Source organism: Streptomyces sp. NPDC058620, assembly GCF_042717135.1.
Lineage (GTDB): Bacteria > Actinomycetota > Actinomycetes > Streptomycetales > Streptomycetaceae > Streptomyces.
The window spans coordinates 1-57,671 of record NZ_JBHXQO010000032.1 but is presented as its reverse complement, the minus strand read 5'-3'; the positions used below and the strand labels follow the sequence as shown (position 1 = coordinate 57,671).

The window sequence follows — 57,671 nt, the reverse complement described above, 5'->3', positions numbered from 1 at the left end:
CCCGACGAGATCTGCGGTGAGTACGGGGCGGACACCCTGCGTCTGTACGAGATGGCGATGGGTCCCCTGGACGTCTCGCGACCGTGGGACACGCGTGCCGTGGTCGGCCAGTACCGCCTGCTGCAGCGCCTGTGGCGCAACCTCGTGGACGAGGAGACCGGCGAGGTCACCGTCGTGGACACGGAGCCCGGCGAGGACACGCTGCGTGCGCTGCACAAGGCCATCGACGGGGTCGGCCAGGACATGGCGGGCATGCGGTTCAACACCGCCATCGCCAAGGTCACCGAGCTGAACAACCACCTGACGAAGGCCGGCGGCCCGCTGTCGCGTTCCGTCGCCGAGTCGCTGGTGCTGCTGGTGGCGCCGCTGGCCCCGCACGTGGCGGAGGAGCTGTGGCGCCGACTGGGCCACACGGAGTCCGTCGTGCACCAGGACTTCCCCGTCGCGGACCCGGCGTACGTCGTGGACGAGACCGTGACCTGCGTCGTGCAGATCAAGGGCAAGGTCAGGGCGCGCCTGGAGATCTCCCCGTCGATCACGGACGAGGAACTGGAAGCGCTGGCGCTGGCCGACGAAGGCGTCGTCGCGGCGCTGGGCGGGGCCGGCATCCGCAAGGTGATCGTGCGCGCGCCGAAGCTGGTCAACATCGTCCCTGCGTGACGGTCGGGGCTATCCCCTACGGGCAGGTTGGGGGTTCCATTGGAACCCCTGGCCTGCCTGTTCCGTTTACGGTAGAAGGGGCGACCGGCACACCGGCAGCCGAATCGGACATCGAGGGACGCTCATGGAAGTCGTGATCACGATCCTGGCGCTGCTCTTCGTCGCGTTCGTGGCGTTGGGCGTGTACGCGGGCATCAAGGTCGTCGGCGCCACGCGGCGCGGCGTGGACCGCACCATCACGCAGGCGCGCCGCACCGTGGAGGAGACGACGCTCCGGGCGAAGAGCTACGGGCAGCCGGGTGTGCCGGGCGAGCTGGCACACCTGAGGCTCGCGCTGCGTACGTCGATGCGGGCCACGCAGGACGCGCTGCACGCAGGGGTCGCGGAGGACGCCTCGCTCTCGGAGTCGCTGGGGCTCTTCGAGCGGCTGAGTGTGCACGGCCGCGAGCTCGACGAGGAGCTGAAGCGGCTGGAGCGCGAACCCGACCGGGCGACGGTGGCTTCGCTGCTGCCGGGGCTGAAGGAACGCACCGAGCGGATCACGCACTCGGCGGAGTCATTGCGCTGGGCTGCGCGCGACCGGGCCCGGCAGTTCGCCGACGACGACTTGGACGCGCTGAACGCACAGATCGACGTGGAGGCGGGGGCGCTGCGGCACTGGACGGTGGAGGAGCCGTCGGCGCAGACGCCGACGCCGATGCCCACCCGGGCCGAGGGGTCCGCGCAGGACCGTGACGGCGAGCGGGGCCGGTCGGCTGAGGCCGGTCCGGCCGGTGCGGACGCGCCGCCGCAGGCGATCACGGCTGCGGACCCGAGGCGCGCGGCGGGCTACCCGTGGCAGAAGTCGGCAAGGCCGGAAACGACCAACTGAACGGACCGGGCCGGGCCGGATCTGGGCAGGCGGGGTCGGCCGCACTGGTGTGCTGTGGGCGGCTTCCCGACCGGCTTCCGACCGGCTCTTCGTCGGCTTCCCGGCCGGCTTCCGATCGGCTCTCCGTCGGCTTTGCGGCCGGCTCCCGATCCGCCTCCGGGCGGTGTGAACGCTCGGAACCGGGCCTGGCAGTATCCGATCCGAACCGACCGCAATCGATCAGTCGATCGGGGTCGGGCTGCTGCACCCCCGCCCCGGAAGGTAACCTCCGGCTCATGTCCCGCCATGTCGCGATCGTCACCGATTCAACGGCCTACCTGCCGCCCGAGATGATGGAACGGCACGGCATCACCACGGTGCCGCTGACCGTCGTCCTGGGTGATCAGGCTCTGGAGGAGGGCACGGAGATCTCGGCCCGCTCGCTGGCCGCCGCGCTGCAGAAGCGCCACTCCGTCACGACGTCCCGGCCCAATCCCGAGGTTTTCGCCGCCGCGTACCGCGCGGCGGCCGAGGCCGGGGCGACGGCCATCGTCTCCCTGCATCTGTCCGCCGAGATCTCGGGGACGTACGACTCCGCGCTGCTCGCCTCCAAGGAAGCGCCCGTACCCGTACGCGTGGTCGACACCGGAATGGTCGCCATGGCCCTGGGGTTCTGCGCGCTGTCCGCGGCGGAGACCGCTGAGGCGGGCGGCAGCCTGGACGAGGCGGTCGCCGCCGCGGAGAAGCGGGCGGCGGCCACATCCGCTTATTTCTATGTCGACACGCTCGACTATCTGCGCCGGGGCGGCCGAATCGGCGCCGCTCAGGCTTTGCTGGGGTCCGCGCTCGCGGTGAAACCGCTGCTTCAGCTGGACGGCGGCCGGATCGAGCTCCTGGAGAAGGTACGGACGGCCTCCAAGGCGATCGCCCGGCTGGAGGAGCTCGTGGTGGAGCGGGCGGGGGCGGGAGCCGTCGACATCGCCGTGCACCACCTGACCGCCCCGGACCGGGCGGAACGGCTGGCCGAGCGGCTGCGCGAGCGGGTGCCGGGCCTGCTGGATCTGCATGTGAGCGAGGTGGGCGCGGTGATCGGGGCCCACACCGGTCCGGGACTGCTCGGAGCGGTGATCTCACCGCGCTGAACTCAGTTCCCTCAGGGCAGGATTCACCGCGCCGAGGTCACTCCGGCGGGTGAGGGAGTTATCCACAACTGCACTATTTTCCACCGGAATTGAGGGTGCTCGGCAGGTTCGGGCAGATATGCCTAACGTCATGAGGCATGGCCCTCCGATCACTTCCCGCAGCCCTTTCCGTCTCTCAGCCTTCGGACTCGTCTCCGGAGTCTCCCGCGTACGCGTCTCCGAGTGCGCACTCGGGTCCGCGCCCGTCCTCCGACGGGTCTCCGTCCCCTGACGCGCCTTCGGTCGCGCGCCCCGGCGTGCGCGCGGGGCGTCGGCCTACGGGCGGGGCCGGTCCGGGGCCCGGCCGCGGCGCGGCCGGTGCGGGTGTCGGGCCCGGTGCTCGCCATGGTGCTCGTCATGGGCGACGGCGGCCGGCGCGTGGGCGTGCGGCGGCTGTCGCGGCGGCCTCGCGGCGGAGAGCGGACGAGCTGATGTCGGGGGCGTACGGCGGGGCCGCCGGACCGCCGCCGCCCGTCGTCCCCGCCTCTGTTCCGGATGCGGTCCTCGAACCGGCCCGTCCCGTACTGCCTGCGGGGGAAGCGGAGACGGAACGGCCGCGGTGGCGGGACCGGGCGGTTCCCGCACTGCGGGAGCGGCTGCCGCTGTGGCTGCAACTTCGGTGCGGCCTGGAGCCGAGGACCCTCGCGGCGCTCGGAGTGGTGATGGTCGCGGCCGCGATTCTGGCGGCGGTGCACTTCTGGTCGGGCCGGCCGCAGGCCGTCAGCGCTCCCGAACCGGTCAAGGACGGTGCCACCGCGCAGATGGCGCCCGGGGCCTCGCTCCCCGAGGACCCGGGGCCGCGGCCACAGCCGTCGGCAGGCCCGCCGCCCACCGGCCCCGCTGGCGGACAGATCGTCGTCGACGTGAGCGGCAAGGTGCGCCGGCCGGGCATTCAGCATCTGCCGGCCGGGTCGAGGGTGGCGGATGCGCTGAGTGCCGCCGGTGGGGTGCGCGACGGTACGGACGTCACGGGTCTCAACCGGGCGAGGGTCCTGACGGACGGCGAGCAGGTGGTGGTGGGTGGGCCCGCCGGGCCCTGGTCCACGGGTGGATCGGGAGGCGGTGGACCGGGAACAGGGGTGACGGGGGCAGCAGGCCCCGTGGTGCCGCTGAGCCTCAGTACGGCGACCGTCGAGCAGCTCGAAACCCTGCCCGGCGTGGGGCCGGTACTCGCCCAGCACATCGTCGACTACCGCACCGAGCACGGCGGTTACCGGTCCGTCGAGGAACTGCGCGAAGTCAACGGGATCGGTGACCGCCGGTTCGAGGACCTTCAGCCGCTGGTCCGGCCATGACCACCCCCGACGTCCACACCGCATCGGGCGGGAGGCTGGGTGCGTCCGATCCGCGGCAGGAAGGGCCTGCCGATCTGCGCCTGGTCCCTCCCGCGCTTGCGGTGTGGGCCGCCGCGGCGCTCGCGCTCGGGGCACCGGGGCCCTGGGTGGCCGCAGGAGTGGTGGCCTGTGTCTGCGTGGCCGTGGTCTTCCTGGTCCGGGCCCGGCCGGTGATCGGCTCGGCCCGGCGGCCGTCCGGGGCCGGGACCACCCGGCATCCCGAGTCGCATGCCCGACGGCTGCGGGCCACCGGGGTCGCCGCCGTCCTGCTGTCCGTGGCGGCAGGGGCAGCGGCCGGCGGGCTGCACGGCGCCCAGGTCAGGCAGGGGCCGCTCCCCGGCCTGGCGGACAGCTACAGCCGGGTCACGGTGGAGGCCACCGTGACCTCGGACCCGCGGCAGACGCGCCCGGGCGTGCGGGGTGACCGTGGCATCCCGGTCTCCCTGCTCCTGGAGGCCCAGGCCGAGCGACTGACCAGTGTCGACGGGGCCGTGATCCGACTGCGTACACCGGTACTCGTCATGGTCTCGCCCGGTGAGGCGGCGGCGATGTGGCAGAGCCTGCTGCCTTCCACCCGTATCCGCCTCAACGGCGGGCTCGCGCCTCCGCAACGCGACGGGGAACGCATCGCCGCCGTCCTGCGCACCGACGGGGACGACCCGCCCCGGATCACCGGCCGGCCCACCTTCCTCCAACGCACGGCGGGGACACTGCGCGCCGGTCTGCGAGAGGCGTCCGACGGGCTGGACGCGGACGCACGGGCGTTGCTGCCGGGGCTGGTCGTCGGTGACACCTCGCGGGTCAGCCCTGAGCTGCAGGATGCCTTCAAGACCACCGACCTCACCCACCTGTTGTCCGTTTCAGGGGCGAATCTGTCGATCCTCCTCTTCCTGCTCATCGGGCCGCCCGGCACGGCTCTGCGCACCGAACGCCGAGGTATGGCACCCCGACTGGGGATCTCCTTGCGGATGACCGCGCTCATCGGCGGCGGGCTCACGCTCGCCTTCATCGTGGTCTGCCGACCCGAACCGAGTGTTCTCCGTGCAGCGGCCTGCGGACTGATCACCCTGCTCGCCATCGGAACGGGCCGTCGCAGATCCCTGATCCCCGCACTCGCCGCCGCGGTTCTGCTGCTGGTGCTGTACGACCCGTGGCTGGCCCGCAGTTACGGATTCCTGCTCTCCGTCCTGGCCACGGGGGCGCTCCTGACCCTCGCGCCCCGATGGAGCGCCGCGCTGCGCAGCCGCCGGGTGCCGCCTCGGATCGCCGAGGTGCTCGCCGCGGCCGCTGCCGCCCAGGCGGTATGCGCACCGGTCGTGGTCGTCCTCGCCTCGCGGGTGAGCCTGGTGGCGATTCCGTGCAACCTGCTCGCGGAGCTCGCCGTGGCGCCCGCGACGGTGCTCGGTTTCGCGGCCCTCGCCGTTGCCCCGGTCGCCCTGCCCGTGGCCGAACTGCTGGCCCGGGCAGCGGGATGGCCGGTCGGGTGGATCGCGTCCGTGGCCCGTACCGGGGCGGCGCTTCCCGGGGCGGAGGCCGACTGGCCCGGCGGCTGGAGGGGCGCGGCTCTGCTCGCCGGCCTCACCGTTCTGCTCGTGCTCCTCGCCCGCCGGCTGGCCCGGCGGCCCTGGATCTGTTCGGCCGCCGCCCTGCTCCTGGTCCTCGCGGTGCTCCGGCCGGTGCCGCTCACCCGGATCATGACCGGGTGGCCGCCGCCCCACTGGGCCTTCGCCCTGTGCGATGTGGGGCAGGGGGACGCCATGGTCCTCGCGGCCGGTGACGGTACGGGCGTGGTCGTCGACACGGGTCCCGAGCCCCGGCTGGTCGACCGGTGCCTGCGCGATCTCGGCGTCACCCGGGTGCCGTTGCTGCTCCTCACCCATTTTCATGCCGATCATGTCAGGGGCCTTCCAGGGGTGCTGCGCGGCCGGGCGGTGGGGGCGATCCAGACGACGAGCCTCGACGAGCCGCCCGAACAGGCGGAGTTCGTCCGGAGAACGGCGTCGGCGGCGAAAGTGCCGGTGTTACGGACGGCCCCGGGGGAGCGGCGCAGGATCGGCCCGCTCGACTGGCGGATCGTGTGGCCACAGGGGGAAGGGAGAGGGGAGGGCCGGGGGGCCGGACCGGGCTTCGTGACGGAGGAGCCGAACGACTCCAGCGTCACTCTCCTTGTCCGGTCGGGGAAGCTGACTCTGCTGCTCCTCGGTGATCTCGAACCTCCCGCCCAGCGAGGGCTGTTGCGCAGCTACCCGGCGCTGCCGAGGGTGGACGTCCTGAAAGTGGCCCACCACGGATCCGCATACCAGGACGCCGCGTTGCTGCATGGCGCACGGCCGAGGTTCGCCCTCATCTCGTGCGGTACGGACAACCCCTACGGACACCCGTCGGCCCGTACGGTCGAGGCGCTGACTCGCGGCGGAGCGAGAGTGCTGCGTACCGACGAGGACGGTGCCATCGCGATCACGGGGGCGGGCGCGGCACTCACCGCGGTGGGCAGCTCATGAGCGGGCGACCGGCCGTGGTGGTGGGACCGGGGGCGCAGGTGCTGGCGCGGGGACCGGAAGCCGGGACAGACTCTCGTCATGAATCCGGATGCCCCGCAGATGCCCGCTGTTCCCGCGTACACCGACCTGCCTGTGGATGCCCGGGTCGATGCCTACCTGGAGCGCATCGGAGCCGCCCGCCCGGCACGTGCCGACGCGGCTGCCCTGCGCGAGCTCCAGCTGCGCCATCTGACAGCGGTCCCCTTCGAGAACCTCTCGGTCCACTACGGCGAGGACATCGTCCTGGAGGAGGACGCCCTCCTCGACAAGGTGGTGGGGGTCCGCCGCGGTGGCTTCTGTTACGAGCTGAACGGCGCCTTCGCCTTCCTGCTGCGCGCCCTCGGCTTCCGCGTCACGCTGCTTCAGGCCAGGGTCTTCGGCGACGGTGGACAGCTGGGCATTCCGTACGACCACATGGCGCTGCGCGTCGAGACCGAAGACGACACGGGTCCCTGGCTGGCCGATGTCGGATTCGGCGACCACGCTCAGCGGCCGCTCGCGCTCGACGACCGGACCGAGCAGCAGGACCCGGGCGGCGTCTTCCGGTTCCGGGAGGCTCCGCAGGGCGATGTGGATCTGCTGCGCGACGGCTCACGGGAGTTCCGTCTCGACCTGCGCCCGAGGGCACTGGCCGAATTCCGGGTGGGCGCGTGGTACCACCGCACCTCGCCCGACTCCCACTTCCTCCGGTCCGTCGTCTGCTCCCGGCTCACGGACGACGGCCGGGTCACGCTCAGTGGCCGGAAGCTGGTCACGACCGTGCGGGGAGTACGGCACGAGACACCCCTGGCCACCGATGCCGAGGTGCTGGCCGCCTACCGCGACCACTTCGGGCTGCTGCTCGAACGGCTTCCCGAGGTGCGGAGCGCTCTCCACGTCCGGAACGAGTGACGCACACCAGCGGAGCGGTCAATTCGGACCTTCGGTACACCTCTGCACAACCCCTTCCGAGCGGGCCTCGGCGGTGACCCCAGCCGGTAGTCACCGGCCGGGACGGTGGCGAGGCTCCAGGTGGCCGCCCCACCGCAGCTACCCGTCCCGGGTGACGGGGAGATCGAGCGTCCAGACGCGTGCAGACGATGCTGGCTCGGGGATCGCGGTCGTGGGCCCCAGCATCGCCATCGCCATGTCCATCGCCATGGACATGGACATGGACATGGACATGGACATCCAGATCGTCCCCAAGGGCTGACCCGGAAACGCCGCGCGGAAACGCCGCGGAACACCGCGCCGGAAACGCCTCCCGGAGACGTCGGCCCGGAAGCGGCGCCTACGGCTGCTCCAGCCACCCATCGAACTCCGCCGCGAAGGCGTCGAGGGCCGCTGAATCGAGCCGTCCGGCAGGGTCCTCCACGACCACGAGCCACTGGGCGTCCTCGGCATCGTCCTCGCCTGCCAGGGCGTCGCGTACGAGCTGGGGCTCCTCGGTCACGCCGAAGCGGTCCGAGAGCTCTCCGGCCACGTCCTCCGCCGTATCGCGGTCGGGCAGCACCAGTACATGTCTCACATCGCTCACCTGCCCATTCTCGGGTACGTACGGGGGCGCCCCCGACCGCAGGGCCGGCTGTCAGTGGGGCGTGGGATGCTGGAGCGCGATGGCCACCAGAAGGAATTCCACCGACGACCTGCTCGCCCCCATCACCCTCGCCGTGGGCCAGGAGGACCTCCTCCTCGACCGTGCCGTGCAGCAGGTGGTGGCGGCGGCCCGCGCCTCCGACGCCGACACGGACGTGCGCGATCTCAGCTCCGACCAGCTGCAGCCGGGCACCCTTGCCGAGCTCACCAGCCCGTCGCTCTTCGCCGAACGCAAGGTGGTGATCGTGCGCAACGCGCACGATCTGTCCGCCGACACGATCAAGGACGTCAAGGCGTACGCGGGTGCGCCGGCCGAGGAGATCACCCTCGTCCTGCTGCATGCGGGCGGGGCCAAGGGCAAGGGGCTGCTGGACGCGGTACGGAAGGCCGGTGCCCGTGAGGTCGCCTGCCCCAAGACCACGAAGCCGGCCGAGCGGCTCTCCTTCGTACGGTCGGAGTTCCGGGCGCTGGGGCGTTCGGCGACCCCCGAGGCGTGCCAGGCCCTGGTGGATTCCATCGGCAGCGATCTGCGGGAGCTGGCGAGCGCGGTCTCCCAGCTGGTGGCCGACGTCGAGGGCACCATCGACGAGGCAGTCGTCGGGCGTTACTACACGGGGCGCGCGGAAGCCTCCTCCTTCGCCGTCGCCGACCGCGCGGTCGAGGGCCGGGCGGCCGAGGCCCTGGAGGCCCTGCGCTGGTCGCTGTCGACGGGCGTCGCTCCCGTGCTGATCACCAGTGCCCTCGCGCAGGGGGTCCGCGCGATCGGGAAGCTCTCGTCGGCGCGGGGCGGGCGGCCCGCGGATCTGGCGCGCGAGCTCGGCATGCCGCCGTGGAAGATCGACCGGGTGCGCCAGCAGATGCGTGGCTGGACTCCGGACGGCGTCTCGGACGCGCTGCGCGCGGTCGCCGCTGCGGACGCGGGTGTGAAGGGCGGCGGGGACGACCCTGAGTACGCGCTGGAGAAGGCCGTGGTCGCTGTTGCACGGGCTGCGCGGGCGGGTCGGTAGCGGACGGGGGCAGGGGTGACGGGGGCCGTCCGGTGCCGCTTCGTCCTCAAGCGCCGGACGGCCTTGAAACGACGTCAAGCGCCGCGCGGCCTTGACGGGCGGCCTTGAAAGGACGTCCTCGAACGCCGTACAGGCTTGAAGCGGGTGCCCCGGGAATACCGGCCCCCCGACATCCCCCCGGACATACATACCCCGGACATACCGAAAGCCCCGGTTCACGCCCTGGGGAGGGCGGTGCCGGGGCTTTCGGTTCACGCTTTTGGTGCGCCGCACCCGCGTGGCGAACGCAGGTTCGGTGTGCGGCGCGGGGTGCCGGTCAGGAGCGGGAGAGAGGGCCCGCTGAGTCCGTTCCGGCGATCACATCAGTAGCTCAGCCCTGAAGGGCGGCAACCTTGAGCGCGAGCGCCGACTTCTTGTTGGCGGCAGCGTTCTTGTGGATGACGTTCTTCGAGACAGCCTTGTCCAGCTGACGCGACGCCTCACGGACGGCCACAGTGGCCTTCTCGACGTCGCCGGAAGCGGCAGCCTCACGGGCCTTGCGGATCGAGGTCTTGAGCGACGACTTGACGGCCTTGTTGCGCAGGCGCGCCTTCTCGTTCGTCTTGTTCCGCTTGATCTGGGACTTGATGTTCGCCACGAGATAGAGCCTTTTCAGGTTCGTTGGATCTTCTATGTGCGCCACGCCGCTTCTGAGGGCCACGAGGCACAGCTGCCCACGGTACCAGCCACCGTCCCACCGGCCCAAACCGGTCCCTGCCCCGCAGGCGTGGGACGATAGAGCTTACGTATCGATCCGACCGACCCGACATCGACCCGAGACACGGCGTTCGGCGTCTCAAGAATCAGGACCCTGCGTGCCCGCGACTCCTACCAACGTGCCCGAGCCGAGCCGTACCGACCCGGCGCTGATCCGCAACTTCTGCATCATCGCTCACATCGACCACGGCAAGTCGACGCTTGCCGACCGGATGCTTCAGCTGACCGGTGTGGTCGACGTGCGGCAGATGCGTGCTCAGTACCTCGACCGGATGGACATCGAGCGCGAGCGCGGCATCACCATCAAGTCCCAGGCGGTCCGTCTGCCGTGGGCCCCCACCTTGGGCGAGGACCAGGGCACCACCCACGTCCTCAACATGATCGACACCCCGGGACACGTGGACTTCACGTACGAGGTCTCCCGGTCGCTCGCCGCCTGCGAGGGCACGGTTCTGCTGGTGGACGCGGCGCAGGGCATCGAGGCCCAGACGCTCGCCAACCTCTACCTCGCGATGGAGAACGACCTCACCATCGTCCCGGTGCTCAACAAGATCGACCTGCCGGCCGCGCAGCCCGAGAAGTTCTCCGAGGAACTGGCCAACCTCATCGGCTGCCAGCCGGAGGACGTCCTCCGGGTCTCCGCGAAGACCGGTGTCGGCGTGGACGCCCTGCTCAACCGGGTGGTCCGCGATGTCCCGGCCCCCGTCGGCAAGGCGGACGAAGCCGCCCGCGCGATGATCTTCGACTCGGTCTACGACCCGTATCGCGGTGTCGTGACCTACGTCCGTGTCATCGATGGCCAGCTCAACAAGCGCGAGCGCATCAGGATGATGTCCACGGGCGCCACCCACGAGCTGCTGGAGATCGGTGTCTCCTCCCCGGAGATGACCCCGGCCGACGGTATCGGCGTGGGCGAGGTGGGCTACATCATCACCGGCGTGAAGGACGTCCGGCAGTCCAAGGTCGGTGACACCATCACCTCCCTGCACAACGGGGCGACCGAGGCGCTGGGCGGTTACAAGGACCCCAAGCCGATGGTGTTCTCGGGTCTCTACCCGCTGGACGGCTCGGACTACCCCGACCTGCGCGAGGCCCTCGACAAGCTCCAGCTCAACGACGCCGCCCTGGTGTACGAGCCGGAGACCTCCGCGGCCCTCGGCTTCGGGTTCCGTGTCGGCTTCCTCGGACTGCTCCACCTCGACGTGGTCCGTGAGCGGCTGGAGCGCGAATTCGGTCTGGAGCTCATCGCCACCGCCCCGAACGTGGTCTACCGCGTCGAGATGGAGGACGGCACCGAGCACATCGTCACCAACCCGAGCGAGTTCCCCGAGGGCAAGATCGACGCGGTGCACGAGCCCGTCGTGCGCGCCACGGTCCTCGCGCCCAGCGAGTTCATCGGCGCGATCATGGAGCTCTGCCAGCAGCGCCGCGGGACCCTGCTCGGCATGGACTACCTCTCCGAGGACCGGGTCGAGATCCGCTACACCCTGCCGCTCGCCGAGATCGTCTTCGACTTCTTCGACCAGCTGAAGTCCAAGACCCGCGGCTACGCCTCGCTCGACTACGAGCCCACGGGTGAGCAGTCCGCCCAGCTCGTCAAGGTCGACATCCTGCTGCACGGCGACAAGGTTGACGCGTTCTCCGCGGTCACGCACAAGGACAAGGCGTACGCGTACGGCGTCCGGCTCGTCGCCAAGCTGCAGAAGCTCATTCCGCGGCAGAACTTCGAGGTGCCGATCCAGGCCGCCATCGGCTCCCGGGTGATCGCCCGTGAGACCGTCCGCGCCATCCGCAAGGACGTCCTCGCGAAGTGCTACGGCGGTGACATCTCCCGTAAGCGGAAGCTGCTGGAGAAGCAGAAGGAAGGCAAGAAGCGCATGAAGATGGTCGGCAACGTGGAAGTTCCGCAGGACGCCTTCATCTCCGTGCTGTCGACGGACGAGTCGGCCGGCGAGAGCAAGACCAAGAAGTAGCCCCGCCCCTCCCGGGAAGCAGTCCCGCCCTACTGGGGAGTAGGGCGGGCGGTGGGCCGGGAGTGGTCCGACAGGCCCCTGTGCCGCAGCACCCTGCGGCACAGGGGCCTGTTCGTTATCAAAGCAGCGGCCTGTTGCCCCTTACGCGGCGGACGTGTGCGCTCTACCCTGATCACGGCTCGTTGGTTACTCGCCAGTTAAACAAGCGTGATCGAGCGGGAACGCGCAGCAGACACACAGCAGGTACAGAGCAGGACAGAAGCAGGCATCTGAAGCAGCATCAAGTAGCCGGTCGTAGCAATGCCGCAGGCCCGGAGGACGTCGTGAGCGACACAAAGACCCTGATCGATAACCGACCGCCCTCCGTGGCGAATCTCTTCATCGACCGCGTGGCCGCCACGCCGGACGGAGAGGCGTACCGCTACCCGGTGCCCGCCGCCTCCGGCCAGGGCCCCGACGACTGGAAGTCGCTCAGCTGGGCGCAGGCCGCCGAACGGGTCTACGCCATCGCGGCCGGCCTGATCGCGCTGGGCGCGCAGCCCGAGGAGCGGGTCGCGCTCGCCTCCTCCACCCGTGTCGAGTGGATCCTCGCCGACCTCGGCGTGATGTGCGCGGGTGCCGCCACCACCACGATCTACCCCTCCACGAACGCCGAAGAGTCCGCCTTCATCCTGACGGACTCCGAGAGCCGCTTCCTGATCGCCGAGGACGCCGCGCAGCTGGCGAAGGCACGGGAGCGCCGTTCCGAGCTGACGGACCTGGCCCACGTCGTCGTCATCGACCCGGCGGGCGTCGAGCCCGCCGACGACGACCCCGAGGGCTGGATCCTCTCGCTGGCGGACCTGGAGGCCAAGGGCGCCGAGTACCTGGAGAAGCACCCGGACGCGGTCACGGACCGGGTGTCGGCGATCACCGCCGACCAGCTGGCGACCCTGATCTACACCTCGGGCACCACCGGCCGCCCCAAGGGCGTACGGCTGCCGCACGACAACTGGTCGTACATGGCCAAGGCCACCGTCACCGCCGTGGAACTCTCCACGGACGACGTCCAGTACCTGTGGCTGCCGCTCGCGCACGTCTTCGGCAAGGTCCTCACCTCCGGCCAGATCGAGGTCGGTCACGTCACCGCGGTCGACGGCCGCGTCGACAAGATCATCGAGAACCTCCCGGTGGTCCAGCCGACCTACATGGCCGCCGTCCCCCGGATCTTCGAGAAGGTCTACAACGGGGTCGCCTCCAAGGCGCGGGCCGGTGGCGGCGCCAAGTACAAGATCTTCCAGTGGGCCGCCGGGGTCGCCCGGGAGCACGCCAAGGTGTCGCAGGACAACTTCCGCCGCACCGGCACGGCATCCGTACCGTTCGCGCTCGGTGCCAAGCACAAGGTCGCCGACACCCTCGTCTTCGCCAAGATCCGCGAGGCGTTCGGCGGCCGGCTCCGTGCCTGCGTCTCCGGCTCCGCGGCGCTCGCCCCCGACATCGGCTTCTTCTTCGCCGGCGCCGGCATCCACATCCTGGAGGGGTACGGCCTCACCGAGACGAGCGCCGCCTCCTTCGTGAACCCGGGCGAGGCGTACCGCACCGGCACGGTCGGCAAGCCGCTCCCCGGCACCGAGGTCCGTATCGCGGACGACGGCGAGATCCTGCTGCGTGGCCCCGGCCTGATGGAGGGCTACCACCGGCTGCCGGAGAAGACCGCCGAGGTGCTGGAGTCCGACGGCTGGTTCCACACCGGCGACATCGGTGAGCTCTCCGTTGACGGCTACCTGCGGATCACCGACCGCAAGAAGGACCTGATCAAGACGTCCGGCGGCAAGTACATCGCCCCGGCGGAGGTCGAGGGCCAGTTCAAGGCGGTGTGCCCGTTCGTCTCCAACATCCTGGTGCACGGCGCCGACCGTAACTTCTGCACCGCCCTGATCGCCCTCGACGAGCCGACCCTCCTCGGCTGGGCGGCCGAGAACGGCCTGGGCGGCAAGTCGTACGCGGAGGTGGTGGCCTCGCCGCAGACGGTGGAGCTCATCGAGGGCTATGTGAAGCGCCTCAACGAGGGCCTCCAGCGCTGGCAGACCATCAAGAAGTTCCGGCTGCTGCCGCGTGACCTCGACATCGAGCACGGCGAGCTGACCCCGAGCCTCAAGCTCAAGCGGCCGGTCGTCGAGCGCGAGTACAAGCAGCTCATCGAGGACATGTACGCGGGGTCCCGCGAGGCGTGACGCGCGGGCAGGGCCGCGCGTGAGCGACACGCGTGCGGGGACGCGGACCGCGTGCGAGCGGTACGCGTCCGAGGACGGGGCCGGTGGGGGCTGATCACCCATCGGCCCCCTCCGCGTTTCCACGAGCTCATCTTCTGTTCGTCTGCGCTCGGTTCTGCGCCCACTTCGGTAACTCGGTGCTTATGTGCGCGGTCGGTCTGTCACTCTGTCGTGTGTCGTCGGCCGCATCTCGTGAGACCCGGTAGGAGCCGCACCGTGGGGCCAATACCCTTGCAGCGGGACAGTGTTCACCGTCCCGCCACCGACGTCGTGGGTCACCACGACGATCCGCGTCCGGTGGTCCGTACGAGCCTGCCCGGAATCGCTCTCACGCCGTCAGCGGCCCGTGGGTTCGTCCGTGCCGCCCTCGCCGACTGGACCGGGCTCGGCGTGCCCGCCGCCGCGGGGTTCAGCGACCGGCTCGCCGACGACGCGGTGACCGTGGCCAACGAGCTGGTCACCAACGCGGTCGTGCACGCCGGGACGACCGTCGAACTGCTCCTGCGCCTCGAAGAGGCGTCCGAGAGCGAACCGGCGGCCCTCGTGATGGAAGTCACCGACCACCACCCCGCCCGCGCCGTGCGCGGAGAGGGGTCCGCGGCCGGGACCGAGCGGGCGCCCTCTCCCGACCCCGCGGAGTACGGCAGGGGGTTACACCTCGTCGCCACCCTCGCCGAGTCCTGGGGCATCACCTACCGCACCGGCCGCAAGACCGTCTGGGCCCGCCTCTGCGTCGACGACTGGAGTGCGGCACCCGGCCCCTCGGAGGAGGCCACGCTCCAACACGGGCTGCGGGCCGCGGAGATCCTCGCCCCCGCCACCCGCCGCATCGAACGCGACGACGCCGACTGGGACAGCCGGGCCGCGCTCTCCTTCCTCGCCGAGGCGTCCGATCTGCTGGCCGGCCAGCTGGACGAGGACCTGGTCGCGGCGATAGCCGGACAACTGCTCGTCCCGAGGCTCGCCGACTGGTGCGCGATCTGGCTGGAGAGCGAGGGCGCCGGACCCGGCGCCGACCCCCGGCTGGCCCGCGTCTGGCACAGCGACGAGACCGGGACCGAGGACCTGCGCACGGTGCTGGAGAAGGAACCGCTCAGGCTGCCCGGCAGCGTCGGTACCGGCCCGATACCCGTGCCGTGGCCCGGGGAGGGCGCCGGGGACGCTCCAGGGGACCGCGGGCCCGAAGACGACGCGGAGTGGGAGCGGCCGCGGGACGACGCCGTGGACCCGCCGGCCGGAGGCCGCGACGGGGCCGCGCTCGCGTACCGCATCACCGCCGGCGGCCGCACGCTCGGAACCGTCCTCGTCGGCCGGGAGGGCGTCCCCCGGGTGCCCGACGACGTGGCCTCGCTGATCGAGGACTTCGTACGCCGCGTCGGCCTCGCCGTCGGAGCCGCCCGCGCCTACACGCGGCAGGCCACCATCAGCCGCATCCTCCAGCGCGGGCTGCTGCCCAGCAAGGTCGCCGAGATCCCCGGCGTCACCAGCGCGCTGGTATACGAACCGGGCGACGACGGCGTCGTGGGCGGTGACTTCTACGACATCTTCCCGTGCCCCGGCGACCGCTGGTGCTTCGTCCTCGGCGACGTCCAGGGCAGCGGGCCCGAGGCCGCCGTCGTCACCGGTCTCGCCCGCCCCTGGCTGCGGCTGCTGTCCCGCGAGGGCTTCGGCGTCGGCAAGGTCCTGGACCGGCTCAACCGGCTGCTCCTCGACGACGCCATGGAAGCGGCCGAGGCCGCCGCTCTGATGGTCGCGGCGGCGGGCGGCCAGCAGATCCTCGACGGCTCGCAGTCCCGGTTCCTCTCCCTCCTGTACGGGGAGGTCGTGCCGCTCCCCGGCGGCGGGGTGCGCTGCACCGTCGCCAGCGCCGGCCACCCGCTGCCCCTGCTGCTGAGCCCGGACGGTTCCGTACGGTTCGCCGCGGAACCGCAGGTGCTGCTCGGGGTCGTCGAGGACGTCGCGTACGAGAGCCAGAGCTTCGATCTGGCGCCGGGCGAGAGTCTGCTCTGCGTCACCGACGGGGTGACCGAGCGGCGTTCCGGGCCGGCCATGTTCGACGACGGGGACGGACTGGCACGGGCCCTGGCGGGCTGCGCTGGGCTGCCAGCCGAGGGGATCGCGGACCGGATCAAACGCGCCGTCCACGACTTCGCCGAGCGGCCGCCCGACGACGATCTCGCCCTCCTGGTGCTCCAGGTCGACTGAGACGCGGGTGTGCGGGGCGGGTCCGGCGGCGAGTGACAATGGACGGTATGCCTTCCGTACTGCCCGATGGTGAGCCCGTGCCCGACGACGGGGCGCTGCCCAGCCATGCCCTGGACGGCGCCGCCGACCGACCGCTCGGCTTCTACCTGCACGTTCCGTACTGCGCCACCCGCTGCGGGTACTGCGATTTCAACACCTACACCGCCACCGAGCTGCGGGGCTCCGGCGGTGCGCTGGCCTCCCGGGACAACTACGCGGCCCACCTGATCGAGGAGGTCCGCCAGGCCCGCAAGGTGCTCGGCGACGACCCACGGCCGGTCCGCACCGTCTTCGTCGGGGGCGGCACGCCCACGCTGCTGCCCGCCGCCGACCTTGTACGGATGCTGGGGGCGATCCGTGAGGAGTTCGGGCTCGCGGACGACGCCGAGGTGACGACGGAGGCCAATCCCGAGTCCGTCGATCCGGCGTATCTGGCGGCGCTGCGGGAAGGCGGCTTCAACCGGGTCTCCTTCGGCATGCAGAGCGCGAAGCAGCACGTGCTGAAGATCCTCGACCGGACGCACACACCCGGCCGGCCCGAGGCGTGCGTCGCCGAGGCGCGGGACGCGGGCTTCGAGCACGTCAACCTCGACCTGATCTACGGCACGCCCGGGGAGTCGGACGACGACTGGCGCGCCACGCTGGACGCGGCGATCGGTGCCGGGCCCGACCACGTGTCGGCGTACGCGCTGATCGTCGAGGAGGGCACCCAGCTCGCCCGGCGCATCCGGCGCGGGGAGATCCCGATGACCGATGACGACGCGCACGCGGACCGCTATCTGATCGCGGACGAGGCGATGGCCGCGGCGGGCTTCTCCTGGTACGAGGTGTCGAACTGGTCCCGGACGCCGGAGGGCCGGTGCCTGCACAACGAGCTCTACTGGCGCGGGGCCGACTGGTGGGGCGCGGGGCCCGGTGCGCACAGCCATGTGGGCGGGGTGCGCTGGTGGAACGTGAAGCACCCGGGAGCGTACGCGCAGGCCCTGGCGGAAGGGCGGTCGCCGGGCGCGGGGCGCGAGATCCTGTCCGCGGAGGACCGGCGGGTGGAGCGGATCCTGCTGGAGCTGCGGCTCGTGGACGGCTGCCCGTTGTCGCTGCTGGCCCCGGCGGGGCTGGCGGCGGCGCGGCGTGCCGTGGGGGACGGGCTCCTGGAGGCGGGGGCGTTCGGCGCGGGGCGGGCGGTGCTGACCTTGCGGGGGCGGCTGCTGGCCGACGCGGTGGTCCGGGACCTGGTGGACTGAACGCCTGCGGCGGGCCGTACCGGGGCTCCGCCCCCGGGCCCCGGTACCCGATCGCCGGACTGGCTGGAGGACGGCCCTACTCAGGCGCCGTGACGAAGTCGATCAGTTCTTCCACCCGGCCCAGCAGCTCCGGTTCCAGGTCCCGGTAGGAGCGCACGGTCGACAGGATGCGCTGCCAGGCAGCGCCCGTGTTCTCCGGCCAGGACAGGGCGCGGCACACGCCCGTCTTCCAGTCCTGGCCGTGCGGGACCCCCGGCCACGAGGGGATGCCCACCGAGGACGGTTTCACCGCTTCCCAGACGTCGATGTAGGGGTGGCCCACCACCAGGACGTCGCCGTCCGAGACCTGGGCGGCGATGCGGGACTCCTTCGAGCCGGGGACCAGGTGGTCGACCAGTACGCCCAGCCTCGCGTCCGGCCCCGGGGAGAAGTCGCGGACGATCGCGGGGAGGTCGTCGATGCCCTCCAGGTACTCGACCACCACGCCCTCGATACGGAGGTCGTCGCCCCAGACCCGCTCGACCAGTTCCGCGTCGTGGCGGCCCTCCACATAGATCCGGCCCGCCCGCGCGACCCGCGCACGCGCCCCGGGGACCGCCAGCGAGCCGGAGGCCGTGCGTGCGGGACGGGCGGGGGCCGAGGAGCCGGGGCGGACCAGCGTGACGACCCGGCCCTCCAGCAGGAAGCCGCGCGGCTCCATCGGGAACACCCGGTGCTTGCCGAAGCGGTCCTCCAGGGTCACCGTCGGGCCCTGCGCCGTCTTCTCGCAACGGATCACCGCCCCGCAGAAGCCGGTGGCGGCCTCCTCGACGACCAGGTCGGGCTCGGCGGGGACCTCGGGGGCCGGTACGGACTTCTTCCACGGCGGGGTCAGGTCCGGCTGGTAGCTGCGCATCGGACGACGATACGGCGGCGGGCGGTCACGACACGCCGAACTGAGCCGCCAGTTGATCACGTTGCATCCGTACGAACGTGGCGTCCACCACCGCTCCGTGCCCCGGTACGTACACCGCGTCCTCACCGCCCAGAGCCAGCAGCCGGTCGAGAGCGGCCGGCCAGCGGGAGGGGATGGCGTCGTGGCCGGCCTGCGGTTCCCCGGACTGCTCGACCAGATCACCGCAGAACACCACGGCGGGCGAGCCCGGCACCAGAACCGCCAGGTCGTGACCGCTGTGACCAGGCCCCGCATTGGCCAGGAGCACCTGGAGCCCGCCGCCCAGATCGAGCGTCCACTCCCCGCACACCTCGTGGTGCGGGGCGACCAGCACGTCCACCGCTTCCGCCGCATCGTGCTCGGACACCCCGTGGTGCACCGCCGAGCTGTGCAGCTCGTCCGCCCCGTTCCTCAGCAGATCCACGATGCCGACCGCCCCGAACACCTCGGCCCCGGCGAACACCGCGGTGCCCAGAACATGATCGAAGTGCGGATGACTCAGTGCGATATGCGTCACCCTCCCGCCGAGCAGACGCTCCGCCTGGGAGCGCAGCTCGGCCCCCTCACGGAGCGAGGAACCGGTGTCGAAGAGCAGCGCACGGTCCGCTCCCGCCACCAGCGCGGCCGTCGCGTCCCACACCGGAAGGCGCCGGCGGCCCACACCGTTGCTCAACCGCTCCCAGCCGAGCTCTTCCCAAGAGACGTCCATACAACGACGCTATCGGCAACGACCTGCGCAGTCTCGCGGTAGCGTGACCGGTCGCCCTTGCCCGGGGGCCACCCCGCCCCCGTACACTGACGGAGGGGAATGCTGGCACTCGAACGCACAGAGTGCCAGGACGAGACCGGGAACCACAGCTGGAGGTGTGCGCGATGCTCAGCGAACGCAGACTCGAAGTGCTGCGCGCCATCGTCCAGGACTATGTCGGCACCGAGGAGCCGGTCGGCTCCAAGGCGCTGACCGAGCGGCACAACCTCGGGGTGTCCCCGGCCACGGTCCGCAACGACATGGCGGTGCTGGAGGACGAGGGCTTCATCGCCCAGCCCCACACCAGCGCGGGGCGCATTCCGACGGACAAGGGCTACCGGCTCTTCGTCGACCGGCTCGCGGGCGTCAAGCCCCTGTCGTCGCCGGAGCGCAGGGCCATTCAGAACTTCCTCGACGGCGCGGTCGACCTCGACGACGTCGTGGGCCGTACCGTGCGGCTGCTCGCGCAGCTGACCCGGCAGGTCGCCGTCGTGCAGTACCCCTCGCTGACCCGTTCGACGGTGCGGCACGTGGAACTGCTCCTGCTGGCTCCGGCCCGGCTGATGCTGGTGCTGATCACGGATACCGGCCGGGTCGAACAGCGTATGATCGACTGCCCTGCGCCGTTCGGTGAGACATCTCTGGCGGACCTCCGGGCGCGGCTCAACAGCCGTGTCGTGGGTCGCCGTTTCGCGGATGTCCCGCAACTGGTGCAGGACTTGCCGGAGTCCTTCGAGGGCGAGGACAGAGGAACCGTTTCCACGGTCCTCTCGATCCTTCTCGAAACTCTGGTGGAGGAGACGGAGGAGCGGCTGATGATCGGCGGCACCTCCAACCTCACCCGCTTCGGGCACGACTTCCCTGTGATGATCCGGCCGGTGCTGGAGGCATTGGAGGAGCAGGTCGTGCTGCTGAAGCTGCTCGGCGAGGCCAAGGACTCGGGCATGACCGTACGTATCGGTCACGAGAACGCCCACGAGGGCCTCAACTCCACGTCCGTGGTCGCGGTCGGCTACGGTTCGGGCGACGAGGCAGTCGCCAAACTCGGCGTGGTCGGACCGACCCGCATGGACTACCCCGGAACGATGGGAGCGGTACGCGCAGTGGCACGTTACGTCGGACAGATCCTGGCGGAGTCGTAAGTGGCCACGGACTACTACGCCGTACTCGGCGTGCGCCGCGACGCATCTCAGGACGAGATCAAGAAGGCATTCCGCAGGCTCGCCCGCGAGCTGCATCCGGATGTCAACCCGGACCCGAAGACCCAGGAGCGGTTCAAGGAGATCAACGCCGCCTACGAGGTGTTGTCGGACCCGCAGAAGAAGCAGGTCTACGACCTCGGCGGCGACCCGCTGTCCGCCTCCGGCGGCGGTGGCGCGGGCGGATTCGGACAGGGTGGCTTCGGCAACTTCTCCGACATCATGGACGCGTTCTTCGGTACGGCGTCCCAGCGCGGGCCCCGTTCACGGACCCGGCGCGGCCAGGACGCCATGATCCGGCTGGAGATCGACCTCTCCGAGGCGGCCTTCGGTACGACCAAGGACATCCAGGTCGACACGGCGGTCGTCTGTACGACCTGTAGCGGTGAGGGCGCCGCGCCCGGCACCTCCGCCCAGACCTGTGACATGTGCCGCGGCCGCGGTGAGGTCTCGCAGGTCACCCGGTCCTTCCTCGGCCAGGTCATGACCTCGCGGCCCTGCCCGCAGTGCCAGGGCTTCGGTACGGTCGTGCCGACCCCCTGCCCGGAGTGCGCCGGAGACGGCCGCATCCGCTCACGTCGCACGCTCACGGTGAAGATCCCGGCAGGTGTCGACAACGGCACCCGGATCCAGCTCGCGGGCGAGGGCGAGGTCGGCCCCGGCGGCGGCCCGGCCGGCGATCTGTACGTCGAGATCCACGAGCTGTCGCACGCCGTGTTCCAGCGGCGAGGCGACGACCTGCACTGCACGGTCACCATCCCGATGACGGCGGCGGCCCTCGGCACCCAGGTGCCGCTGGAGACGCTGGACGGCATGGAGGAGATCGACATCAGGCCGGGCACGCAGTCCGGCCAGTCGGTTCCGCTGCACGGGCGCGGCATCACGCATCTGCGGGGCGGCGGGCGCGGTGATCTCATCGTGCACGTCGAGGTCATGACCCCGTCGAAGCTGGACGCGGAGCAGGAGCGCGTCCTTCGCGAGCTCGCGAAGCTGCGTGGCGAGGAGCGGCCCACCGGGCAGTTTCAGCCAGGTCAGCAGGGGCTCTTCTCCCGGCTGAAGGACGCGTTCAACGGTCGCTGACCGCCCGCGCCAAACGCCTGTGGCCTTACCCCGCACCGCCCGCCGGTCTCTTACCGGCGGGCGGTGCGGCGTGTGCAGAGGGCTGCGGTGGTATACCGTCCGCGCCGCCCCCTGGCTGATTCGGCGCGGTGCACCGGACGTGGCACGATGCGGTCATGTCCTCCGCGTTGACCGATCTCTGCCGGTATCCGATCGTGCAGGCCCCCATGGCGGGCGGAGTGTCCGGCCCGCAGCTCGTCGGCGCTGTCGCCGAGGCCGGTGGGCTCGGTTTCCTCGCCGCCGGGTACAAGACGGCGGACGGCATGTACAACGAGATCAAACTGGTGCGCGGACTGACCGGGCAGCCCTTCGGCGTCAACCTCTTCATGCCGCAGACCGGCCACGCCGACCCGAGCGCCGTCGAGGTGTACCGGCACCAGCTCGCCGGTGAGGCCCTCTGGTACGAGACTCCGCTCGGCGAGGTGGACTGCGGTGGCGACGACGGCTACGAGGCCAAGACCGCGATCCTCCTGGAGGACCCGGTTCCGGTCGTCTCCTTCACCTTCGGCTGCCCCTCCCGGGAAACCCTCGACGCGTTCGCCCAGGCGGGCACGTACACCGTGGTGACGGTCACCTCCGCCGAGGAGGCACAGGCCGCGCAGTGGGCGGGCGCCGACGCCGTCTGCGTCCAGGGCGTGGAGGCGGGCGGCCACCAATCCACGCACCGCGACGACCCGCAGGCCGACAACACCGGCATCGGGCTGCTGGCCCTCCTCGCCCAGGTGCGCGAGAGCGTGCAGATTCCGCTCATCGCGTCGGGCGGCCTGATGCGCGGCTCCCAGATCGCCGCCGTACTCGCCGCGGGGGCCGACGCGGCGCAGCTCGGCACCGCCTTCCTGGCCACCCCCGAGTCGGGGGCCCACCTGCTGCACAAGCAGGCACTCACCAACCCGCTGTTCGTGCGGACCGCGCTGACCCGGGCGTTCTCCGGGCGCCCCGCGCGCGGTCTCGTCAACCGCTTCGTGACCGAGCACGGCCCCTACGCCCCGGCCGCCTATCCGCAGGTGCACCAGATGACGAGCGCTCTGCGCAAGGCCGCCGCCAAGGCGGGCGACGCCCAGGGCATGGCGCTGTGGGCGGGCCAGGGGCACCGGATGGCACGCGAGCTGCCCGCCGGTGAACTGATCGACCTGCTCGCCGCCGAACTGGAAGCCGCGCGCGCGGCCCTGAGTGTGAGGAGTGCCGAGTGACGGCACCGGTCTTCGTCGTCGAACAGCTCCCCGGCGGGGCCGAGTTCGTCCTGGACGGCCCCGAGGGACGGCACGCCGTCTCCGTGAAGCGGCTGCACGCGGGCGAGGAGGTCGTCCTGACCGACGGGCGGGGCCGCTGGGCGGAGGGGATCGTCCGGGCAGCCGAGGGGAAGGACCGGCTCCTCGTGACGGACCTGGAGCCGGTGCACGAGGAGCCGGTGCCCAGCCCCCGTATCACCGTCGTCCAGGCCCTCCCCAAGGGTGACCGCGGCGAGGTGGCCGTCGAGACGATGACGGAGACGGGCATCGACGCGATCGTGCCGTGGCAGGCTTCGCGCTGCATCACGCAGTGGAAGGGCGACCGCGGGCTCAAGTCGCTGGCCAAGTGGCGCAGTACGGCCCGGGAGGCGGGGAAGCAGTCCCGCCGGGTGCGCTTCCCCGACGTGACCGAGGCGATGACGACCAAGCAGGTGGCCGCGCTTCTGGCCTCCGCCGACTTCGCGGGTGTCCTGCACGAGGACCGCGCGCACGACAGCGAGGCGCTCGCCACCGCCGTGCTGCCCTCCGAGGGGGAGATCGTGCTCGTCGTCGGCCCGGAGGGCGGCGTCTCCCCGGACGAGCTCGCGGCGTTCGCGCAGGCCGGCGCCCGCCCCTACCGGCTCGGGCACAGCGTGCTGCGCACCTCCACGGCCGGAACGGCCGCGACGGCCCTCCTGCTGGGGCGCACGGGCCGCTGGGGCTAGGGCCTTCCGTTTCCAGACGAGCGGCCCCAGGGCCCGTACGGCAGCGGTGGCGGGCTTCACCGGTTCCGCCGGCCCGTCCCGGATAGCATGCCCACGTACTGATCACCAGCGACCGAGGAGGCCGTGCCATGGCGGGAGAGCCGCAGCCCGACTGCCTGTTCTGCAAGATCGTCACGGGAGACATCCCGGCGACCATCGTCCGCGAGAGCGACACCACCGTCGCCTTCCGCGACATAAACCCGCAGGCCCCGACGCACGTTCTGGTCATCCCGAAGGCCCACTACCGGGACGCCGCCTCGCTCGCCGCCGCCGAGCCGGAGATCGCCGCCGACGTGCTGCGCGAGGCCGGTCTCGTCGCCGCCGACGAGAAGGTCGCCGACACCGGGTACCGCATCGTCCTCAACACGGGGGCCGGCGCGGGACAGACCGTCTTCCACGCGCACGCCCACGTCCTGGGCGGACGCGGACTCCAGTGGCCCCCCGGATAGCGGGCAGAGCTCACCGATGTCCGTACGCGAACTGATCGTCCTCGGCACCGCCAGCCAGGTTCCCACCCGGCACCGTAACCACAACGGCTACCTGCTGCGGTGGGACGGCGAGGGCATCCTCTTCGACCCCGGCGAGGGCACCCAGCGCCAGATGCTGCGGGCCGGGGTCGCCGCGCACGACATCAACCGGATCTGCGTCACGCACTTCCACGGGGACCACTCGCTGGGACTGGCCGGGGTGATCCAGCGCATCAACCTCGACCAGGTCCCGCACCCCGTCACCGCGCACTACCCGGCGAGCGGACAGCACTTCTTCGACCGGCTGCGGTACGCGACCGCCTACCGCGAGACCGTGCGGCTGACCGAGGCGCCCGTCGCCGCCGACGGGCCCCTCGCCACCACGGACGCGTACACCCTGGACAGCCACCGGCTCTCCCACCCCGTCGAGTCCTACGGCTACCGGCTGACCGAGCCCGACGGGCGGCGCATGCTCCCCGCGAAACTCGCCGAGCACGGCATCAGGGGGCCGGACGTCGGCCGCGTCCAGCGCGAGGGCTCCCTCGGCGGAGTCCCGCTCGACGCCGTCTCCGAGCGCAGACGGGGGCAGCGGTTCGCGTTCGTCATGGACACCAGACTGTGCGACGGCGTGTACGTGCTCGCCGAGGGCTGCGACCTGCTCGTCATCGAGTCGACCTTCCTCGACGAGGACGAGCGGCTCGCCACCGACCACGGCCACCTGACCGCCGGGCAGGCCGCCCGGGTGGCGGCGGAAGCGGGCGTACGGCACCTCGTGCTGACCCACTTCTCGCAGCGGTACGACGACCCGGGCCTCTTCGAGGCCCAGGCCAGAGCCGCCGGGTTCACGGGCGAACTGACCGTCGCCCGGGACCTGATGCGGGTCCCCGTGCCCACCAGGCACCTCTGAATCACATCAGCACCACCATTCGTGAGTGAGACAACGTGCACCTCCCCAAGGCAGAACTCCACCTCCACATCGAAGGCACCCTCGAACCCGAGCTGGCCTTCGCCCTCGCCGGGCGCAACGGGGTGACGCTGCCCTTCGCCGACACCGAAGAGCTGCGCACCGCCTACCTCTTCGACGATCTCCAGACCTTCCTCGACCTCTACTACGCGCTGATGGCCGTGCTGCGCACCGAGGAGGACTTCGAGGACCTCGCGAACGCCTACCTCACCCGCGCCGCGGCCCAGGGCGTCCGGCACGCGGAGATCTTCTTCGACCCGCAGGCGCACACCGCCCGCGGCGTCCCGATCGGCACCGTCGTCGAGGGACTCGGCAGGGCGCTGGACCGCAGCGAGGAGACGCACGGCATCTCCACCCAGCTGATCATGTGCTTCCTGCGCGACCAGTCGGCCGAGTCGGCGCTGGAGACCCTGGAGGCCGCGAAGCCGTATCTGCACCGGATCAGCGCCGTCGGCCTCGACTCCGCCGAGGTCGGCCACCCGCCGGCGAAGTTCCGCGAGGTGTACGAGGCGGCCGGCGCCCTCGGACTGCGCAAGGTCGCCCACGCCGGCGAGGAGGGCCCGCCCGCGTACATCCGGGAGGCCCTGGACATCCTCGGTGTCGAGCGCATCGATCACGGGCTGCGCTGCATGGAGGACCCGGACCTGGTGAAGCGGCTGGTCGCGGACCGCATTCCGCTCACGCTCTGCCCACTGTCCAACGTACGGCTGCGCGCCATCGACATCCTGGAGGAGCACCCCCTGCGGGCCATGATGGACGCCGGGCTGCTCTGCACGGTGAACTCCGACGACCCGGCCTACTTCGGCGGATACGTCGGAGACACCTTCCACGCCGTCCACGAGGCGCTCGGCCTGGACGACGAACACCTGCGCACACTGGCCCGCAACTCCTTCGAGGCGGCCTTCCTCGACCACGACGAGGAGCGCAGGGCGCGTTACCTCTCCGAGGTCGAGGCGTACGCGTTCGACTGACCGGGCCCGCCCGCCGGACCGGCCGTCCGGAACGCGTTCCTGCCGAGGCGCCTGCGGCGCAGCGCGGGAACCTTGAGTTCCGTGACGGCCTGCTCCGGTGAGCCCAGCTTGGGTACGGCGCCCGGGAGGGAACCGGTGGTGGCGGCGAGCAGGGCGGCCGGCGCGCCACCCCGGCGGCGGACCGAGCCGGGCACCAGCGGACGGCCACCGGTGTGCAGGGCGACCGCGGTCACGGGCGCCGCCACCAGGAGCGTGACGGCCCCCAGGATCAGCCCCATCACGGAGTAGCCGGCCGCCTCGGACAGCACGCTGCCCAGCACCGGGCCGCAGGCCACCCCGACGGACGAGGCGGAGCCCGCCAGGACCGCCCAGCGGCCCCGTACGTCGAGCGACGCGGCCAGGCCGATCAGATACGAGAGGACCACCGGGTAGAAGGCGTTCCACACGATCTCCCCGGTCGCGAACGAACCGAGGCTCCCGGCCGAGGAACTGAGCACGATGCTCCCGGCGATGATCATCGTGCCGAAGCCGATCGGCACGGCCCGGCCGAGCCGTGCCCCGAGCAGTCCGGCTCCCATCACGCCGAGCAGCCCCGCCCCCAGCGCGGCGGCGAACACCGCGCCGATGGTGACCTCGGAGAGTCCGACCTGCACGACACCGATCCGGCTGCTCACGCCCCACAGCGCGTTCTGCGCCATCGACCAGACGAGCATGCCGCCCGCCAGCACCAGACCGGAGCGGCGGTGCGGAAGCCGCCCGGAAGCCGGGACGGCGGACTCCGCGGGTACGGGGCCACCGAGGCGCGAGGTGGCGGGCCAGACGAGCAGTGCGACGAGCGCGATCGAAGCGAACGGCAGCCGGTGGCCGCCGCCGAGGTGCGGGATCGTCAGATAGAGGGCGCCCGCGGTCGCGGACACGCTGAGCAGCCCCAGGGACGAGGTCCGGTGCGGATCGCCCTGCGCGGCGATGCCCGAGGCGGCCACCGCGGTCGCCGTACCGGAGCCGAGGCCGCCGATGACCGCGCCCAGGACCACCAGGGGGACGGACCCGGCCGACGCGGCGCAGCCGTACCCCACGAAGGCCAGCAGCAGTCCGATGCGCGCCGGTCTCTGTGCCCCGTACCGCTCGACGCGGCCCGCCAGCGTGAAGCCGGCGGAGGCGGAGCTCAGCAGGAGGGCGCTGCCGACCAGGCCGGCCTGGGCCGGACCGAGGCCCAGAGAGGTGCTGAGCCGGCCGACGATGGTGGGGAGCAGATAGGCGGCGAGGTAACCGGCGGTGAACACGGCAACCAAGGGCCACGCGGCGCGCGGGCGCGGGGACATGGGCGTTCCTGAAGACATGCCAGAAGAGGCAGAAGAAGGCAGGGGAGGGTACGGCGAGGAGAAAAGGGGGGAGTCGGGGCACTCGTCAGTAACTGTCCCCAACGGTGCTCGCGGGCCAATTTGTATCAAGCGCGCAGACCCGGCCGAAAGTCACCGAGCTGTGATCTGGATCACATATGCGTTTGCTGGCGTGGCAGAGGGGTAACAGCGCATGTTTGCGCAGGTCAGGGCGAGTGAGCGCGGCGCGCGCTACCCGGATGCGGAGGCGGATCGGGCAGACTGGCCGGGTCTCGCACTGTTCAGATCTCGTACGGGGAGCGCACGGTGAGCACAGGCAGCACAGGCATCGATCCGCTCGTGGGACTGCGGGTCCCGCAGGACCCGGCATGCGACGTCTTCCTGACAGGCACGGTCTTCCTCGACATCATCTTCACCGGCCTGGACAGCGCACCCGTGCGCGGTACGGAGTCCTGGGCGCGCGGCATGGGATCGAGCCCCGGCGGCGTCGCCAACATGGCCACCGCACTCGCCCGGCTCGGCCTGCGCACCTCGATGGCCGCGGCCTTCGGCGACGACCACTACGGGGAGTACTGCCGGGACGCCCTCGAACAGGGCGAGGGTGTCGATCTGTCGATGTCGTACACCGTGCCCGGCTGGCACTCGCCCGTCACCGTCTCCATGGCGTACGAGGGCGAACGGACCATGGTCTCGCACGGTCACGAGGCCCCCGCTCCCGCGACGGACGCCGTCCCCGGCCGGACGTTCCCGCACTGCCCGCCGCGTGCCCGCGCCGCCGTCGCCTCCCTCGTCCCCGGCCGCAGCGAACCCTGGGTGGCCACCGCGGCACGCAACGGCGCCCTGATCTTCGCCGACGTCGGCTGGGACGAGACCGGCCGCTGGGACCTGGACGCCCTGCCCGACCTCGCACACTGCGCGGCCTTCCTCCCCAACGCCGAGGAGGCGATGCGCTACACCCGGACCGACTGCCCGCGCGCGGCGGCCCACGCCCTGGCCGAGCGGGTGCCTCTCGCCGTGGTCACCCTCGGCGCGGAGGGCGCCTACGCGGTCGACGGGACGACCGGCACCACCGCCGAGGTGCCCGCCATCGAGGTGGAGGCCCTCGACCCGACCGGGGCGGGCGACGTCTTCGTCGCCGGTTTCGTCACCAGCACGCTGGCCGGCTGGCCGCTCGCCGACCGCCTGGCCTTCGCCGGGCTCACCGCCGCGCTGTCCGTGCAGGAGTTCGGCGGCTCGCTGTCCGCCCCCGGCTGGTCGGAGATCGCCGCCTGGTGGCAGCAGGTGCGCACCCATGCCGACCAGGACCCGGCCGCCCTGGAGCGGTACGCCTTCCTGGAGGAGCTGCTGCCGACCGCGAGCCGCTCCTGGCCGCTGCGCCGTGCCGTACCGACGATCGGCTTCCGCCAGTAGCGCGGACTGCGAAAATCCCTCGGTGTTGTCAGTGCCAAGTCGTAGGCTTGGTGATCCAGAGGTTGTCGAGCAGCGAGAACCCTGCAACGGGAGGTATGTGCAGGCCCGAGGGCCGGCCCATGACTCAGACACCCACACAGCCGCAGGCGCGTGCCCAGATCAGGATTCCGGCCGCTCACCCCATGGTGATGCTCCTGGGATCGGGTGACTCGCTGCTGCGCGTGATCGAAACGGCGTTCCCGGCAGCCGACATCCACGTCCGGGGCAACGAAATCAGCGCTGTCGGGGATGCGGCGGAAGTCGCCCTGATCCAGCGACTGTTCGACGAGATGATGCTGGTGCTCCGCACCGGTCTGCCGATGACGGAGGACGCAGTGGAACGCTCGATCGCCATGCTCAGGGCGAGCGAGAACGGCGACGGGGATGGTTCCGAGACCCCCGCTGACGTACTCACCCAGAACATCCTTTCCAGCCGTGGCCGCACCATCCGCCCCAAGACCCTCAACCAGAAGCGGTACGTCGACGCGATCGACAAGCACACGATCGTCTTCGGTATCGGCCCCGCGGGCACCGGCAAGACCTATCTCGCCATGGCGAAGGCGGTCCAGGCGCTCCAGTCCAAGCAGGTCAGCCGGATCATCCTGACGCGGCCCGCCGTCGAGGCGGGAGAGCGGCTCGGCTTCCTGCCCGGCACGCTCTTCGACAAGATCGACCCGTATCTGCGCCCGCTCTACGACGCACTCCACGACATGCTCGACCCCGACTCGATCCCGCGGCTGATGGCGGCGGGCACGATCGAGGTGGCGCCCCTGGCGTACATGAGGGGCAGAACGCTCAACGACGCCTTCATCATTCTCGACGAGGCGCAGAACACCAGCGCCGAGCAGATGAAGATGTTCCTGACCCGGCTCGGCTTCGACTCGAAGATCGTCGTCACCGGTGACGTCACCCAGGTCGACCTGCCGACCGGCACGAAGAGCGGCCTGCGGCAGGTCCAGGACATCCTGGAGGGCATCCAGGACGTCCACTTTTCCCGGCTCACCTCCCAGGATGTCGTCCGGCACAAGCTGGTCGGCCGTATCGTCGACGCGTACGAGAAGTACGACAACCGAGAAAGCCCCAACGGGAAGTAGTCACAGCGCACCATGTCGATCGATGTCAACAACGAGTCCGGAACCGAGGTCGACGAGCAGGCGATCCTCGACATCGCCCGCTACGCACTGGCACGGATGCGTATCCACGCGCTCTCCGAGCTCTCGGTGATCGTGGTGGACAGCGCCGCCATGGAGCAGCTCCACATCCAGTGGATGGACCTTCCCGGCCCTACGGATGTCATGTCCTTCCCGATGGACGAGCTGCGTCCGCCGGTCAAGGACGACGAGGAGCCCCCGCAGGGGCTCCTCGGTGACATCGTGCTCTGCCCGGAGGTCGCGAAGCGGCAGGGCGAGGAGGCCGAGACCGGGCACTCCATGGACGAGGAGCTCCAGCTCCTCACCGTCCACGGTGTGCTGCACCTCCTCGGCTACGACCACGAGGAGCCGGACGAGAAGGCCGAGATGTTCGGCCTCCAGGCGGCGATCGTCGACGGCTGGCGCGGTGAGCGCGGGCTGACCGGTCCCTCCCCGGCCCCCACCGTCTCGTGAGCGTGCCCCTCATCTCCGGCGCCGTCCTGCTGGTGGTCGTCGGCTGGCTCGCGGCCTGCGCCGAGGCGGGCATCGCCCGCACGTCGAGCTTCCGGGCCGCCGAGGCGGTCCGGGCCGGACGGCGCGGCAGCGCCAAGCTGGAACAGGTCGCGGCCGACCCGACCCGCTACCTCAACGTCGCCCTGCTGGTGCGGGTGGCCTGCGAGATGTCGGCCGGGGTGCTCGTCACGTACGCCTGCCTGAAGGAATTCCCGGAGACCTGGGAGGCGCTGGCCGTGGCGATGGGCGTCATGGTCCTCGTCTCGTACGTCGCCATCGGGGTCTCCCCCCGCACCATCGGACGCCAGCACCCGCTGAACACGGCGACGGCGGCGGCGTACGTCCTGCTGCCGCTGGCCAGGATCATGGGCCCGATCCCGCAGCTGCTGATCCTCCTCGGCAACGCGCTGACGCCCGGCAAGGGCTTCCGCAAGGGCCCGTTCGCCAGTGAGGCCGAGCTGCGCGCGATGGTCGACCTCGCCGAGCAGGAGTCGCTCATCGAGGACGACGAGCGCCGCATGGTGCACTCGGTGTTCGAGCTCGGCGACACGCTCGTACGCGAGGTGATGGTGCCGCGCACGGACCTCGTCTGCATCGAGCGCTACAAGACGATCCGCCAGGCGCTGACGCTGGCGCTGCGCTCGGGTTTCTCGCGCATCCCGGTCACCGGGGAGAACGAGGACGACATCGTCGGCGTCGTGTACCTCAAGGACCTGGTCCGCAAGACGCACATCAACCGCGAGTCGGAGGCCGATCCGGTCTCCACGGCGATGCGGCCCGCCGCGTTCGTACCGGACACGAAGAACGCCGGTGACCTGCTGCGCGAGATGCAGCAGGACCGCAGCCACGTCGCGGTCGTCATCGACGAGTACGGCGGCACGGCGGGCATCGTCACCATCGAGGACATCCTCGAGGAGATCGTCGGCGAGATCACCGACGAGTACGACCGTGAGCTGCCGCCGGTCCAGGAGCTGGAGAACGGCAGTTTCCGGGTCACGGCCAGGCTCGACATCGGCGACCTCGGGGAGTTGTTCGGCCTCGACGAGTACGACGACGAGGACGTGGAGACGGTCGGAGGTCTGCTCGCCAAGGCGCTCGGCCGGGTCCCGATCGCGGGTGCCTCGTCGGTGGTGGACCTTCCCGACGGGCGCAGGCTCCGGCTGACCGCCGAGTCCCCGGCGGGCCGCCGGAACAAGATCGTCACGGTGCTGGCGGAGCCGGCGGGGGCCGAGGCCGCGTGACCCCGCAGGAGCTGAGGGCGTTCTGTCTGGAGTTCAACGCGAGCGTGGAGGAGTTCCCGTTCGGGCCGGAGGCGTCGGTCTTCAAGGTGCTCGGGAAGATGTTCGCGCTCAGCGTGCTGGACGCGCGTCCGCTGACGGTGAATCTGAAGTGCGACCCGGACGAGGCGATCCGGCTCCGTGAGGAGCACGCCGCGATCGTTCCCGGCTGGCACATGAACAAGCGCCACTGGAACACCGTGACGGTCGCGGGCCTCCCCGACGCGATGGTCCGCGAGCTGATCGAGGACTCCTACGACCTGGTGGTTGCGGGTCTGCCGAAGGCGGAACGGCTCCGCCTCGACCGCCCCTGACCGGCCGTCCCGCGGTCATGGCCCTGGCCTATGCTCGGGCCATGACCGAGAGCACCGACCCCCAGAGCACCGGGCCCGCCGCCGAGGACCGCAAGCTCATCACGCTGGCCCGCTCCACACGGGCGCGCAACGGAGTGCCCGAGGGCGCCGCCGTCCGTGACGAGACAGGGCGTACGTACGTCGCCGGCACCGTCGACCTCGGCTCGCTGAAGCTCAGCGCCCTGCAGACCGCGGTCGCGATGGCCGTGGCGAGCGGAGCGAAGTCCCTTGAGGCCGCGGCCGTGGTCACCGAGGCCGAAAGCGCTGCGGACGCGGACCGTGCGGCGGTGCGCGACCTGGGCGGCCCGCAGACCCCGGTCCTGCTGGCGGGCCCCGACGGCGCACTGCGGCTCACCACCCCGGCCGGCTGATTCCCGCTCCGTCGCCCGTGCGAGCTCCGCCGAGGAGCCCGCACGGGCGGCCGGACAGGAGTGAAACCTCCCCAAGTCCCTGAAGAATCAGGCGACTTCCCCTTGCAATCGCTGCCCCGCTGCGCATCAATGAACAGCAGTTCATCCGACGGACCGTCAGATACACCGACGGCCGGGTACGGGGCGCGAGCCGCAGCCCCGTGCCGCCTTCGGCCGTCCAGCCCTCCGTGCGGCGCGCCCCCCGCCCGCGGACGGTCCGCGCACACCCTCCACGCAGCCCTGCAGCGCCGTGCCCGCATGCCGTACGACCGGACCGCGGGCCCGGTGGGACCCCACTGCGCGGACCCGTGCGCCCTCGTGCGGCAGACGACAACTCCCTGACAAGGGAAGGGGATCCGAATGAGACGCAGCAGACTCGGTATCGGTGCGGCACTGGCCGCGGGCGCCCTCGCCGTGAGCGGACTGGCCCTCGCGCCGGCCGCGACGGCGGTGACGCCCACGGACGCCAGGGCGGACTACGACTGCGGGAGCTTCGGCGGTGGCGACGCCAGCCTCCGTGCCGTGCAGTCGGGCAGCAGCATCACCATCACCGTCAGCACCTCGGTCGTCACCCCTCTGCCCATCGGGGCGGGCGCCGCGACCACCACGCTCAAGCTGACCCGTAACGGCGGCCCGGCAACGGCCACCTTCGCGGGCAGCAGCAACCCGTCCATCCCGGCGTTCAGTGCGTTCCGCAGCGGGCCGCTGACCAGCGCCACCGCTTTCGCTCCCGGTAACACCCTCGACTCGTACTTCGCGGGTACCGCGCTCACGCTCAAGATCTTCGGTACGACGGTCGCCTGCGAAGCGGTCACCTCGCAGGCTCCGGGGCCGTTCGTCGTCAACTGACCGGAAGCCGGGTCGCACAACGGCCGCTGCCGCCGCACCAATCGGCGGCAGCGGCCCACCGGCGTTCCTGTCATCCGGTGAGTGCTGATCCTGCCGCAGTCGTGCGGAAGTTGACAGTATCTGATGGACCATCAGATGGGACATTTCGTGTCCCTTGACTTCTTCTTCCGGCCGGTCGTCAATGGCCGCCCGTAGGCGCAGAAGTACCGCAGAACGCTGCGCCCACACCCTCAGGAGGGGGCACGAACCATGGCAACTCTGGGACCGCCGAGCCGAAGATCCGCCGGGCGAAGGCACCGTTGGGCAGCAGTGGTGGGAGTGGCCGCGCTCGCGGTCACCGGGGGTGGAGTGCTGGCGCCCGCCGCCGGAGCGACGGCCGGGGCGTCGGTGGCGGTGGACTTCGCCACCCGCTGCGTGCCGCCGCCCATCGCGGGCATCCCGCCGATCGAGGGCACGACCACCGCGCAGATCACCGTCGACAACACGGCCCCAGCGGTGGGCGACACGGTCACGGTGACCTACAAGGTCGTCAGGCCCGCGGCCAGCAACCCCGTGGACCTGCCCCTGCCCGCCGACATCATGACCCCCACCGGGAAGCTCACCCTGGCCGGGGCGCAGACCGGCTCCGTCACCGTGACCGGGCCCAGGAAGAACGCACCCGTGCCCGGCCTGGGCGCGTTCCCGCCCTTCGAGATGACCGGCACCTTCGTGGTCACGGCGCCGGGCGAGATCAGGCTGTCGCCCGGCGACTACAACATCCACACCAGCTACCTCATGGAGCTGGACACCCCCTGCACCGTGAAGAGCCCGCCCGCCCCCGTCTCCGAGACGATCACCGCGACGGGCGGCGGCGGCCCGGTCAACGAACGCGCCATCACGCTGGGCACGGCCGCCGGAAAGCCCGGCGACCGGGTGACCGTCACCGGGACCGGGTTCACCCCGGACACCGAGGTGACCGTCGCCGGATGGAACGGCTCCGCGCCGACCGCCGACAAGATCACGTCCAAGGCGGCCGCCGGTGGCGGCTTCACCTTCCGGCCCAGGATCACCGATCCGGCGACCGTCGGCATCGTCGCGTTCGAGGGCGCGAGCTGGGACCCGGCGAAGGGCGCGGGACCTGCCGCGTACACCCTCGTCGGCGATGTGCCCCCGCTCAGCCAGCGGATCGACTCCCTGGTGAAGGGCGGCAGCCTGTCCATGACCCAGGCCGGCGACACCGTCCAGCTGACGGCCGTCGACTTCGGCGCGGGCGGCGCCTCGACCGGAGCCCTGAACACGGTGACGGTCAAGGACTTCCGCGGAGGGCCCGCGGGCTGGTCCCTGACCGGCAGAGTCACCGACTTCACAGGTCCCGGCGGGGCGGCGATCGACGCCGGGGAGCTGAGCTGGACCCCGGCCTGCGCGACCAGGGAAGGCAGCCCCAGCACCTGTGCGGCCGGCTCCGAGGGCACGGTCGGCAGCGCGGGCGCGACCCTGGCGTCCACGCCGAACGCCGGGTTCACCGGTGGTGAGTTCACCGTCGACGCTGGCCTCTCCCTGGACGTACCCGAGTTCACGCCCCCCGGCGCCTACTCCGGTGTCCTGACCCTCACCCTCACCTGACACCCACGGCAGGCCGGACGCGCACCCGTCCGGCCCGCCCCGAACCCGGGGGTTCCGCACCGTGCGCAGACTGTCCGCACTGCTCCTGGCCGCGATCGCGCTCCTGTACGCAGCCCCGGACACCGCCCGGGCCGCCGACAACGGGGAATGGTCCGTCGAGCCCGCGTCCTCCGGGACCGGCCGCCCGTACTTCTACCTCTCCACCGGCCCCGGCACCACGCTCACCGACCGGGTCACCGTGACCAACAGGACCGCCCGTCCCATGACCTTCCTGCTCTACGCCGCCGACGCGTACAACACGGCACGGGACGGCGGCTTCGCCGTACGGACCCGCGACGAGCCCCGGCGCGGAGTCGGCGCCTGGGCGAAGCCGGCCCGGGACCGGGTCAGGGTCCCCGCACGCGCCTCGGTGACCGTCCCGTACACCCTCACCGTCCCCGAGACCGCCGAGCCCGGCGACCACCCGGGCGCGATCGTGGCCCTCGACGAGCGCATCGGCGCCGGCGGACAGGGCGCGGTCGCCGTCGGCGTACAGCGGGCGGTCGGCGCCCGGGTCTATCTGCGGGTGAACGGGCCGGCCATGCCCGCCCTCACCGTCGACGACCTGTCGGTCGAGCACACCCGGCCGCTGGTCCCCGGCACCGGGACGAGCCGGGCCGTCATCTCGTACACCCTCCACAACCGCGGCAACGTCACGCTGAACCCCAAGGTCGCCCTGAAGGCCGAGGGCCTCTTCGGCCGGACGCTCCTCGCCCGCGACCTGAAGAAGATCCCCTCCGAACTGCTGCCCCGCCAGAAGGTCCGGCTCACCGAACCCTGGGCCGGCGCACCCCAGCTGGAATGGGGCCGGATCGAGCTCACCGCGGACGCCCGGGACACCCGGGAGACCGCGACGGTCTCGTACGTCGCGCTGCCCTGGCCGTTCGCGGCGGTCCTGCTGGTGATCTTCGGAACGGGTACGGGCCTGTGGATACGGGCACGTCGGCGCCGTCCGCACGCCTCCTGAGGCGTCCGCGACAAGGTCCGCGGCGGCACGTTGTACGCCGCAGCCGCCGCGATCGGGGAGAATGGGCGCCATGAGCGCTCGTACCCTTGAGAACAACGCCCCCCACCGGGCCGGCTTCGCCTGCTTCGTGGGCCGCCCCAACGCGGGCAAGTCCACCCTCACGAACGCTCTGGTCGGTCAGAAGGTGGCGATCACCTCGAACCGCCCCCAGACCACCCGGCACACGGTGCGCGGCATCGTGCACCGCGAGGACGCGCAGCTGATCCTGGTCGACACCCCCGGCCTCCACAAGCCGCGCACGCTGCTCGGAGAGCGGCTGAACGACGTCGTGCGGACCACCTGGGCCGAGGTCGACGTCATCGGCTTCTGCCTGCCCGCCGACCAGAAGCTGGGCCCCGGCGACAAGTTCATCATCAAGGAACTCGCGGGCATCAAGAAGACGCCGAAGATCGCGATCATCACCAAGACCGACCTGGTCGACTCCAAGACGCTCGCCGAGCAGCTGCTGGCCGTCTCCCGCCTCGGCGAGGAGCTCGGCTTCGAGTGGGCCGAGATCATCCCGGTCTCCGCGGTCAAGGGCGACCAGGTGGAGCTGCTGGCCGACCTGATCGCGCCGCTGCTCCCGGAGAGCCCTCCGCTCTACCCGGAGGGCGACCTCACCGACGAGCCCGAGATGGTCATGGTCGCGGAACTGATCCGTGAGGCCGCGCTGGAAGGCGTACGGGACGAGCTGCCGCACTCGATCGCGGTGGTCGTCGAGGAGATGCTGCCGCGCGAGGACCGGCCGGCGGACAAGCCGCTGCTGGACATCCACGCGAACGTCTACATCGAGCGGCCCAGCCAGAAGGGCATCATCATCGGCCCGCAGGGCAAGCGGCTGAAGGAAGTCGGCACGAAGTCGCGCAAGCACATCGAGGCGCTGCTCGGCACGCCGGTCTACCTCGACCTGCACGTCAAGGTCGCCAAGGACTGGCAGCGCGACCCGAAGCAGCTGCGCAAGCTGGGGTTCTAGCCCGGCCGGGACCGCCAACCCGCCGATCTCACGCGCCCTCCTTGAGGACTCGTGAGATCAGCGTGCGCTGGGCCTCGGTCAGTTCGGGGTCCGCGCAGTGGACGGTCCGGTCGCCGACCGTGATCCGGTAACTGAAGCCGTCCGGGACTCCGGTCGCCGGCCTGCTCCGGCCGGTACCGAGTGCGGATGCGGCCAGGGCCTCCCACTCAGGCGCGTCGGGCAGGCCCGAGGTGTCCACCTCACGGTGGCGTGCAATGCCGGCGAATCCGCCGGTCCGGCTCACCTGAATCCGCATGGGTCCCCTGCCTGGGTTGTGGTGGTGCGCGACGTGTGACCGTGCCGTGTCCTCAAACGCCGGACGGGCTCGAATGATGCCCTCAACCGCCGGACGGGCTCAAGGATGTCCTCAAGCGCCGGACGGGCTTGAGGTGGCCGGGGTGGGCTGGAGAGGTGCCGTCAGGCGCCGGCTGGTTTTCAAGTGGTTGGGACGCCTACCTCCGACCACGCCTTGACGACCGCCTCCGACTCGTCTCCCGCGCCGAACCGGGTCTTCGCCGCTGCCAAGGTCAGCCGGGCGAAGGCCGCGAAGTCCGCGTCCGATGCCAGCTCGCCGCCGGTCAGTACGTCGAACCAGATCCGGCCCGCCTTCTCCCACGCGTTGCCGCCGAGCGCGGTGGCCAGCAGGTAGAACGCGCGGTTGGGGATGCCCGAGTTGAGGTGGACCCCGCCGTTGTCCTCCTCCGTCTCGATGTAGTCGTCCATCGTCGCGGGCTGCGGGTCCTTGCCGAGTACGTCGTCGTCGTACGCCGTGCCCGGAGCCTTCATCGAGCGCAGGGCGACCCCGCTGGCCCGGGGCGCGAGCAGTCCCGCGCCGATCAGCCAGTCGGCCTCCCGTGCGCTCTGGCCCAGCGAGTACTGCTTCACCAGCGCGCCGAAGACGTCCGAGACGGACTCGTTGAGCGCGCCCGGCTGGCCCTCGTACACCAGGTTGGCCGTGTACTGCGTCAGCCCGTGCGCCAACTCGTGGGCGATCACGTCGATGGCGACGGTGAAGTCGAGGAAGATCTCCCCGTCCCCGTCGCCGAACACCATCTGCTCGCCGTCGAAGAACGCGTTGTTGTACTGCTCGTCGTAGTGCACGGAGCCGATGAGCGGCAGCCCGTTCCCGTCGATGGAGCTGCGGCCGAACTCCTTGTGCAACAGCTCGAAGGTGGCGCCGAGCCCCGCGTACGCGCGGTTGACGCTCGCGTCCTGGGTGGGCTCCTCGCCCTCGTCGCGGACCTTGTGGCCCGGCAGATCGGTGCCGTGGCGGCAGTCGTACAGGGTGCGGTGCGGTGTGGTGGGGGGAGTGCCAGCGGCGGTCCGGACGGCGGGGACGCCGGCCAGGGCGGTCAGCCGGCGGCGGGCGCGCTTGGCGCCGTCGGCCTCCAGCGTCCGGCGTGCGGGACCGGCGAGGCGGGGGTCGTCCGACTGCGACAGCTTGTCGAGGATCTGGGGCGGCACGATGGTGCAGAAGACGGGGCTGAGCCCGTTGCTGGGTCGAGGCTGCATGCCAAAAACTGTGGCACTCCGTGACGTCGTTGTCGCCGGTTGCGACGATGATTGACGAAATGGAGTGATGAGTCACTGTTCACCCGTTACCGATGGCCCGGTCCCGCATACTGATACGGCACCGGCGCCCCGGGTGCCTCTCGGGTAGTCTCGCCGCATCATGCGTTTCGGGCTGCTCCTTCTTAGCTGCCGCGGCGAGGGTCTGTAGTCGTAGGCCGACCCCCTCCCCGCGGAGTCCGGTGTTGCAGCGACACAGTCGGCCTCTCCCGCGCTCTTCCGGAGCCGGGGGACCCCCTCCATGCCGGACTCCGAGGAGCCCTACGTCATGACCGCCGTAAACCCCGTCGAGAACGCAGTCGGCCGGCCCACGCCCGTCACCAACGCCACGCAGCTCCAGAAGCCCTCCGGGATGCCGGTCCACAAGTACGGCCAGTACGACGCCGTGGACATCCCCGACCGCACGTGGCCGGAGCAGCGGATCACCCGGGCGCCCCGCTGGCTGTCCACCGACCTGCGCGACGGCAACCAGGCCCTGATCGACCCGATGTCCCCGGCCCGCAAGCGCGAGATGTTCGATCTGCTCGTACGCATGGGCTACAAGGAGATCGAGGTCGGCTTCCCGTCCTCCGGTGACACCGACTTCAACTTCGTGCGTTCCATCATCGAAGAGGGCGCGATTCCCGAGGACGTGACGATCTCCGTCCTGACGCAGGCCCGTGAGGACCTGATCGAGCGCACCGTGGAGTCCCTGCGCGGCGCTCACCGGGCCACCGTGCACCTGTACAACGCCACGGCGCCGACGTTCCGCCGGGTCGTCTTCCGCGGTTCCAAGGACGACATCAAGCAGATCGCGGTCGACGGCACCCGGCTGGTCATGGAGTACGCCGAGAAGATCCTCGGCCCGGAGACGATCTTCGGCTACCAGTACAGCCCGGAGATCTTCACCGACACCGAGCTGGACTTCGCCCTGGAGGTCTGCGAGGCCGTCTGTGACGTCTGGCAGCCGGAGGCGGGCCGGGAGATCATCCTGAACCTGCCCGCCACCGTGGAGCGCTCGACGCCGTCCACGCACGCGGACCGCTTCGAGTGGATGTCGCGCAACCTGACCCGTCGTGAGCACATCTGCCTGTCGGTCCACCCGCACAACGACCGCGGCACCGCCGTCGCCGCCGCCGAACTGGCGATCATGGCGGGTGCGGACCGGATCGAGGGCTGCCTGTTCGGGCAGGGCGAGCGCACCGGCAACGTCGACCTGGTCACGCTGGGCATGAACCTGTTCTCGCAGGGCGTCGACCCGCAGATCGACTTCTCTCAGATCGACGAGATCCGCCGTACGTCCGAGTACTGCAACCAGATGGAGATCCACCCGCGCCACCCCTACGCGGGCGACCTGGTCTACACCGCCTTCTCCGGCTCCCACCAGGACGCCATCAAGAAGGGCTTCGACGCCATGGAGGCCGACGCGGCCGCCCAGGGCAAGACGGTGGACGACATCGAGTGGGCCGTGCCGTACCTGCCGATCGACCCCAAGGACGTCGGCCGCTCGTACGAGGCCGTCATCCGGGTCAACTCGCAGTCCGGCAAGGGCGGAATCGCGTACGTCCTCAAGAACGACCACAAGCTGGATCTGCCGCGCCGGATGCAGATCGAATTCTCCCGGATCATTCAGGCCAAGACCGATGCCGAGGGCGGCGAGGTCACACCGACGCAGATCTGGTCGACGTTCCAGGACGAGTACCTGCCCAACCCCGAGAACGCCTGGGGTCGCGTACAGATCCGCTCCGGTCAGACCACGACCGACACCGACGGCAAGGACACCCTCACCGTCGAGGCGACCGTGGACGGTACGGACACCGTGCTGACCGGCACCGGGAACGGCCCGATCTCCGCCTTCTTCGACGCGCTGCAGGCCATCGGCATCGACGCCCGTCTGCTGGACTACACCGAGCACACGATGAGCGAGGGTGCGAGCGCCCAGGCCGCCTCGTACATCGAGTGCGCGATCGACGGCAAGGTGCTGTGGGGCATCGGTATCGACGCCAACACCACGCGCGCCTCGCTCAAGGCGGTCGTCTCCGCGGTCAACCGCGCGACGCGCTAACGGTCCGCGGCCGTCCGGGTCCCCTGCGGACGAACGTGCGATATGCCGCGTAACCCCGTGGTTCCAGGACCCCGTTCACCTGCTCAGGGTGGGCGGGGTTCGGCCATCTCCGAGGGTTGTGACATCCGAGATGCTGACGTCGCATCACGGGTGTGGCTAACATCACGTCCAACGCGGCAATGTTGCCGGAGCGTTACGGAGGTGTGCGACGTGCGGTCAGCCAAAGGACAACGCGCCATAAGACTGCGTATCTACGGCATCCGCACCGTCTGGGACACCGTCGGCGACGGGGAGTTCTTCTGCCCCGGCTGCGGGGGCGACCGCAACTACCGGCGCCTCACCGGGCGTCGCCGTTTCGCCGTCCTCGGGGTGCCGCTGCTGCGGCGCGGCAGTGCCGGGCCCGTCGTCGAATGCGCCGTCTGCCGGGACCACTTCCCGACCGACGCCCTCGACCACCCCACCACCACCCGGTTCTCCGCGATGCTCCGGGAGGCCGTGCACACCGTCACCCTGGGTGTCCTGGCCGCGGGCGGCACGGGCTCCCGTACGGTCCTGGACACCGCGGTCGCCATCGTTCGGGACGCCGGGCTGGAGGACTGCACCCAGGAGCAGCTCTCCATCATCGTCGAGGTGCTCGCCGCCGACACCGGGCACGGGCCCGGCTCCGACCCGGCGGCGGAGGCGTGCGGAGCGACGCTGGCGATAGAGCTGCACGAGGTGCTGAAGCCGCTCGCCCCTCATCTGGCCGCGGCGGGGCGGGAGTCGGTGCTGCTCCAGGGCGCGCGGATCGCGCTGGCCGACGGGCCGTACAGCCCGGCGGAGCGGGAGGTGCTGGCGACGGTGGGCAGTGCGTTGTCCTTGTGCGCGGAGGATACGAATCGGTTGCTGGCGGCTGCGGCGCGTACGCCTTCCTAGGGCGGGCCTTGTTCTCAACCGCCGGACGGGCTTGGTGTGGCCTGGGCGGGCTTGAAAGGTGTCCTTGGCGGACGGGCTTGGTGTGGCCGGGCGGGTTCGGAACGGTGGTCGTACTCCCCGGGGAGTAGGCAGGGGGTCGGGACACCCCCGGCAGTAGCTCCGAAGTCGGTCCCTCGTGGGATGAGCCGGTCCCTCGCTGCCGGGAGTCTGGAGGTGAGCCAGACACCGTCCAGGAGGGGAGGGCCCGCGTCATGGGGGCCGATACGGAAATGAGCGGGGCGCGGACACGGCCGGGGGTGCGGCGGGCCGTGCCGTGGGTGATCGTCGCGTTCTGGGTGGCCCTGATCGCGGTCGCCGGGCCGTTCGCGGGCAAGCTCGGGGACGTGCAGCGTGACCGCGCCGTCGACTACCTGCCGGCCAACGCCGACTCCACGCAGGTGGCGAAGATCCAGGACACGCTGCCCGGAGGAGAGTCCACCGATCTCGTCCTCGTCTACCACCGCGACAGCGGGCTGACCCCCGCCGACCGGGCCACGGCCGGCGAACAGACCGCCGCGATCGCCGGGAACCACCAACTGAGCGCCGCCCCCCGGGGCGTGCCGTCCGAGGACGGTACGACGCTGATGTACGCGGTCTCCTCGACCGAGCCCGGACAGGACGAGGAGGTCAGGGCAGCGTTCGTCGGCGAGATCCGCGAGACCGCGAAGGGGGGCGGGGGACTGAGCGTGGAGGTCGGCGGGCCCGGGGCGCTGACCGTCGATGCCCAGGAGGTCTACGGCTCGCTCGGCGGGCCGCTGCTCTACACGACCGTCGCCGTCGTCGCGATCCTGCTGATCCTGATCTACCGCAGTCCGTTCCTCTGGCTGGTGCCGCTCGTCGTCGCCGGGATGGCCGACTTCCTGTCGATGGCCGTGGCGTACGGACTCAACCGGGGCTTCGACGTCACGGTCAGCGGCCAGAGTTCCGGGGTGATGACCATTCTGGTCTTCGGCGCGGGCACCGACTACGCGCTGCTCGTCGTCGCCCGCTACCGCGAGGAACTGAGCCGCTTCAGCCGGCCCTACGACGCCATGGCCGCCGCCCTGCGCGGCTGCGGGCCCGCCGTCGTCGCCTCGTCCGGGACCGTCGCCGCGGGGCTGCTCTGCCTGATGGCCGCCGACCTCAACAGCAGTCGCGGCATGGGACCCATCGCGGCCGTCGGCGTGCTGTGCGCGCTGTTCGCCATGCTGACCCTGCTGCCCGCCCTCCTGGTGGTGCTGGGCCGCCGCGTCTTCTGGCCGATCGTGCCCGCGTACGGAAGCGTGCCCAAGCGGCGCCGTTCCCTGTTCGCCGCGATGGGCGGCTCCGCCGGGCGCAGGCCCGTCGCCGTGCTCGTCTCCGGTGGTGTCCTGCTGGGCGCGCTGTCCCTCGGTGCCTTCGCCCTGCCCGGCGACCTCAAGCAGGAGAACTTCTTCACCAGTACGCCGGACTCGATCGCCGCCATGGAAACCCTCGGCAACGCCTACCCCGACAGCGGAACCCAGCCGATCACCGTGATCGCGCCCACCGGCCGGGCCGACGAGACCCTCGCGGAGGCACGCGGCACCGAAGGCGTCGTCTCCGTCGAACGCGGGCGCGGTGGCGGCGGCTGGACCGAACTGTCCGTCGTCCCCCGGGACCGGCTCGAGTCGGCCGGGGAGCGGGCCACCATCGAGGCCCTGCGCGGCGCCCTGGACGGCAGCCACGTCGGCGGCCCCAGCGCCCAGCAGCTGGACCTGGAGGAGACCAACGCCCGTGACCTGAAGGTCGTCGTGCCGCTCGTCATCCTCTCCGTCCTGCTGATCCTCGTCGTACTGCTGCGCAGCCTCCTCGCCCCGCTGATGCTCGTCGCCGCCGTCGTCGCCGTCTGGGGAGCCTCCCTCGGCATCGCCGGACTCGTCTTCGAACCGCTCCTCGGGTTCGAGGGCACCGATCCGGGACTGCCGCTGCTCTCCTTCGTCTTCCTGGTGGCACTCGGCGTCGACTACGGCATCTTCCTGATGCACCGGATGCGGGAGGAATCCCTGTCCGGGGCCGGACCGACGGAGGCCGCTCTCACCGCGCTGCGGACCACGGGCGCGGTGATCGCCTCGGCCGGACTGGTGCTCGCGGCCACCTTCGGGGTGCTGATGAGCATGCCGATGGTGGCCCTGGCCGAACTGGGCTTCGTCATCGCGGTCGGCGTACTGCTCGACACGTTCCTGGTCCGCACGTACCTGGTGACCTCGGCGAGCGTGGCCCTGGGACGCACGGTGTGGTGGCCCGGTGTGCTCAGCCGGAAGCCTCCGGCCGCCGGACCGGACGCGCCCCGCGAACCGGAACTCGTCGCGACCCGCTGACGGTGTCCGTACCCATGCCGGAGGATGGCAGCGTGTCCGCACCCCGAACCGCGCGCCGCAGCGAGCGCGTCCTGGCCGTCGTCAACCGCGACCCCATGGACGCCCCGCACAAGCTGCGCACCGACGCCCTCGTTGCCGGGGGCGCCGGTGCGCTCTCCGTCGTGCTGGCCCTCGTCACCGGCGACGGGCGGGTTCCCGACGCGCTCGGCTGGGCCCTGCTGCTGGGCAGCGCTCTGCCGCTGGTGTGGCGGCGCACAAGTCCGGTCGTCGTCCTGCTGACGATGATCCCGGTCCTCATGGCGTACCACGCACTCGACAACGCGCACTCGGCGCCGATGCCGCAGACCTTCATCGCGCTCTACACCGTCGCGGTCACGGGCAGGCCGCTGCGCACGATCCTGACCGGCGCGGTCGCGCTCGGTGCCATGGTGTCGGTGGTCAGCAGCATCGACGCCCACCAGGGGCTCGAACTCCTGCGGATCTCCGGCTGGATCATCGCCGTGCTGTTCTGCGGCGTCGACGTCCGCTTCTACCGCCGGTACGTCGCCTCGATGGTGGAGCGCGCCGAACGGGCCGAGCGCACCCGCGAGGAGGAGGCCGCGCGCCGGGTGGCCGAGGAACGGCTGCGGATCGCGCGCGATCTGCACGACCTGCTGGCCCACAGCATCACCGTGATCGGCGTGCAGACCTCGGTGGCCTCGCACATCCTGACCGTCGACCCGGACCGCCTGGACCGGGAGGCGGTCGCCAGGTCCCTCGACGACATCGCCGAGACCTGCCGAGAGGCCCGCGCCGAACTGCGCACCACCCTCCAGGTCCTGCGCACCGGCTCCGGGGACGGCGACGGGCCGCTGCCGGACCTGGCCGCACTGCCAGGTCTCGTGAGGGCGGCCGAGGCGGCAGGGGCGCGAGTGGATCTCTCGGTACGGACCCCGCCGGGCCGGCTCGCCCCGGCTACCGGGGCCGCCGCCTACCGGATCGTGCAGGAGTCCATGACGAACGCGGTACGGCACGCGGGGCCCGGCGTGCGGATCACGGTGGCCGTCGCACCGGACCCCGGCAGCCCCGCCCTGCGGGTCACGGTCACCGACGACGGTCCGGGCCCCCAGGAGGGCGCTGCCGGGCCGGGATTCGGCATCGTGGGGATGCGCGAGCGGGCACGCAGCACCGGCGGCACGCTCAGCGTGGGACCGCGCCCCGGCGGCGGGTTCGAGGTGGCGGCGGTGCTGCCGTTCCAGGAGCACGCGGCGGCCCCGGGCGATTCCGCCATGACGGTACGGGGGACGGCGCTGTGATCCGGGTCCTGCTCGCCGACGACCAGACGCTCGTCCGCGCCGCCTTCGCGATGCTCGTCGACTCCGACCCGGGCATGACGGTCGTGGGCCAGGCGGGCAACGGCCTGGAGGCGGTCGAACTGGCCCGCGGCACACGGGCCGACCTCGTCGTCATGGACATCCGGATGCCCGAACTCGACGGCATCGAGGCCACTCGCCGTATCGCGGCCGACGAGGACCTCGCCGGAGTGAAGGTGCTGGTCCTGACGACGTACGACACCGACGAGCACGTCGTCGAGGCGCTGCGCGCGGGCGCTTCGGGCTTCCTGGTCAAGGACACCAGACCCGCCGAACTCCTCGCCGCCATCACCACGGTGGCCGCGGGGGAGTCCCTGCTCTCGCCCGGCCCGACGGCCCGGCTGATCGCCCGGGTGCTCAGCGCACCCGCGGCACCCGCCCCGGGCACCGCGGCCGGCCCGGACTGCCTCACGGACCGGGAACGCCAGGTGCTCGGTCTCGTCGCCCGGGGCCTGAACAACACCGAGATCGCGGAGACCCTGGGCCTCAGTCCGCTCACCGCGAAGACCCATGTGAGCAGGATCATGGGCAAACTGGGTGCCCGGGACCGCGCCCAGCTGGTCATCGTGGCGTACGAGTCCGGGCTCGTCGTACCGGCCGCCGGTACCGAAGGCGGCGGGGAACGGTGACCGCGGCCGGCGCGGACCCCCGGTGGGCGACAATGGACGCATGAGCTTGTTCCGGGACGACGGCGTCGTGCTGCGTACGCAGAAACTGGGCGAGGCCGACCGGATCATCACGATCCTGACCCGCGGCCACGGCCGGGTGCGTGCTGTCGCACGCGGCGTCCGCCGCACCAAATCCAAGTTCGGGGCCAGGCTCGAACCCTTCTCCCACGTGGACGTGCAGTTCTTCGCCCGAGGCAGCGAACTGGTCGGCCGCGGTCTTCCCCTGTGCACCCAGAGCGAGACGATCGCTCCGTACGGTGGCGGCATCGTCGCGGACTACGCCCGCTACACCGCGGGCACCGCGATGCTGGAGACCGCCGAACGCTTCACCGACCACGAGGGCGAGCCCGCGGTCCAGCAGTACCTGCTGCTCGTGGGCGGGCTGCGCACCCTCTCCCGCGCGGAGCACGCGCCCAACCTCATCCTCGACGCGTTCCTGCTGCGTTCCCTCGCCGTGAACGGTTACGCACCCAGCTTCGAGGACTGCGCGAAGTGCGGAATGCCCGGTCCCAACCGGTTCTTCTCCGTCGCGGCGGGCGGCGTCATATGCGGCGACTGCCGGGTGCCCGGCAGCGTCGTACCCTCTGCTGAGGCCGTCACCCTGCTGAGCGCGCTGCTCACCGGTGACTGGGAGACGGCGGACGCGTGCGAGGCGCGTCATGTCAGGGAGGGGAGCGGGCTGGTGTCCGCCTATCTGCACTGGCATCTGGAGCGGGGACTGCGCTCGCTGCGGTACGTAGAGAAGTGACACAGGGAGACGAGAGAAGCTCATGGCAGTACGCGGAATCCTCGGCGGCCGTAACCGGCGCACCTACAAGTCCCCCGAGCCGCACCCCTCCGGCGCCACACCCCCGAAGATCCCCGGGGAGCTGGTGCCCAAGCACGTCGCCGTCGTGATGGACGGCAACGGCCGCTGGGCCAAGGAGCGGGGACTCCCGCGCACCGAGGGCCACAAGGTCGGCGAGGGCGTCGTCATGGACGTCCTCAAGGGCTGCATCGAGATGGGCGTCAAGAACCTCTCGCTGTACGCCTTCTCCACGGAGAACTGGAAGCGCTCGCCGGACGAGGTGAAGTTCCTGATGAACTTCAACCGGGACGTCATCCGCCGCCGCCGCGACGAGATGGACGAGCTGGGTATCCGCATCCGCTGGGTGGGGCGGATGCCGAAGCTGTGGAAGTCCGTCGTGCAGGAGCTCCAGGTCGCCCAGGAGCAGACGAAGGACAACGACAAGATGACGCTGTACTTCTGCGTCAACTACGGCGGCCGGGCCGAGATCGCCGATGCCGCGCAGCGCATCGCGCAGGACGTCGCCGCCGGGAAGCTCGACCCGTCGAAGGTCAACGAGAAGACGTTCGCGAAGTACATCTACTACCCGGACATGCCGGACGTCGACCTGTTCGTGCGCCCCAGCGGCGAACAGCGCACCTCCAACTACCTGATCTGGCAGTCCGCGTACGCGGAGATGGTCTTCCAGGACGTCCTGTGGCCCGACTTCGACCGCCGGGACCTGTGGCGGGCCTGCCTGGAGTACGCCCAGCGCGACCGTCGCTTCGGCGGCGCCGTGGAGGCGGGCACCGCCGAGGGCCCGGCCCTCTGAGCCCGCCGCTGCGCCCGCCCCATGACACGTGTGGGGCGGGGACGGCCGCCTGCACCGGCGGCCGTCTCGTCCGGCGTCCGGCCGGCTGAAGGGCTACGCCCGCGCCGGGTCAGCTCTTCGCGGCAGCCGCGCACTCCGCGCAGGTCCCGAAGATCTCCACCGTGTGGGCCACGTTCACATAGCCGTGCTGTGCGGCGATCGTCTCCGCCCACTGCTCCACGGCGGGGCCCTCGACCTCGACGGCCTTGCCGCACATCCGGCACACCAGATGGTGGTGGTGGTCACCCGTCGAGCACCGGCGGTAGACCGCCTCGCCCTCCGTGGTGCGCAGCACGTCGACCTCGCCGGCGTCGGCGAGGGACTGCAGGGTGCGGTAGACCGTGGTCAGCCCCACCGAGTCGCCGCGGTGCTTGAGTACGTCGTGCAGCTCCTGGGCGCTGCGGAACTCGTCCACCTCGTCGAGCGCCGCCGCCACCGCCGCCCGCTGCCGGGTCGACCGGCCGCGTACCGGCGCTGCGTTCGTGCCACTGATCGGCGCCGTCACAGCTGCCTCCTCGTGTCGCCCGTACATGTGTCGGGCCATTGTGCCAGCCCGCCCCGGGTCCACGGTCACACCCGCACGTCGTCCGGCTCCCGGGGGCCGGGCGGGACGGCGGGCTTCCCTTCAAGGGTGCACGCCCGGTCCGCCTCCGCCGCCCGGGCCCGGCGCCGGGCCAGCGGCGCGGCGAGCGCGGTGAGCACGATGAACACGGCGATGGCCAGGAGCACGATCGTCGCGCCGGGCGGGACGTCCCGGTAGTACGAGGTCACCGTGCCGGCCAGCGTGACCGCCGTACCGATGACCACCGCGAGGACGAAGGTCACCCTGAAGGACTTCGAGATCTGCTGCGCCGCGGCCACCGGCACCACCATGAGCGCGCTGACGAGCAGCAGCCCGACCACCCGCATCGCGACGGTGACCGTCACGGCCGCCGTCACGGCGACCAGGAGGTTCAGCACGCGCACCGGGAGCCCGGTGACCCGGGCGAATTCCTCGTCCTGGCTGACCGCGAACAACTGCCGCCGCAACCCGAGCGTCACCAGCACCACGAAGGCGGCCAGCACGCAGATCGCGGTGACGTCCTCCTCGGAGACCGTCGACAGCGAGCCGAAGAGGTAAGAGGTGAGGTTGGCGTTGGACCCGGTGTCGGAGATGTTGATCAGCAGGACACCGCCCGCCATGCCGCCGTAGAAGAGCATGGCCAGCGCGATGTCGCCGCGGGTGTGCCCGTACCAGCGGATCAGTTCCATGACGATCGCGCCCGCGACGGCGACGGCCGTGGCCATCCACACGGGGCTGGTGGAGAGCAGGAAGCCGAGACCGACACCGGTCATCGCGATGTGCCCGATGCCGTCTCCCATCAGGGCCTGACGGCGCTGCACCAGGAAGATGCCGATGGCCGGGGCGGTGATGCCGACGAGCACGGCGGCGATCAGGGCGCGCTGCATGAAGGCGGGTTCGAGGAATTCCATCGTGATCAGCTCAGCAGTCCGGTCCGTACGGGCTCGGAAGCCGCGTGGGGGTGTACGTGGTCGTGGCCGGGCAGTGCGTGCTGGCCCAGGGCCTCGGGGGGCGGGCCGTCGTGCATCACGCAGCCGTCGCGCAGCACGATCGCGCGGTCGATCAGCGGCTCCAGCGGGCCGAGCTCGTGCAGGACGAGCAGGACGGAGGCTCCGACCGCGACCTGCTCGCGCAGTGTGCGGGCGAGGATCTCCTGGCTGGCCAGGTCGACGCCGGCCATCGGCTCGTCCATGATCAGCAGCTCGGGTTCGGCGGCGAGCGCCCGCGCGATCAGCACCCGCTGGTGCTGCCCGCCCGAGAGCGCGCTCACGGAGTCCTTGGCCCGGTCGGTCAGGCCGACGAGCTCGATGGCCCGGCCGACGGCCTCCCGGTCCGCCTTGCGGGGCAGCCTCAGCTTCGTACGGGACAGGCGCCCGGACGCGACGACCTCACGGACCGTGGCGGGGACGCCGCCGGCCGCCGTCGTGCGCTGCGGCACGTAGCCGATGCGGGCCCACTGGCGGAAGCGGCGCAGCTCGGTGCCGAAGAGTTCGACGGTGCCTCCGGTCAGCGGGACCTGCCCGATGGCGGAGCGCACGGCCGTGGACTTGCCCGAACCGTTGGCGCCGAGAAGGGCCACGACCTCACCGCGGTGCACGGTGATGTCGACCCCACGCAGCACGGGGCGCCCGCCGAGCGCGGCCGTGGCGCCGCGCAGGCGGATCACGGGGTCGGGGGTGGTGCTCTCGGGCTGCGGCATGAACGCCTCCGATGCTGCTGAGGACGGTACGGGTGTCACGTAGGTCACTTCGCGCCGAGTGCCTTCTGGAGCGCGGCGAGGTTGGACTCCATGACCTCGATGTAGTCAGCGCCCCTGGACTGCTCGGTGATTCCCTCCAGCGGGTCCAGGACGTCCGTCTTCAGGCCGGTGTCCTCGGCGACGGTCTTCGCGGTCTTGTCGCTGGCGAGCGTCTCGAAGAACACGGTGGTGGCCTTGTTCTCCTTCGCGACGGTGTGGATCTCCTGGATCCGGGCCGGGCTGGGCTCGGCCTCGGGGTCGATGCCGGCGATGCCCTCCTGGACCAGGCCGTAGCGCTCGGCGAGGTATCCGAAGGCGGAGTGCGTGGTGATGAACGTCTTGGTCGTGGTGTCCTTCAGGCCCGTCTCGAAGGCCGTGTTCAGGGCGTCCAGCTTGTTGACCAGGGCGTCCGTGTTCTTGGCGTAGTCCGCGGCGTGGTCCGGGTCGGCCTTCTCCAGGGACTTGCCGACACCCTTGGCGACCTCGGCGTACTTCACGGGGTCCAGCCAGATGTGCGGGTCGGTGCCGGCCTCGCCCTCGTGCGCGTGCTCGTCCTCGTGGCCCTCCTCCTCCGCGTGCCCCTCCTCGTGCCCGTGCTCGTCGCCGACCTCGCTGCCGTGCTTCTCCAGCGTGGTGAGCGTCGCCGCGTCGACCGTGTTCTCCACTCCGGCCTGCGTGACGGCGTCGTCGACGGCGGGCTGGATGCCCTTGAGGTAGAGGATGTAGTCCGCGTCGCCGAGACCGCCGATCTGCCGCGGGGTGAGCTCCAGGTCGTGCGGCTCGACACCCGGCTTGGTGAGGCTCTCGACGGAGACGTGGTTCCCGCCTATCTCCTCGGCCAGGAACTGCATCGGGTAGAAGGACGTGACGACGCTCAGCTTGTCGCCGTTCTCGCGGTCGGCGGCGTCGGACGCGGAGCAGGCGGAGAGGGCGGTGAGGCCGAGGACGACTGCTCCGGCGACGGCGGCGGTGGGTATCGGGCGACGTACGTTCATGACAGTCATTTTCAACAATTATGGAAACGATTGTCAACAAGACAGATGAGATGCTCGTTACACCGAGACGGGATCGCTCAGCCCCCCTGCCGATTTGATCCAGGGGGTGCGCCCGCCGGTAATCTGAGCCATTCGCCGTTCGTCGCCGTCGTAATGAAGAGAGCACCGTGGCCGCCGACAAGATCGACACCATCGTCAGCCTGAGCAAGCGCCGTGGCTTCGTCTACCCCTGCAGTGAGATCTACGGTGGCTCCAAGGCCGCCTGGGACTACGGGCCGCTGGGTGTCGAACTCAAGGAGAACATCAAGCGTCAGTGGTGGCGCTCCATGGTCACCGCGCGCGAGGACATCGTCGGTCTCGACTCGTCGGTGATCCTGGCCTCCGAGGTCTGGGAGGCCTCCGGTCACCTGGCGACCTTCTCGGACCCGCTGACCGAGTGCACCTCCTGCCACAAGCGTTACCGCGCGGACCACCTGGAGGAGGGCTACGAGGCCAAGCACGGCCGCCCGCCCGCCAACGGTCTCGCCGACATCAACTGCCCGAACTGCGGCAACAAGGGCCAGTTCACCGAGCCCAAGCAGTTCTCCGGCATGCTGCAGACGCACCTCGGCCCGACCCAGGACGCCGGTTCGGCCGCGTACCTCCGTCCCGAGACCGCCCAGGGCATCTTCACCAACTTCGCCCAGGTGCAGCAGACTTCGCGCAAGAAGCCGCCGTTCGGCATCGCGCAGATCGGCAAGTCCTTCCGGAACGAGATCACTCCGGGCAACTTCATCTTCCGCACCCGCGAGTTCGAGCAGATGGAGATGGAGTTCTTCGTCAAGCCGGGCGAGGACGAGGAGTGGCAGCAGTACTGGATGGACCAGCGCTGGAGCTGGTACACGGGTCTCGGCCTGCGCGAGGAGAACATGCGCTGGTTCGACCACCCCAAGGACAAGCTGTCGCACTACTCGAAGCGCACCGCCGACATCGAGTACCGCTTCAACTTCGGCGGCAACGAGTTCTCCGAGCTCGAAGGCGTGGCCAACCGCACCGACTTCGACCTCAAGGCGCACTCCAAGGCGTCGGGTCACGACCTCACGTACTTCGACCAGGAGGCCGGCGAGCGCTGGACTCCGTACGTCATCGAGCCGGCGGCCGGTGTCAACCGCGCCATGCTCGCCTTCATGCTCGACGCGTACATCGAGGACGAGGCGCCGAACGCCAAGGGCGTCATGGAGAAGCGCACCGTGATGCGCCTCGACCCGCGCCTGGCGCCGGTCAAGGTCGCGGTGCTGCCGCTGTCCCGCAACCCGCAGCTGTCGCCGAAGGCCAAGGGCCTCGCCACCGACCTGCGCAAGAACTGGAACATCGAGTTCGACGACGCGGGCGCCATCGGCCGCCGCTACCGCCGTCAGGACGAGATCGGTACGCCGTTCTGCGTCACCGTCGACTTCGACACCCTCGATGACGACGCGGTGACCGTGCGCGAGCGCGACACCATGAAGCAGGAGCGCGTCTCCCTGGACCAGATCCAGGCGTACCTGGGTGCCCGGCTGCTCGGCTGCTGACATTTCGTACGTATGAGCGGGCGAAGCCCCTGGTTCCTTGTACGGGACCGGGGGCTTCGTTGCACACTGGGCGCACCCGTCCACAGGAGGCCAGGATGCCGTCCATGACCACGAGCAAGGTCAGCAGATGGGACGGCCACGGCCGTGAACACGTCGTCCACGTCAGCAAGTCGGGGATGCAGCGCCAGCTGAGCTGCGAGACCTGCGGCTGGCGCAAGAGCGCACAGTTCCTGCCGTGGCTGAAGGCGCAGGAGCACCTCGCGGAGGCGCACCAGGCGACCGTGGACCCCACCGCCTGAAAAGTGGGTGCCGGGGCCACCGGAGCCGGGGTACCGTTTCCGGCATGTCTTCGTTCTTCCAGATCTACGAGTGAGAGCGCGGCGGGACTCACCACCCGTCGCCCATCGGATCGATCCCCGATCACTTCAGACCTCACTTCTCACCACGAATGGGAGAACCCCGTGGCAAAGAGCCGTAACAACCTCCTCGGTGTCGGTGGACAGCGCAAGAAGCTGTCCCGCGACGAGCAGCAGGGCGCGGGTCCCTCGCGCAACGCCGACCGCCAGACCGCCGAGGAGAAGAAGCAGGAGCTGGTGCGCAAGATGCGTGAGCGCGCCCAGTCCTCCGCCACCTCCTCGGACGACTCCGCGGACCAGGACGCCCCGGCCCAGAGCTGACGCCTCCGCCCCACCCGTACGACCGCGGGCCCGGATCACACCGTGATCCGGGCCCGCACCCGTGTGCGCGGGCCGGCCTCCTCGCCCCTTACGCCCGGTGGCACTTTCGCGGTACGCGACAATGGGGGAATGACCACGCTCGCCCCCGCGCCCCCGCTGCTCCGGATCGGCCCGCACACCGTGCAGCCGCCCGTGGTGCTCGCCCCCATGGCCGGCATCACCAACGCCCCCTTCCGCACCCTGTGCCGGGAGTTCTCCGGGGGCAAGGGGCTGTTCGTCAGCGAGATGATCACGACGCGGGCGCTGGTCGAGCGCAACGAGAAGACCATGCAGCTCATCCACTTCGACGCGAGCGAGACCCCGCGCTCCATCCAGCTGTACGGAGTGGACCCGGTCACCGTCGGCAAGGCGGTCCGCATGATCGTCGACGAGAACCTCGCCGACCACATCGACCTGAACTTCGGCTGCCCGGTCCCCAAGGTCACCCGCAAGGGCGGCGGCTCCGCGCTCCCGTACAAGCGGCCCCTGCTGCGCGCCATCCTCAACCAGGCCGTCTCCCACGCCGGTGACATCCCGGTCACCATCAAGATGCGCAAGGGCATCGACGACGACCACATCACGTTCCTGGACGCGGGCCGGATCGCCGTCGAGGAGGGCGTGACGGCCGTCGCCCTGCACGGCAGGACCGCGGCCCAGCACTACGGCGGCACGGCCGACTGGGACGCCATCGCCCGCCTCAAGGAGCACGTCCCGGAGATCCCCGTCCTCGGCAACGGCGACATCTGGTGCGCGGACGACGCCCTGCGCATGATGCGTGAGACCGGCTGTGACGGCGTGGTGGTCGGCCGGGGCTGCCTGGGCCGCCCCTGGCTCTTCGGCGACCTCGTGAGCGCCTTCGAGGGCACTCGGACGCGACAGGCGCCCGGCCTCCGGGAGGTCGCGGACGTGATGGTGCGGCACGCGACGCTGCTGGGGGAGTGGATCGGCGACGAGACCCGTGGCGTGATCGACTTCCGTAAGCACGTGGCCTGGTACCTCAAGGGCTTCGCGGTGGGCTCCGAGATGCGCAAGAAGCTCGCCGTCACCTCGTCGCTGGAGGAACTCGCCGGCCAGCTGCACGAACTGGACCTGGACCAGCCGTGGCCGGACGGTGCGGACGGGCCGCGCGGGCGGACCTCGGGCAACAACCGGGTGGTGCTGCCGGACGGCTGGCTGAAGGACCCGTACGACTGCGCCGGAGTGAGCGCGGACGCGGAGCTCGACACCTCGGGCGGCTGAGAGCCTGTCCCGGCCTCTGGAGCGGGTCCCGCAGGAGTGCCTCGGCGCTTCCGTGGGACCCGTTTCGCATGGCGGGGGTCGGGCACCGAGTGCCCCATGTGTGGATGCTCATCTGAGCGGCTGTTTCGGAGCAATCCGACGAGAATTCGCCACCGGTCTCACGCTCTGCTCCGTTTTCCTCGCCGCTGGGTGACCAGGCAGTGCCCATATGGCGTCCGGATGGTGACATCTGAGCGCGATCGGGGGCGTGATTCTCACCACCCTTGAGGGGTGCGTTGCTCAGATGAGCATTAATTCGCAGGGTGTATTTCTCAAATGATGGCACTGGGTGCCAGGTGAGTTTACTTTGATCGATCGACGCTTCCCCTACGGACAGTGAGTAAAGAGAGGGGATCTGTTGGCTCCTCGTAGTTTTGCGTTCAAGAGGTGAACGAACCTCTCGCGTCCTTCTGAGTGCCGCGCAACTTTCGATCTGCTGGCGGACGGGTGGTTGAGGCCGCATGACGCGCAAGTGGACGTACCCAGACACCTTCGATCTGGGTATGTTCCTCGCCGTCAGGGCAGCCACCGCGTCCTCGAGGAGTCGAGACCCGTGTCGGAAAACAAAGATCCCCAGAAGTTCGTCTACGACTTCACCGAGGGCAACAAGGATCTGAAAGATCTCCTGGGCGGCAAGGGTGCCAACCTCGCCGAGATGACCAATCTCGGGCTGCCCGTTCCTCCCGGCTTCACCATCACCACCGAGGCGTGCAAGGTCTACCTCGACAGCGGTGAGGCGCCGGCCGAGCTGCGCGAGGAGGTGAGCGCCCACCTCGAAGCCCTTGAGCGGAAGATGGGCAAGAAGCTCGGCCAGGCCGACGACCCGCTGCTGGTCTCCGTCCGCTCCGGCGCCAAGTTCTCGATGCCCGGCATGATGGACACGGTCCTCAACATCGGCCTCTCCGACGAGTCCGTCGTCGGTCTCGCCACCCAGGCCGGTGCGGAGCGCTTCGCGTGGGACTCCTACCGCCGCCTCATCCAGATGTTCGGCAAGACGGTCCTCGGGGTCGACGGCGAGCTGTTCGAGGAGGCCCTGGAGGCCGCCAAGCACGCCAAGAAGGTCACCATCGACACCGATCTCGGCGCCGACGACCTGAAGAAGCTGGTCAAGCACTTCAAGAAGATCGTCAAGCAGGAGGCCGGCCGCGACTTCCCGCAGGACCCGCGTGAGCAGATGGACCTCGCCATAAACGCGGTCTTCGACTCGTGGAACACCGACCGCGCCAAGCTCTACCGCCGCCAGGAGCGCATCCCCGGCGACCTCGGCACGGCCGTCAACGTCTGCTCGATGGTCTTCGGCAACCTCGGCCCCGACTCCGGTACGGGCGTGGCCTTCACCCGTGACCCGGCCAGCGGCCACCAGGGCGTCTACGGCGACTACCTGCAGAACGCGCAGGGCGAGGACGTCGTCGCCGGCATCCGCAACACCGTGCCGCTCGCCGAGCTGGAGTCGATCGACAAGAAGTCGTACGACCAGCTGATGAAGATCATGGAGACGCTGGAGACCCACTACAAGGATCTCTGCGACATCGAGTTCACCATCGAGCGCGGCCAGCTCTGGATGCTCCAGACCCGGGTCGGCAAGCGCACCGCGGGTGCCGCCTTCCGGATCGCCACCCAGCTCGTCGACCAGGGCCTCATCGACGAGGCCGAGGCGCTCCAGCGCGTCAACGGGGCGCAGCTCGCGCAGCTGATGTTCCCCCGCTTCGACGACGCGGCGAAGACCGAGCTGCTGGGCCGCGGCATCGCCGCCTCCCCGGGTGCGGCGGTCGGCAAGGCCGTCTTCGACTCGTACACCGCGGTCAAGTGGTCCCGCTCCGGCGAGAAGGTCATCCTCATCCGCCGCGAGACCAACCCCGACGACCTCGACGGCATGATCGCCGCCGAGGGCATCCTGACCTCGCGCGGCGGCAAGACCTCGCACGCGGCCGTCGTGGCCCGCGGCATGGGCAAGACCTGTGTCTGCGGGGCCGAGGACCTGGAGGTCGACACCAAGCGCCGCCGGATGACGGTGGGCGGCCGGGTGATCGAGGAGGGCGACACCGTCTCGATCGACGGTTCCACCGGCAAGGTGTACCTCGGTGAGGTCCCCGTCGTGCCGTCGCCGGTCGTCGAGTACTTCGAGGGCCGGATGCACGCGGGAGCCGACGACGCCAACGAGCTCGTCGCCGCCGTGCACCGGATCATGGCGTACGCGGACCGAGTACGCCGACTGCGCGTACGGGCCAACGCGGACAACGCCGAGGACGCCCTGCGGGCGCGCCGCTTCGGAGCGCAGGGCATCGGCCTGTGCCGCACCGAGCACATGTTCCTCGGTGAGCGCCGCGAGATGGTCGAGAAGCTGATCCTGGCGGACACCGACGCGGAGCGCGAGACCGCGCTCGCCGCGCTGCTGCCGCTCCAGAAGGCCGACTTCATCGAGCTGTTCGAGTCGATGGACGGGCTGCCCGTCACGGTACGGCTGCTCGACCCGCCGCTGCACGAGTTCCTGCCCGACATCACCGAGCTGTCGGTACGGGTCGCCCTCGCCGAGTCCCGCAAGGACGCCAACGAGAACGATCTGCGCCTGCTCCAGGCCGTGCACAGGCTGCACGAGCAGAACCCGATGCTGGGTCTGCGCGGGGTGCGCCTCGGCCTGGTCATCCCCGGGCTCTTCGCGATGCAGGTCCGCGCCATCGCGGAGGCGGCGGCGCAGCGCAAGAACGCCAAGGGCGACCCGCGCCCCGAGATCATGATTCCGCTCGTCGGAACGGTCCAGGAGCTGGAGATCGTCCGCGACGAGGCCGACCAGGTCATCGCCGAGGTCGAGGCCGCCACCGGCACCGAGCTGAAGCTGACCATCGGCACGATGATCGAGCTGCCGCGGGCCGCGCTGACCGCCGGCCAGATCGCCGAGGCCGCGCAGTTCTTCTCCTTCGGCACGAACGACCTGACCCAGACCGTGTGGGGCTTCTCCCGTGACGACGTGGAGGCATCGTTCTTCACCGCGTACCTGGAGAAGGGCATCTTCGGGGTGTCGCCGTTCGAGACGATCGACCGGGACGGTGTCGGTGCGCTCGTGCGCAGCGCCGTCGAGGCCGGCCGCGCGACCCGTCCGGACCTCAAGCTCGGGGTCTGCGGCGAGCACGGCGGTGACCCGGAGTCGGTGCACTTCTTCCACGAGGTGGGCCTGGACTACGTGTCCTGCTCGCCGTTCCGCATCCCGGTGGCCCGCCTGGAAGCGGGCCGGGCGGCGGCGCAGTCCAAGGGGAGCGACAGCCGCTGACACGGCGGTGACTGGCTGACTCCCGGGCCGCCGTCGGACCGTACGACCCTCGCCGGTC

51 protein-coding genes (1 of these 51 running past the window's edge) are annotated in these 57,671 nt (G+C 70.7%); 40 read left to right on the top strand and 11 right to left on the bottom strand.

The window, feature by feature from the left end; all coding sequences use genetic code 11:
* The 6 genes from leuS to ACFWSK_RS25385 all read left to right on the top strand — a co-directional run.
* Window positions 1–660, top strand: the 3' portion of a protein-coding gene (gene leuS, locus ACFWSK_RS25410; protein WP_383790443.1) for a leucine--tRNA ligase. 2,214 nt of this gene lie to the left of the window's left edge; 660 of the gene's 2,874 nt are visible here — the last part of the coding sequence; its start codon lies beyond the left edge, outside the window; it ends in the stop codon at window positions 658–660.
* A 124-nt stretch (window positions 661–784) separates the two neighbouring features.
* Window positions 785–1,531, top strand: a complete 747-nt coding sequence (locus tag ACFWSK_RS25405; protein ID WP_383790440.1) for a hypothetical protein — start codon at window positions 785–787, stop codon at window positions 1,529–1,531.
* Between the two features lie 275 nt (window positions 1,532–1,806).
* Window positions 1,807–2,652 carry a DegV family protein gene (locus ACFWSK_RS25400; RefSeq protein ID WP_383790437.1) on the top strand — a complete coding sequence of 282 codons (846 nt, stop codon included), beginning with the start codon at window positions 1,807–1,809 and terminating at the stop codon, window positions 2,650–2,652.
* 470 nt (window positions 2,653–3,122) lie between these two features.
* Window positions 3,123–3,986 carry a helix-hairpin-helix domain-containing protein gene (locus ACFWSK_RS25395; RefSeq protein ID WP_383790434.1) on the top strand — a complete coding sequence of 288 codons (864 nt, stop codon included), beginning with the start codon at window positions 3,123–3,125 and terminating at the stop codon, window positions 3,984–3,986.
* Entirely contained in the window at window positions 3,983–6,526 is a 2,544-nt protein-coding gene (locus ACFWSK_RS25390) for a ComEC/Rec2 family competence protein (protein WP_383790431.1), read from the top strand. The genes ACFWSK_RS25395 and ACFWSK_RS25390 overlap by 4 nt, the downstream gene beginning before the upstream one ends.
* 78 nt (window positions 6,527–6,604) lie before the next feature.
* Window positions 6,605–7,456, top strand: a complete 852-nt coding sequence (locus ACFWSK_RS25385) for an arylamine N-acetyltransferase (RefSeq protein ID WP_383790428.1) — start codon at window positions 6,605–6,607, stop codon at window positions 7,454–7,456.
* 379 nt (window positions 7,457–7,835) lie between these two features.
* On the opposite strand, the gene ACFWSK_RS25380 is transcribed toward ACFWSK_RS25385, so the two are convergent.
* The gene (locus tag ACFWSK_RS25380; RefSeq protein WP_383790425.1) at window positions 7,836–8,081 is read right to left on the bottom strand and encodes a hypothetical protein; all 246 of its coding nucleotides are present in this window, start codon (window positions 8,079–8,081) and stop codon (window positions 7,836–7,838) included.
* 79 nt (window positions 8,082–8,160) lie between these two features.
* Between ACFWSK_RS25380 and holA the strand changes: the two genes are divergently transcribed.
* Window positions 8,161–9,147, top strand: a complete 987-nt coding sequence (holA, locus tag ACFWSK_RS25375) for a DNA polymerase III subunit delta (protein ID WP_383790422.1) — start codon at window positions 8,161–8,163, stop codon at window positions 9,145–9,147.
* A gap of 370 nt (window positions 9,148–9,517) precedes the next feature.
* Here holA and rpsT read toward each other — a convergent pair whose 3' ends face one another.
* On the bottom strand, window positions 9,518–9,784 hold the full coding sequence (gene rpsT / locus ACFWSK_RS25370) for a 30S ribosomal protein S20 (protein WP_173313224.1): 267 nt from the start codon (window positions 9,782–9,784) through the stop codon (window positions 9,518–9,520).
* Window positions 9,785–10,001: 217 nt separating this feature from the next.
* Between rpsT and lepA the strand changes: the two genes are divergently transcribed.
* From lepA to hemW, 4 genes are all read left to right on the top strand, one after another.
* Window positions 10,002–11,876: a translation elongation factor 4 gene (gene lepA, locus ACFWSK_RS25365; protein WP_383790419.1), complete on the top strand. Its 1,875-nt coding sequence runs from the start codon at window positions 10,002–10,004 to the stop codon at window positions 11,874–11,876.
* Window positions 11,877–12,199: 323 nt separating this feature from the next.
* Window positions 12,200–14,089 (top strand): AMP-dependent synthetase/ligase, encoded by a 1,890-nt coding sequence (locus tag ACFWSK_RS25360; protein WP_383790416.1) that lies wholly within the window; start codon window positions 12,200–12,202, stop codon window positions 14,087–14,089.
* Between the two features lie 255 nt (window positions 14,090–14,344).
* Window positions 14,345–16,333: a SpoIIE family protein phosphatase gene (locus tag ACFWSK_RS25355; RefSeq protein WP_383790414.1), complete on the top strand. Its 1,989-nt coding sequence runs from the start codon at window positions 14,345–14,347 to the stop codon at window positions 16,331–16,333.
* A gap of 38 nt (window positions 16,334–16,371) precedes the next feature.
* Window positions 16,372–17,613: a radical SAM family heme chaperone HemW gene (gene hemW / locus ACFWSK_RS25350; protein ID WP_383790411.1), complete on the top strand. Its 1,242-nt coding sequence runs from the start codon at window positions 16,372–16,374 to the stop codon at window positions 17,611–17,613.
* A gap of 76 nt (window positions 17,614–17,689) precedes the next feature.
* On the opposite strand, the gene ACFWSK_RS25345 is transcribed toward hemW, so the two are convergent.
* Both ACFWSK_RS25345 and ACFWSK_RS25340 read right to left on the bottom strand, forming a co-directional pair.
* Window positions 17,690–18,508: a DUF3097 domain-containing protein gene (locus ACFWSK_RS25345; protein ID WP_383790408.1), complete on the bottom strand. Its 819-nt coding sequence runs from the start codon at window positions 18,506–18,508 to the stop codon at window positions 17,690–17,692.
* Between the two features lie 25 nt (window positions 18,509–18,533).
* Window positions 18,534–19,256, bottom strand: a complete 723-nt coding sequence (locus tag ACFWSK_RS25340; protein WP_383790405.1) for an MBL fold metallo-hydrolase — start codon at window positions 19,254–19,256, stop codon at window positions 18,534–18,536.
* Between the two features lie 164 nt (window positions 19,257–19,420).
* Between ACFWSK_RS25340 and hrcA the strand changes: the two genes are divergently transcribed.
* The 7 genes from hrcA (at window position 19,421) to ACFWSK_RS25305 (ending at window position 25,987) form a co-directional block, all read left to right on the top strand.
* The gene (gene hrcA, locus ACFWSK_RS25335) at window positions 19,421–20,437 is read left to right on the top strand and encodes a heat-inducible transcriptional repressor HrcA (protein WP_173313218.1); all 1,017 of its coding nucleotides are present in this window, start codon (window positions 19,421–19,423) and stop codon (window positions 20,435–20,437) included.
* The gene (dnaJ, locus tag ACFWSK_RS25330; RefSeq protein WP_383790402.1) at window positions 20,438–21,574 is read left to right on the top strand and encodes a molecular chaperone DnaJ; all 1,137 of its coding nucleotides are present in this window, start codon (window positions 20,438–20,440) and stop codon (window positions 21,572–21,574) included.
* Window positions 21,575–21,729: 155 nt separating this feature from the next.
* Window positions 21,730–22,803 carry a nitronate monooxygenase gene (locus ACFWSK_RS25325; RefSeq protein WP_383790399.1) on the top strand — a complete coding sequence of 358 codons (1,074 nt, stop codon included), beginning with the start codon at window positions 21,730–21,732 and terminating at the stop codon, window positions 22,801–22,803.
* A complete protein-coding gene (locus ACFWSK_RS25320) occupies window positions 22,800–23,546 on the top strand; it encodes a 16S rRNA (uracil(1498)-N(3))-methyltransferase (RefSeq protein WP_383790397.1) in 747 nt (248 codons plus the stop codon). Before ACFWSK_RS25325 ends, ACFWSK_RS25320 begins: the two co-directional genes overlap by 4 nt.
* Window positions 23,547–23,674: 128 nt before the next feature.
* Window positions 23,675–24,034 carry a histidine triad nucleotide-binding protein gene (locus ACFWSK_RS25315; protein WP_383790394.1) on the top strand — a complete coding sequence of 120 codons (360 nt, stop codon included), beginning with the start codon at window positions 23,675–23,677 and terminating at the stop codon, window positions 24,032–24,034.
* A gap of 16 nt (window positions 24,035–24,050) precedes the next feature.
* Window positions 24,051–24,959 (top strand): ribonuclease Z, encoded by a 909-nt coding sequence (locus ACFWSK_RS25310; protein ID WP_383790391.1) that lies wholly within the window; start codon window positions 24,051–24,053, stop codon window positions 24,957–24,959.
* Window positions 24,960–24,994: 35 nt separating this feature from the next.
* Window positions 24,995–25,987 carry an adenosine deaminase gene (locus ACFWSK_RS25305; RefSeq protein ID WP_383790388.1) on the top strand — a complete coding sequence of 331 codons (993 nt, stop codon included), beginning with the start codon at window positions 24,995–24,997 and terminating at the stop codon, window positions 25,985–25,987.
* Here ACFWSK_RS25305 and ACFWSK_RS25300 read toward each other — a convergent pair.
* On the bottom strand, window positions 25,951–27,309 hold the full coding sequence (locus ACFWSK_RS25300; RefSeq protein ID WP_383790385.1) for an MFS transporter: 1,359 nt from the start codon (window positions 27,307–27,309) through the stop codon (window positions 25,951–25,953). The genes ACFWSK_RS25305 and ACFWSK_RS25300 overlap by 37 nt on opposite strands.
* Window positions 27,310–27,633: 324 nt before the next feature.
* On the opposite strand from ACFWSK_RS25300, the gene ACFWSK_RS25295 reads away from it, so the two are divergent.
* The 10 genes from ACFWSK_RS25295 (at window position 27,634) to era (ending at window position 36,928) form a co-directional block, all read left to right on the top strand.
* Window positions 27,634–28,737: a carbohydrate kinase family protein gene (locus tag ACFWSK_RS25295; RefSeq protein WP_383790382.1), complete on the top strand. Its 1,104-nt coding sequence runs from the start codon at window positions 27,634–27,636 to the stop codon at window positions 28,735–28,737.
* 119 nt (window positions 28,738–28,856) lie between these two features.
* On the top strand, window positions 28,857–29,870 hold the full coding sequence (locus ACFWSK_RS25290) for a PhoH family protein (RefSeq protein WP_383790379.1): 1,014 nt from the start codon (window positions 28,857–28,859) through the stop codon (window positions 29,868–29,870).
* Window positions 29,871–29,882: 12 nt separating this feature from the next.
* The gene (gene ybeY, locus ACFWSK_RS25285) at window positions 29,883–30,380 is read left to right on the top strand and encodes an rRNA maturation RNase YbeY (RefSeq protein WP_383790376.1); all 498 of its coding nucleotides are present in this window, start codon (window positions 29,883–29,885) and stop codon (window positions 30,378–30,380) included.
* Window positions 30,377–31,660, top strand: a complete 1,284-nt coding sequence (locus tag ACFWSK_RS25280) for a hemolysin family protein (RefSeq protein ID WP_383790373.1) — start codon at window positions 30,377–30,379, stop codon at window positions 31,658–31,660. The genes ybeY and ACFWSK_RS25280 overlap by 4 nt, the downstream gene beginning before the upstream one ends.
* Window positions 31,657–32,010, top strand: coding sequence for an MmcQ/YjbR family DNA-binding protein (locus tag ACFWSK_RS25275; RefSeq protein ID WP_383790371.1), 354 nt, complete (start codon window positions 31,657–31,659; stop codon window positions 32,008–32,010). The genes ACFWSK_RS25280 and ACFWSK_RS25275 overlap by 4 nt, the downstream gene beginning before the upstream one ends.
* Window positions 32,011–32,051: 41 nt before the next feature.
* The gene (locus ACFWSK_RS25270) at window positions 32,052–32,420 is read left to right on the top strand and encodes a cytidine deaminase (RefSeq protein ID WP_383790368.1); all 369 of its coding nucleotides are present in this window, start codon (window positions 32,052–32,054) and stop codon (window positions 32,418–32,420) included.
* Window positions 32,421–32,819: 399 nt separating this feature from the next.
* Entirely contained in the window at window positions 32,820–33,308 is a 489-nt protein-coding gene (locus tag ACFWSK_RS25265; protein WP_383790365.1) for a hypothetical protein, read from the top strand.
* Window positions 33,309–33,557: 249 nt separating this feature from the next.
* Window positions 33,558–34,910 carry a beta-xylosidase gene (locus ACFWSK_RS25260; RefSeq protein WP_383790362.1) on the top strand — a complete coding sequence of 451 codons (1,353 nt, stop codon included), beginning with the start codon at window positions 33,558–33,560 and terminating at the stop codon, window positions 34,908–34,910.
* Between the two features lie 61 nt (window positions 34,911–34,971).
* Window positions 34,972–35,916, top strand: a complete 945-nt coding sequence (locus ACFWSK_RS25255) for a DUF916 domain-containing protein (protein WP_383790360.1) — start codon at window positions 34,972–34,974, stop codon at window positions 35,914–35,916.
* A gap of 61 nt (window positions 35,917–35,977) precedes the next feature.
* Entirely contained in the window at window positions 35,978–36,928 is a 951-nt protein-coding gene (gene era, locus ACFWSK_RS25250) for a GTPase Era (RefSeq protein ID WP_382734080.1), read from the top strand.
* Between the two features lie 28 nt (window positions 36,929–36,956).
* Here the strand turns inward: era and ACFWSK_RS25245 are convergent, their stop codons facing one another.
* Window positions 36,957–37,223 (bottom strand): protealysin inhibitor emfourin, encoded by a 267-nt coding sequence (locus ACFWSK_RS25245; protein WP_383790356.1) that lies wholly within the window; start codon window positions 37,221–37,223, stop codon window positions 36,957–36,959.
* Window positions 37,224–37,402: 179 nt separating this feature from the next.
* On the bottom strand, window positions 37,403–38,479 hold the full coding sequence (locus ACFWSK_RS25240; protein ID WP_383790353.1) for a M4 family metallopeptidase: 1,077 nt from the start codon (window positions 38,477–38,479) through the stop codon (window positions 37,403–37,405).
* Window positions 38,480–38,804: 325 nt separating this feature from the next.
* Here ACFWSK_RS25240 and leuA point away from each other — a divergent pair, with 325 nt between their 5' ends.
* The 7 genes from leuA to ACFWSK_RS25205 all read left to right on the top strand — a co-directional run bounded on the left by leuA (window position 38,805) and on the right by ACFWSK_RS25205 (window position 47,470).
* Window positions 38,805–40,580 carry a 2-isopropylmalate synthase gene (gene leuA / locus ACFWSK_RS25235; protein WP_383790350.1) on the top strand — a complete coding sequence of 592 codons (1,776 nt, stop codon included), beginning with the start codon at window positions 38,805–38,807 and terminating at the stop codon, window positions 40,578–40,580.
* 210 nt (window positions 40,581–40,790) lie between these two features.
* A complete protein-coding gene (locus ACFWSK_RS25230) occupies window positions 40,791–41,495 on the top strand; it encodes a TerB family tellurite resistance protein (protein ID WP_383790347.1) in 705 nt (234 codons plus the stop codon).
* Window positions 41,496–41,764: 269 nt separating this feature from the next.
* On the top strand, window positions 41,765–43,852 hold the full coding sequence (locus tag ACFWSK_RS25225) for an MMPL family transporter (RefSeq protein ID WP_383790490.1): 2,088 nt from the start codon (window positions 41,765–41,767) through the stop codon (window positions 43,850–43,852).
* 14 nt (window positions 43,853–43,866) lie between these two features.
* Window positions 43,867–45,147: a sensor histidine kinase gene (locus ACFWSK_RS25220; protein WP_383790345.1), complete on the top strand. Its 1,281-nt coding sequence runs from the start codon at window positions 43,867–43,869 to the stop codon at window positions 45,145–45,147.
* A complete protein-coding gene (locus ACFWSK_RS25215) occupies window positions 45,144–45,833 on the top strand; it encodes a response regulator (protein WP_383790342.1) in 690 nt (229 codons plus the stop codon). Before ACFWSK_RS25220 ends, ACFWSK_RS25215 begins: the two co-directional genes overlap by 4 nt.
* A gap of 40 nt (window positions 45,834–45,873) precedes the next feature.
* Window positions 45,874–46,620: a DNA repair protein RecO gene (gene recO, locus ACFWSK_RS25210; protein ID WP_383790339.1), complete on the top strand. Its 747-nt coding sequence runs from the start codon at window positions 45,874–45,876 to the stop codon at window positions 46,618–46,620.
* Window positions 46,621–46,642: 22 nt separating this feature from the next.
* Window positions 46,643–47,470 carry an isoprenyl transferase gene (locus ACFWSK_RS25205; protein WP_383790336.1) on the top strand — a complete coding sequence of 276 codons (828 nt, stop codon included), beginning with the start codon at window positions 46,643–46,645 and terminating at the stop codon, window positions 47,468–47,470.
* Between the two features lie 109 nt (window positions 47,471–47,579).
* Here ACFWSK_RS25205 and ACFWSK_RS25200 read toward each other — a convergent pair whose 3' ends face one another.
* From ACFWSK_RS25200 to ACFWSK_RS25185, 4 genes are all read right to left on the bottom strand, one after another.
* Window positions 47,580–48,014: a Fur family transcriptional regulator gene (locus tag ACFWSK_RS25200; RefSeq protein WP_383790333.1), complete on the bottom strand. Its 435-nt coding sequence runs from the start codon at window positions 48,012–48,014 to the stop codon at window positions 47,580–47,582.
* Window positions 48,015–48,079: 65 nt separating this feature from the next.
* A complete protein-coding gene (locus ACFWSK_RS25195) occupies window positions 48,080–48,982 on the bottom strand; it encodes a metal ABC transporter permease (protein WP_383790330.1) in 903 nt (300 codons plus the stop codon).
* Window positions 48,983–48,987: 5 nt separating this feature from the next.
* The gene (locus ACFWSK_RS25190) at window positions 48,988–49,770 is read right to left on the bottom strand and encodes a metal ABC transporter ATP-binding protein (protein WP_383790327.1); all 783 of its coding nucleotides are present in this window, start codon (window positions 49,768–49,770) and stop codon (window positions 48,988–48,990) included.
* Window positions 49,771–49,814: 44 nt separating this feature from the next.
* On the bottom strand, window positions 49,815–50,804 hold the full coding sequence (locus tag ACFWSK_RS25185) for a metal ABC transporter substrate-binding protein (RefSeq protein WP_383790323.1): 990 nt from the start codon (window positions 50,802–50,804) through the stop codon (window positions 49,815–49,817).
* A 167-nt stretch (window positions 50,805–50,971) separates the two neighbouring features.
* On the opposite strand from ACFWSK_RS25185, the gene ACFWSK_RS25180 reads away from it, so the two are divergent.
* The 5 genes from ACFWSK_RS25180 (at window position 50,972) to ppdK (ending at window position 57,613) form a co-directional block, all read left to right on the top strand.
* Window positions 50,972–52,354 carry a glycine--tRNA ligase gene (locus tag ACFWSK_RS25180; RefSeq protein WP_383790320.1) on the top strand — a complete coding sequence of 461 codons (1,383 nt, stop codon included), beginning with the start codon at window positions 50,972–50,974 and terminating at the stop codon, window positions 52,352–52,354.
* A 95-nt stretch (window positions 52,355–52,449) separates the two neighbouring features.
* The gene (locus ACFWSK_RS25175; protein WP_383790317.1) at window positions 52,450–52,653 is read left to right on the top strand and encodes a hypothetical protein; all 204 of its coding nucleotides are present in this window, start codon (window positions 52,450–52,452) and stop codon (window positions 52,651–52,653) included.
* 162 nt (window positions 52,654–52,815) lie between these two features.
* The gene (locus ACFWSK_RS25170; protein WP_383790314.1) at window positions 52,816–53,031 is read left to right on the top strand and encodes a DUF6243 family protein; all 216 of its coding nucleotides are present in this window, start codon (window positions 52,816–52,818) and stop codon (window positions 53,029–53,031) included.
* Window positions 53,032–53,160: 129 nt separating this feature from the next.
* Window positions 53,161–54,309, top strand: coding sequence for a tRNA dihydrouridine synthase DusB (dusB, locus tag ACFWSK_RS25165; protein WP_383790311.1), 1,149 nt, complete (start codon window positions 53,161–53,163; stop codon window positions 54,307–54,309).
* 592 nt (window positions 54,310–54,901) lie between these two features.
* Entirely contained in the window at window positions 54,902–57,613 is a 2,712-nt protein-coding gene (ppdK, locus tag ACFWSK_RS25160) for a pyruvate, phosphate dikinase (RefSeq protein ID WP_383790308.1), read from the top strand.
* Window positions 57,614–57,671 lie beyond the last annotated feature (58 nt).

Coding starts and splice junctions, on each gene's coding strand:
- ACFWSK_RS25225 (WP_383790490.1), top strand. CDS start 41,765: ATGAGCGGGGCGCGGACACGGCCGGGGGTGCGGCGGGCCGTGCCGTGG.
- ACFWSK_RS25340 (WP_383790405.1), bottom strand. CDS start 19,256: ATGGACGTCTCTTGGGAAGAGCTCGGCTGGGAGCGGTTGAGCAACGGT.
- ACFWSK_RS25310 (WP_383790391.1), top strand. CDS start 24,051: ATGTCCGTACGCGAACTGATCGTCCTCGGCACCGCCAGCCAGGTTCCC.
- ACFWSK_RS25175 (WP_383790317.1), top strand. CDS start 52,450: ATGCCGTCCATGACCACGAGCAAGGTCAGCAGATGGGACGGCCACGGC.
- ACFWSK_RS25270 (WP_383790368.1), top strand. CDS start 32,052: ATGACCGAGAGCACCGACCCCCAGAGCACCGGGCCCGCCGCCGAGGAC.
- hemW (WP_383790411.1), top strand. CDS start 16,372: ATGGACGGTATGCCTTCCGTACTGCCCGATGGTGAGCCCGTGCCCGAC.
- ACFWSK_RS25220 (WP_383790345.1), top strand. CDS start 43,867: ATGCCGGAGGATGGCAGCGTGTCCGCACCCCGAACCGCGCGCCGCAGC.
- ACFWSK_RS25400 (WP_383790437.1), top strand. CDS start 1,807: ATGTCCCGCCATGTCGCGATCGTCACCGATTCAACGGCCTACCTGCCG.
- leuA (WP_383790350.1), top strand. CDS start 38,805: ATGACCGCCGTAAACCCCGTCGAGAACGCAGTCGGCCGGCCCACGCCC.
- era (WP_382734080.1), top strand. CDS start 35,978: ATGGGCGCCATGAGCGCTCGTACCCTTGAGAACAACGCCCCCCACCGG.
- holA (WP_383790422.1), top strand. CDS start 8,161: ATGGCCACCAGAAGGAATTCCACCGACGACCTGCTCGCCCCCATCACC.
- ACFWSK_RS25385 (WP_383790428.1), top strand. CDS start 6,605: ATGAATCCGGATGCCCCGCAGATGCCCGCTGTTCCCGCGTACACCGAC.
- ACFWSK_RS25260 (WP_383790362.1), top strand. CDS start 33,558: ATGGCAACTCTGGGACCGCCGAGCCGAAGATCCGCCGGGCGAAGGCAC.
- ACFWSK_RS25195 (WP_383790330.1), bottom strand. CDS start 48,982: ATGGAATTCCTCGAACCCGCCTTCATGCAGCGCGCCCTGATCGCCGCC.
- ACFWSK_RS25325 (WP_383790399.1), top strand. CDS start 21,730: ATGTCCTCCGCGTTGACCGATCTCTGCCGGTATCCGATCGTGCAGGCC.
- ACFWSK_RS25405 (WP_383790440.1), top strand. CDS start 785: ATGGAAGTCGTGATCACGATCCTGGCGCTGCTCTTCGTCGCGTTCGTG.
- ACFWSK_RS25315 (WP_383790394.1), top strand. CDS start 23,675: ATGGCGGGAGAGCCGCAGCCCGACTGCCTGTTCTGCAAGATCGTCACG.
- ACFWSK_RS25185 (WP_383790323.1), bottom strand. CDS start 50,804: ATGAACGTACGTCGCCCGATACCCACCGCCGCCGTCGCCGGAGCAGTC.
- ybeY (WP_383790376.1), top strand. CDS start 29,883: ATGTCGATCGATGTCAACAACGAGTCCGGAACCGAGGTCGACGAGCAG.
- hrcA (WP_173313218.1), top strand. CDS start 19,421: ATGCTCAGCGAACGCAGACTCGAAGTGCTGCGCGCCATCGTCCAGGAC.
- ACFWSK_RS25240 (WP_383790353.1), bottom strand. CDS start 38,479: ATGCAGCCTCGACCCAGCAACGGGCTCAGCCCCGTCTTCTGCACCATC.
- ACFWSK_RS25265 (WP_383790365.1), top strand. CDS start 32,820: ATGAGACGCAGCAGACTCGGTATCGGTGCGGCACTGGCCGCGGGCGCC.
- ACFWSK_RS25390 (WP_383790431.1), top strand. CDS start 3,983: ATGACCACCCCCGACGTCCACACCGCATCGGGCGGGAGGCTGGGTGCG.
- ACFWSK_RS25290 (WP_383790379.1), top strand. CDS start 28,857: ATGACTCAGACACCCACACAGCCGCAGGCGCGTGCCCAGATCAGGATT.
- recO (WP_383790339.1), top strand. CDS start 45,874: ATGAGCTTGTTCCGGGACGACGGCGTCGTGCTGCGTACGCAGAAACTG.
- ACFWSK_RS25300 (WP_383790385.1), bottom strand. CDS start 27,309: ATGTCCCCGCGCCCGCGCGCCGCGTGGCCCTTGGTTGCCGTGTTCACC.
- ACFWSK_RS25190 (WP_383790327.1), bottom strand. CDS start 49,770: ATGCCGCAGCCCGAGAGCACCACCCCCGACCCCGTGATCCGCCTGCGC.
- ACFWSK_RS25345 (WP_383790408.1), bottom strand. CDS start 18,508: ATGCGCAGCTACCAGCCGGACCTGACCCCGCCGTGGAAGAAGTCCGTA.
- ACFWSK_RS25395 (WP_383790434.1), top strand. CDS start 3,123: ATGTCGGGGGCGTACGGCGGGGCCGCCGGACCGCCGCCGCCCGTCGTC.
- ACFWSK_RS25205 (WP_383790336.1), top strand. CDS start 46,643: ATGGCAGTACGCGGAATCCTCGGCGGCCGTAACCGGCGCACCTACAAG.
- dusB (WP_383790311.1), top strand. CDS start 53,161: ATGACCACGCTCGCCCCCGCGCCCCCGCTGCTCCGGATCGGCCCGCAC.
- ACFWSK_RS25245 (WP_383790356.1), bottom strand. CDS start 37,223: ATGCGGATTCAGGTGAGCCGGACCGGCGGATTCGCCGGCATTGCACGC.